Source organism: Micromonospora rhizosphaerae (genome assembly GCF_900091465.1).
GTDB lineage: Bacteria > Actinomycetota > Actinomycetes > Mycobacteriales > Micromonosporaceae > Micromonospora > Micromonospora rhizosphaerae.
This window is the reverse complement of record NZ_FMHV01000002.1, coordinates 4,464,465-4,520,521: the sequence shown is the minus strand read 5'-3', so window position 1 is coordinate 4,520,521 and position 56,057 is coordinate 4,464,465. Positions and strand designations below refer to the sequence as shown.

The window sequence follows — 56,057 nt, the reverse complement described above, 5'->3', positions numbered from 1 at the left end:
GTCGGTTCTCGATCGGCGCGTCAGCTGCCATCGCAACCTCCCGTCCACCCTGGGGCGGCTAACATCCCCGGTGACAGCCAAAACACTCCACCGTTTCCACCCGGCAGGGGACGACTCCGCCGGGCGGCTGCCGTGGGCGGCTACCCTTGCAGGGGCCGTCCGCGCGTCCGATCCACCGACGTGGGCGGGAATGTCCGGGCGGAGACGGACCGTTACACCAAGAAGACCAGCACCACCACGAACGAGGGGAAGTCGATCATGGGCGAGCGTATGCTGCGCGGAAGCCGCCTGGGCGCGGTGAGCTACGAATCCGACCGCAACACCGAGCTCGCGCCGCGTCAGACCCGCGAGTACCTGTGCGCCAAGGGCCACCAGTTCGAGGTGCCGTTCGCCGTCGACGCCGAGGTCCCCACGACCTGGGAGTGCAAGTTCGACGGCAGCGTCGCCCGGCTGGTCGACGGCAGCGAGCCGGAGCAGAAGAAGGCCAAGCCGCCGCGCACCCACTGGGACATGCTGCTGGAGCGTCGCTCGATCGCCGAACTGGAGGACATCCTCGCCGAGCGGCTCCAGGAGGTGCGGGCCCGCCGCGGCCGCGCCTGAGCCACACCAACTGACGCGAACGCCCCCGGGAAACATTCCCGGGGGCGTTTTCGTCGTCTCGGCGGCCCGGCTCAGGGCCGGCCGGGCTCGATGATCTCACCCTCGATGGCCCGCCCCGGGTCGGTGCCCGGCTGGGCGGTCTGCGCCGGCTGGGCGGTCTGGGTCGGTGTGGGCTGCGGGGCACCCCGGCGGACCCGGACCCGGCGCGGGCCGAACAGGTCACCGGCGACCCTCGACGACACCCGGCGCTCGGCGGCACGTCGTACCCCGGACCGGGCCAGCCGGCGCACCGGCGGCACCAGCAGCAACAGCCCCAACAGGCCACTGACCAGCCCGGGGATCGCCAGCAGCAGCGCGCCGGCCAGCCCCACCAGGCCGTCGGTCACCTGCCCGCCCGGCGGCTGGCCCGCGTTGACGGAGGCGCGGAAGCCCCGCCACGCCCGCATCCCCTCCCGGCGCAGCAGCACCAGCCCGAGCAGGGACGCGGCGAACACCAGCAGCATCGCGGAACCGAAGCCGATCCCCCGGCCCACCAGGACGAACACCGCCAACTCCAGCACCGCGAGCAGCAGCAGGGCCGGCGGTACGAACCTCAGTCCTCGGCGCATCTCACCTCATAAGCCATGGGCGTCATCACGCTCCTCAAGCATGACACGCCGACGCTCACGGCCACCGGACCTGACCGTCCGGGGTGCCGTGCAGGCCCCGCCGCACCGCCGTACGCCGGTCCTGCAACCCCCACGTGGTGATCCGCCACAGCGCCTCGGCCACGATCAGCGGGCTCATCTTGCTGGTGCCGCGTTCCCGCTGGGCGAAGGTGATCGGCACCTCCACGATCCGCACCCCGGCCCGGTGCGCCAGCCGGGACAGCTCCACCTGGAACGAGTAGCCCTGCGAGCGGACCGACTCCAGGTCGATCGCCTCCAGAGCGGCCGACCGGTACACCCGGTAGCCGCCGGTGGCGTCCGAGACCGGCATGCCCAGCGCCAGCCGCGCGTACAGGTTCCCGCAGCGCGACAGCACCAGCCGGCGCAGCGGCCAGTTCACCACCCGGGCCCCCCGGGTCCACCGGGAGCCGATCACCACATCGGCGTCGCAGGCGGCGTCGAGCAGGGCGGGCAGATCCTCCGGGGCGTGCGAGCCGTCGGCGTCCATCTCCACCACCGCGTCGTAGCCGCGCTGGCGGGCCCAGGCGAACCCGGCCAGATAGGCCGTACCGAGCCCTTGCTTTCCCTCGCGGTGCAGCACATGCACCCGCGGGTCGGTGCGGGCGAGGGCGTCGGCGATGACTCCGGTGCCGTCGGGGCTGTTGTCGTCGGCGATGAGGATCTCCACCGCCGGCGCCGCCTCCCGGACCCGCGCCACGATCCGGCTGACGTTGTCGGCCTCGTTGTAGGTGGGGATGACCACGAGGACCCGCCCCAACCCGGGATGGCCGATCGTCCGCCTGTCGGCTGCCTCGCCCACCCTCGCACCGCCTTCCGCCGACGCACCGGCACCCGTCGTCCTACCCGGGGGCGACCTCCCGGCGCCGGCGCAGCACCGCCGCGCCGGCCAGGGCCGCGACGGCCAACGCCGCGAGGGCCACCTCGGGCCACACGCCCACCAGGGTGGCCGGGGTACGCCCGTCCCCGAGCTGCATTTGCCGGATCACCACCGCCGCGGTGTTGAATCCGGTGGCGCCGGTTACCCGCCCGTCCGGGGAAACGAACCCGGACACCCCGACCGTCGAGGCCATCAAAGCGGCGCGCCCGTGCTCGACCGCCCGCAGCCGCACCATCGCCAGCTGCTGGCGGGCCTCGGCGACGTCGAAGGTGGCGTTGTTGGTCTGCACCACCAGCAGCTGGGCGCCACCGGTGACGGTGTCCCGGACGACGCCGTCGTAGGCGACCTCGAAACAGATCACGTCGCCGAGCACGGCCGGCCCGGCGTCGAGCACGCCCGGCTCGGTGCCGGGGACGAAGTCCGACCGGACCCGGTCGACCTCGGAGCTGACCATGCGGGCGATCGTGCGCAGCGGAACGTACTCGGCGAACGGCACCGGGTGCCGCTTGGTGTAGAGCTGCTGAAGGTCGGGGCCGCTCGTGGGGCGCCAGAGCAGCCCCGCGTTGCGGACCTGCCCCTCACCGGGGCCCAGCAGCACCGCGCCGACCAGGATCGGCGCACCGATCGCGTCGGCGGCCTGGGAGATCCGGTCCGCGGCGCCCGGGTAGCGCAGCGGGTCGATGTCGCTGGAGTTCTCCGGCCACACCACCAGGTCGGGTCGGCGCTGGGTGCCGGCGGCGACCCGCTCGGCGAGGGTCAGGGTGGCGTCGACGTGGTTGTTGAGCACCGCCTGCCGCTGGGCGTTGAAGTCCAACCCGAGCCGGGGCACGTTGCCCTGCACGATGGCGACGGTGACCTGCTCGCCGCCGCCGCGTACCCCGACGGGCACGGCCAGCCCGACGCCCAGCACCGCGACGAGCGCGGCGAGCAGCCCGGCCACCGGCCGCCACTGCTCGGCGTGCCGCGGCGGCGCCCAGCGCCGCCAGGCGAGGGTGACCAGCAGCCCACCGGTCAGCGCGACCGCGAAGGTGACCAGCGGCGCGCCGCCGAGCGCGGCCAGCCGCAGCAGGGGCGAGGTGTCCTGGGTGAACGCCAGCCGCCCCCAGGGGAACCCGCCGAACGGGGTGCGGTCGCGCAGCGCCTCCTGCCCCACCCACAGCACGCCGGTGATCGCGGGCCAGGCCCACCGGTACCGGTCGACCAGCGGGGACACCCAGGCGGTGGCCACCCCGAGCAGGGCCAGGTAGCCGGCCTGCAACAGCGACAGCAGCACCCACGGCACGTAGCCGGTGTGCAGATTCGTCCATTCCAGCAGCGGCGCGAACAGCGCCACCCCGGTCAGGAAGCCCAGTCCCGCGCCCGCGCGCAGCCGGCGCCGGTGCGCCGCCGCGGCGAGCAGCGCCACGCCGGCCGGCGCGAGCGGCCACACCCCGTACGGCGGGAACGCGGCCAGCAGCGCCAGCCCGGCGGCCACCGCCATCGGCACGGCCACCCGCAGCGGCAGGGGGCGCGGGGTTACGCGTGCCACCGCTGTGGCACGCACCTCTTCCCGGTCGAGCGTCGTCATCGGCACCTCACCACGATCACGCGCCGAAGGCTACCCGCCCCGGACCGGCTCCGGCGGCCGCGGTGCGCCGCCCGCCGCCTGCCGCTCGGGCGGACCCGAGGGACCTGCGCGCGGGATCAGCGCCGACGCGCGACCAGGACCGCGTCGTGGATCGTGACGTCCCGCCCGTCCGGGTCGACGGCGCCGCGCGGGCGGGCCTCGGCCGCGCATACCTGCCAGCTGGCGGGGTCGAGCGAGGCCGCGATCTCCTCGGCGGTGAACATCAGCTCCGGAAAGTGCATCCGGTGCGCGGTGGTGCGCAGGTCGGACGGGTGGTGCCCGACGATCAGCAGGGTGCCGCCGGGGGCCACTGCGGCGGCCAGCCGGGCGAACAGCTCCCGCCGCGTGTCGCCCGGCAGCTGCATGAACTGCGCCGACACCAGGTCGTACCCGCCCTCGGTGGGTGGCTTCTCGCGTAGGTCCGCCTGGGTGAAGGTGATGCGTCCGGCAACCTGCTGGCCGGCGGCTGCGGCCAGGTCGGCGGCCCGGCGCAGCGCGGTGGTGGCGATGTCGACGGCGGTGACCTGCCAGCCGCGCCGGGCCAGCCAGACCGCGTCCGCGCCCTCGCCGCAGCCGACGTCGAGCGCCCGGCCCGGGGCCAGGGCGGTGGCCTCGGCCACCAGCTGCGGGTTCGGCCGCCCGCTCCACACCGACGGGCTGGCCCGGTAACGCTCCTCCCAGGCGGGCTGCTCCAACATGGTCCGCAGCTCGTGCCGGTGGGCTTCGACGGCGCCGCGGGTCTCCTCGGCGATCAGGTCGGAGTTGATCGCCGCAGCGGCGGTCAGGCCGGCCGCCGCGGCGGTGACCACCTGCGCCCGCAGGTCGGCCACGTTGCCCGCCACCCACACGCCGGGCACGGCGGTCGCGCCGGTCTGGTCCGTGGGGATCTGCGTGCCGATGACGTGCCCGCCCATGTCGACGTCGACGGGTGCCAACCCGAGTGAGCGCAGCACGTCCGCCCGGGCGCTGAGCCGGGTCCCGACGACCACCGCGTCGAGCGCGACGACCTCGCCCGAGGCCAGCCGTACTCCGCTGAGCGCGTCGTCGGTGACCTCCAGCCCGGCGACCGGCCCGTCGACCACGGTGATCCCACGCGCGGCGAGCTGCTCGGTCTCCTCCGCACCAGGCACCGCAGTGTGGTGCAGCAGCAGCGTCACGTGCGGGCTCCACTGCCGCCACAGCTGCGCCTGGTGTACGCCCAGCGGCCCGGTGGCCAGGACCCCGATGCGCCGGTCGCGAACCTCCCACCCGTGGCAGTACGGGCAGTGCAGCACGTCGCGTCCCCACCGTCCGGCCAGTCCGGGCACGTCGGGCAGCTCGTCGACGAGCCCGGTGGCCACCAGCAGCCGCCGGGCCCGTACCCCGCGCCCGTCGCGCAGGGTCACCAGGAAGTCTTCGTCGTCCTTCACCGCGTCGTCGACGGTCCCGGCGACGACGTCACCGCCGTACCGGGTGACCTCCGCCCGGCCGGCCGCCAGCAGGTCGGCCGGCGGCGTGCCGTCGCTGCCCAGGTGGTTGTGCACGTGCCCGGCCGGCGCGTTGCGCGGCTGCCCCGCGTCCACCACGAGCACCGACCGCCGCGCCCGCGCCAGGGCCAGCGCCCCGCTGAGCCCGGCGGCGCCGCCGCCGATCACCACCACGTCGTACCTGTCGTCCATGGTGAAGTCCCTCCGTCGCGTTTCGTCGGGCCCACCGTGCACCCACCGCCGGCAGGCTGGCAAGTATTGTTGCCACTATGGCAAGCAACGAGGACGTGCTGGCCGCGGTTGGTCCCCGGCTGCGGGCCCTGCGGCGGCAGCGCGGCACGACGCTCGCCCAGCTCGCCCAGGCGACCGGCATCTCGGTGTCCACCCTGTCGCGGCTGGAATCCGGCGGCCGCCGCCCCACCCTGGAGCTGCTGCTGCCCCTCGCGCGGGCCCACCAGGTGCCGCTGGATGAACTCGTCGGCGCCCCGCCCACCGGCGACCCGCGGCTGCACCCCCGCCCGATCGTCCGCCACGGCATCACGTTCCTGCCGCTGACCCGCCGCCCGGGCGGGTTGCAGGCGTTCAAGCAGATCCTCCCGCCGCACACCCCCGCCGAGCCCGAGCAGCAGACCCATGAGGGCTACGAGTGGCTGTACGTGTTGTCCGGGCGGGTGCGGCTCCTGCTGGCCGAGCACGACCTGCTGCTGACCCCCGGCGAGGTCGCCGAGTTCGACACCCGTCTGCCGCACGCGGTCGCCAACCCGGATTCGCGGCCCGCGGAACTCCTCAACCTCTTCGGGCCGCAGGGCGAACGGCTGCACGTCCGCGCCCGACCCGCCGCCCACTGACGCCTGCGCGCCCACCCGGCCGAACAAAATCGGGGCGCGGCTTGCGCCGCGCCCCGATGCTCCCAGGCCCTTCCCGGCCGGTGGGGCGAGAATGAGCGGCGCCGACCTTCGGACCGACCGGACGCGGACTGGCTGCCCCCGCCGGGCCGTTGTCTACTGGCCGTGCCTCTCACCCTGCCCGTACACCGGTAACCGCGGCCGGTTCGCGCCGCCCCGCCGACCCCCGCCCGCTGGACCTGGCCGCCGCGACTCGAGGTCGCTCGGCCAGCGGACGAAGGGACGAAGCGAACAACAGCCGCTTCCCGTGGTAGGACTCAAAGACGGTACGGCGTGCACCCCCGCCGCTGTCAACCCACCCCGGCCTGTCGTGTGTCGCACCACGGCGTGTCGCGTCGGCGCGTCTCGTGCTCGCGGCGGGCCGTCACCGATCGAGGTGGCAACGCAGCAGCGCCCCCGCCGCCTGCGGGTGCTCCTGGGCCAGCAACCCGCCGGCGGCGAGCACGTAGTCGACGTCGACGACCGGCCGGGCCGCGCGTGGCAGCGGCCACCCGCCGGCCTGGTCGGTCAGCACCGCGCCGAGCACGCTCGCCGCGTCGGCGGGCGCGGCGTGCCGGAGCACCCCACCGGAGCCGACGAGCAGCCGCACGTCGCGCAGGTCCCGCCCGGCCCGCTCCCCGGTGGCCGCACCGCGGGCGTGCCGACGCAAGGCCACCGTCGCGGCGAGCGCGGCGATCCGGGCGTCCACGGCCCGCTCGGTGTCGTCGGCGGGCAGGAATCCCGGGTCGGCGGCGCGGACCGCCGCCGCCGCGGCCAACTGGTCCTGCTCCCCCGGGGCGAGGAGGCGCTCCTCGGCGGCCGCGCGGACCACCCCCGGGGCGCTCCACCGCATGCCCAGGTCCCCCTCGACGGTGCGGGCCCGCCACAGCATGCCGGCGACCTCCCGGCCGGGGCCGCTGCCCCGCTCGTCGGGGGTGAGCACCGAGTACACGTCGGTGGTGGCGCCACCGACGTCGACCACGGCCAGGTCCCCGCCGAGGGTGTCGGCGAGCACCTCCACCCCGGTCAGCACCGCGTCGGGGGTGGCCGCCCGGACGAGGCGGGCGAACCGGCTGCCCCGCGAGAGCCGCTTGCCGCCGATGACGTGCCGCAGGAACACCTCCCGGATGGCCGCCCGCGCCGAGGCGGGGGCGAGCACCCCGATGCGGGGCAGCACGTTGTCGGCCACGGTCACCGGCACCTTCGCGCCAGCGAGCAGGGAGTGCAGCTCGTCGCGGACATCGGCGTTGCCGGCCAGGACGACGGGCACCCGCCAGCGGGCCTTCGCCAGCCGGGTGGCGTTGTGGGCGAGGGTGTCGGCGTCGCCGCCGTCGGTGCCGCCGACCAGCAGCACCACGTCCGGGCGGGCGGCGCGTAGCGCGCTCAGCTCGACGGCGCCGAGCCGGCCGGCGGCCACGTGCACCACGTGCGCCCCGGCCGACAACCCCACCCGCCGCCCGGCCTGGGCGGTCACCAGGGGCTCGTACCCGATCACGGCCAGCCGCAGCCCGCCGCCGGCGGACGAGCAGACGTACCACGGCGCGTCGCGGACGCCGAGCGTGGCGGTGGCCGCCGTGACCGCGGCGTCCAGGCCGTGCAGCACGTCCGTGCCGACCGTGGTCGGCGCCGACGCGGCCGCGACCAGCGCGCCGGCGTCGAGGTCGACCACCGCCGCCTTGGTGTACGTCGAGCCGACGTCGGCGCAGACGGCGACGTTCACGCCGCCGGCGGCACGACCACCGTGCCGGTCGCGGTGACCGCCACGATCGGCTCCGCCAGGACCTCGGCCGCGGACTCGGACTTGTCGGGGCGGCCCCGGCAGACGACCCGTGCGGCGAAGTCGATGGTGCGGCTGCGGGTGCCCACCCGGGTCACCGTCGCGGTCACCTCCAGCACGTCCCCGGCCTTCATCGGCGCCTTGAACTGCACGTCGGAGTACGACGCGAACAGGCCCTCGTCGCCGTCGGTGCGGATGCACACCTCCGTGGCGACGTCGCCGAACAACCCCAGCGCGTACGCCCCGTCGACCAGGTTCCCGGCGTAGTGGGCGTGCGAGTACGGCACGTACCGCCGGTGCGTCACGGTCAGCCCCAGCCGGGGATCCTGCTCGCTCATTGCTTCGCCTTCTTGTTCGTGATCAGCGCGTGCACCAGGTAGCTGGCCACCTCGCCCGGGGTGGTGCCCCGGCCGAAGATGCGGTCCACGCCGAGCTCGTCGGTCATCGTCTCGTCGAACCGCGGCCCGCCGACGATCAGCAGCGGCCGCCTGCCCGCCGGCACCGCCTCGCGGAACGCCGCGGACATCTCCCGGGTGTTGTGCAGGTGCGCGTCGCGCTGCGTCACCACCTGCGACACCAGCACCGCGTCGGCCTTCTCCGCCCGGGCCGCCTCCACCAGCTCCGGTACGCTGACCTGCGCGCCCAGGTTGGTGACCTTCAGCTCCCGGTAGTACTCCAGGCCCTTCTCCCCCGCGATGCCCTTGACGTTGAGGATCGCGTCGATGCCGACGGTGTGCGCGTCGGTGCCGATGCAGGCGCCCACCACGGACAGCTTGCGCCGCAGCCGCTGCTTCACCAGCGCGTTGACCTCCTTGGCCGACAGCAGCGGGAAGTCCCGCTCCACCACCTGCACCGCCGCGAGGTCCACCAGATGGTTCACCCGCCCGTACACCACGAAGAAGGTGAACCCGTCGCCCATCTGCTTGGCGTGCACCAGCATCGCCGGGTCGATGCCCATCTTGTTGGCCAGCTGGATCGCCGCGCCCTCGGCCCGCTTGTCGTGCGGCACCGGCAGCGTGAACGACACCTGCGCCATGCCGTCGCCGGTGGTGTCCCCGTACGGCCGGACGATCTTCTTCCCGGCGCCCGCGCCGGTCTCGACGGCGGTCACGCCTGCTGTCCTTCCAGGATCTCCGTGGCGGGGTTGAAGTAGTCGACCTCGTGCTTCGCCACCCCGTCGAGGCCCTTGCCCCGGTCGGCGGGCCGCTTCATGATGCCGAAGGTGCCCTCCGCGATCGCGGTCAGCAGCGACTGCTCACCGATGCGTTCGAGCAGCTCCACCGCCTCGGCGAGGACCCGGTGGGCGCGCTGCTGGATGAACCCGCCCGGCGCCGGCACGAAGTCCTCGTGCAGCCCGCCGGCGGCGCCCAGCACGTAGCGCACGTTCTGCAGGGCGATGTCCCGGTCGGACAGCCACGGCGTCACCACCGCCTCGGTCATCATGCCGACCAGCAGGATGCCCTGCCCGGTCATGGTGCCGACCAGGTTGAAGAACCCGTCGAGCAGGTTGCCGCGAAACACGTCGCCGGTCATGTGCTTCGTCGGCGGCATCCACTTCAGCGGCGCGTCGGGGAACAGCTCGCGGGCCAGCAGCGCGTGCGCCAGCTCCAGCCGGAACGACTCCGGCAGGTCCGGGTTGATCTCGAACGCGTGCCCCAGCCCCAGCTGCCAGTCGGCCAGCCCGGCCTCGTGCGCGAAGTACTCGTTGAGCAGCTGCGACACCGTCACCGTGTGCGCCTCGTCCACCGCGTCGGCGGTGGTGAGGTAGTTGTCCTCACCGGTGTTGATGATGATCCCCGCCCGGGCGTGCACCTGCCGGGAGAACCGCTGGTCCACGAACGTGCGGATCGGGTTGATGTCGCGGAACAGGATCCCGTACATCGAGTCGTTGAGCATCATGTCCAGACGCTCCAGACCCGCCAGGGTCGCCATCTCCGGCATGCACAGACCCGACGCGTAGTTCGTCAGCCGCACGTACCGGCCCAGCTCCCTCGACGACTCGTCCAGGGCCGCCCGCATCAGCCGGAAGTTCTCCTGCGTGGCATACGTGCCGGCGAACCCCTCCCGGGTCGCCCCCTCCGGCACGTAGTCCAGCAGCGACTGCCCGGTGGAGCGGATCACCGCGATGATGTCCGCGCCGGCCCGGGCCGCGGCCTGCGCCTGCGGGATGTCCTCGTAGATGTCCCCGGTGGCCACGATCAGGTAGATCCACGGCCGCTGCTCCGGGTCCCCGTACCGCTTCACCAGGCGATCCCGCTCGGCGCGGCGCCGGTCGATCAGCCGGACGCCCGCGCCGACCGCCTTCCGGGCGGCCCTGCGCGCCGCGGTCGCCGCCTTTCCGGTCGGCTGCTGGAACCGCACCGACCCGGCCGCGGCCTTCTGCGCCAGCAACGTCACGTCGGTGATCTGCTCCCGCGCCAGGGCGTCGAACACCGGCGCCGCCACCCCGTGCCCCAGCCCGACGTCGGCGACCACCGCGTCCACGAGGCGGTTCACCCACGGGATGCCGTCCGGGTCCGCGCCGGCCACCCCGGCCAGCCGCAGCACCGCCCGCTCCACCGACACGGTGGTGTGGCTGCGCGCCAGATCCACCACCGGCTGCCCGGCGCGGCGCGCCAACTCCCGCGCCCGCGCCACCAACGCCGGATCCAGGTCAAGCTTCCCCGTCGGCTGTGCCGATGGTTCGCCCGCAAGCTCGCTCACGACTGCCCTTCCTCATAGATCACGTCACCCCGCAGCACCGTGGCCCGGCACACCGGCAGCGGCGTCGGGTCCTCCGGACCCCGCAGCTCCGGGTCGTCGGCCAGCAGCACCGGCAGACCCCGGTCCACCCCGGCCGGCGTCGACCACACCGCGAACGTCGCCGGCGCGCCCAGCGCCAGCACCCCCTCGTTGTCCAGGTGCACCGCCCGCCACCCGCCGCGGGTGTGCGCCGCGAACGCCGCCCGCACACTCATCCGCTGCACCGGGTTGTGGTGCGCGGCCGCTGCCCGCACCGAGCCCCACGGGTCCAGCGGCGTCACCGGCGAGTCCGACCCGAACGCCAGCGCCACCCCGACCCCGTGCATCGCCCCCATCGGGTTCGACTCCAACGACCGGTCGAGGCCCAGCCGCGACTCGTACATCCGGCCCGCGCCGCCCCACAACCGGTCGAACGCCGGCTGCATGCTCGCCACGATCCCGTACTCCACGAACCCGGCGATCAACCGCTTGTTCATGATCTCCGCGTGCTCGACCCGGTGCCGGGCCGCCCGCAGCCGATCCACCCCCAGCTTCCCGGCCGCCGCCGCGAAGCCCTGCAGCACGGTGGAGATCGCCGCGTCGCCGATCGCGTGGAACCCGCCCTGCAGGCCGTGCGCCGCGCAGTCCAGCAGGTGGTCGCGCACCTGCTCCGCGGTGACGTAGCCGTGCCCGCACGACCCGGCGTCGCCGTCCAGGTACGGTTGCGACACGTGCGCGGTGCGCGACCCCAGCGCCCCGTCGGCGTACAGGTCCCCGCCGGCGCCCACCGCGCCCAACTCCCGGGCCTTCGCCGCGCCCAGCAGCTCACCCCAGTAGCCGTACACCTCCGGCACCCCGTCCCCGGAGATCGCCAGCAGGCCGGTGAAGTCCATCTCGTCCGACGTGCCCGGCCCGCCGCACTCGTGCACCGCCGCGATTCCCAACGACGCCGCGTGCCGCAACGCCGTACGCTGCGCCGCCACCCGCTGCGCCGCCGATATCGACCCGAGCGCCGCCTCCCGCACCACGTGGTGCGCGTCACGGCGCAGCCAGCCCGACGCGTCGTACCCCGGCGCGGACACCACCTCCGGGCAGGCCGCCAGCAGCGACTCCGACACCAGCGCCGAATGGATCGACGCCTGCGACAGATACACCCGCCGGCCCCCGGCCGCCCGGCCCAGCGCCACCGCGTCCGGCAGGGTCCGGTCCGACCAGTTCGACTCGTCCCAGCCGTGCCCCAGCACCACCGCGTCGCCCGGCAGGCCCGCCGCGAACGCCGACACCGCGTCCAGCAGCTCACCAGACGACCGCACCCCGGACAGGTCAAGCCCCGACAGGGCCAGGCCGGTGTCGGTGGCGTGCACGTGCGCGTCCACGAACGCCGGGGTCACCAGCGCCCCGCCCAGCTCCACCACCCGGTCGGCGGCCGGTGCATCCGCGTCCGCACCCAACCAGGCGATCCGCCCGTCGGACACCAGCAGCGCCGTGGCGCTGGGGTCGGCCGGACAGTGCAGGACTCCGCCGCGGTACAACGTCGAGGGGTTCGTCATGGCTCTCAGTCTGCCGCCAACCGGGACTCGAACAGACGACGCACCCCCGGCTCCGAACGCAGCAGCTCCAACGCCAACTCCGCGTGGCCCGGCACGTACCCGTTGCCCACCAGCATCGTCACGTCCGCGGCCAGCCCCTCCGCGCCCAGCGCCGCCGCCGCGAAGCTCGTCGCCATCGAGAAGAAGATCACCGTGCCGCCGTCCTCGGTGGCCAGGATCGCCCCGTGCTCACACCCCGGCACGTCCACGCACACCACCGTCACGTCCGCCGGCGTACCCAGCGCGCTGGTCACCGCCGTGGACAGCGCCACCGGGTCCCGCGCGTCGGCCAGCGCGACCACCGACGCCAGTCCGGCCGACTCCAGCGCGTCCCGCTCCGCGGCCACCGGCACCACCCCGACCGTACGGTCGGCGCCCGCCCGCCGAGCCGCGGCCAGCGACAGCGACCCGCTCTTGCCCGCGCCCCCGATCACCGCCACGCTCACCGGCCGCGGGTCACCCGCGCGCCGCCGGTCCTCGACGTACCGGGACACCACCCGGGCCGTCAGCGCCGGCGCGCCGCACACGTCCAGCACGGCCAGGGACAGCTCCGGGTGCAGGTCCGCCGGCAGCACCGCCGCGATCGACCGGGCGAACAGGATCGCGTAACCGTCGCAGGGCACCTGCTCGCTGCGCCCGTCCCAGCGGGCCAGCCCGTCGAGGATGGTCAGCGGGGTCAGCGTCAGCGACACCAGGGTGGCCACCCGGTCGCCCGCCTTCAGCCCCAGCGGCGACCGCCGGCCGGCCTCCTCCACGGTGCCGATCAGCATGCCGCCCGATCCGGTCACCGGGTTCTGCATCTTCCCCCGGGTGGAGATGATCTCCAGCACCTCGGCGCGGACCTTCTCCCCGTCACCGCCGTGCTTCTCCCACAGCTGCCGGAAACTCGCCGCGTCCAGGTTCAGCCGCTCCACCCGGATGCGCACCTCGTTCGACGCGATCCGCGGCTCGGCGTCCAGCCGCCACGCCGCCTGCGGAAGCACCCCCGCCGGTTCCACAACGCGGTGCAGACCCACCGGTGACGTCACGCCGACCTCCCCCTGTCCAGCCGCCCGAAGCCCTGGCTAGGACTCGCGTCGCGGGAAAACTTCCGGCAGACTAATTTCTTCACCGGATATTTTCCAGTAGCCTTCGGGGCTGCTGATCACCCGCACCACATGTCAGGAGGGGCCGTGACCCAGACCCAACCGGTTGAGACCATCCCTCAGCCCCGTCACGCCCCGGTCGCCGTGCCGACCGCCGGGCAGCCGTACGAATACCGCCGCCGCCCCCTGGTCGAACCCGACTGGACGCGCTTCCCCGGCTGGCGCACCGTCACCCGCGAGCAGTGGGAGAGCGCCCAGTGGCAGCGGGTCAACTGCGTCAAGAACATCAAGCAACTGCGCAACGTCCTCGGCGACCTCGTCGACGAGTCCTTCTACGAGGACCTCGCCACCGACCAGAGCGCCCTGGCCACCATGTCCATGCTGGTGCCGCCGCAGATGCTCAACACCATGGTCCCGTTCGCGCCGATGACCACCGAGGCGTTCCTCGCCGACCCGGTCCGCCGCTACATGATCCCCGTCGCCTCCGACCGGCGCACCGACTGGCCGTCCCACCCGTACGCCACCCGCGACTCCCTGCACGAGCACGACATGTGGGTCGCCGAGGGCCTCACCCACCGCTACCCCACCAAGGTCCTCGCCGAACTGCTCTCCACCTGCCCGCAGTACTGCGGCCACTGCACCCGGATGGACCTGGTCGGCAACTCCACCCCCGCCGTCGACAAGCTCAAGCTCACCCTCAAGCCCGTCGACCGGTACGACGCCCACATCGCCTATCTCAAGGCCCACCCCGGCGTCCGGGACGTCGTCGTCTCCGGCGGCGACGTGGCCAACGTGCCCTGGAAGAACCTCGAGTCGTACCTGATGCGGCTACTCGAGATCGAAACCATCCGCGACATCCGGCTCGCCACCAAGGCCCTCATGGGCCTGCCCCAGCACTGGCTCCAGCCCGACGTCGTCGAGGGCCTGGAGCGGGTCGCCCGCACCGCCGCCCGCCGCGGCGTGAACCTCGCCATCCACACCCACGTCAACCACGCCCAGTCGCTCACCCCGCTGGTCGCCAAGGCCGCCCAGACCGCCCTCGACGTCGGCGTCCGCGACGTCCGCAACCAGGGCGTCCTCATGCGCGGCGTCAACGCCACCGCCCCCGACCTGCTCGACCTCTGCTTCGCCCTGCAGGGCGAGGCGGGCATCCTGCCGTACTACTTCTACATGTGCGACATGATCCCCAACGCCGAGCACTGGCGGGTCCCCGTCTGGCACGCCCAGCAGCTCCAGCACGACATCATGGGCTACCTGCCCGGCTACGCCACCCCGCGGATCGTCTGCGACGTCCCCTTCGTCGGCAAGCGCTGGGTCCACATGCTCACCGAGTACGACCGCGAGCGCGGCATCTCCTACTGGACCAAGAACTACCGCACCTCGATCGAGTCCGCCGACCTGGAGGCGCTCAACAAGCGCTACGCCTACTACGACCCGATCGACACCCTGCCCGAGTCCGGCCAGGCGTGGTGGGAAGCCCACCGCAACGACTGACCCCGCTCCGACCCGCCGCCCGGCACCCCAGCGGTGCCGGGCGACGCGTTTTTCCCCACCGCACCACCACCGACGCCTGGGGCCACTAGCCTCCAGTTCCATGAGCCCGGCCGACCCCGACACCGCCGGCCGGGTCACCACGGTCGAGGTCTTCTTCGACGTCGTCTTCGTCTTCACCGTCACCCAGCTCGCCCTCGTCCTCGAGGATGACCTCACCTGGGCCGGCCTCGGCCGCGTCGTCCTCGTCCTCGGCGTGCTCTGGTACCCCTACACCGGCTACGCCTGGCTGACCAACCAGGTGCCACCCCGGCGCCCCGCCCAGAAGATCACCCTCTTCGCCGGCATGGCCGGCTTCCTGCTCACCAGCATCGCCATCCCCGCCGCGTTCACCGACACCGGCCTGCTCTTCGCCCTCGGCTACCTCGTCCTCACCGGCGTTCACTTGATCATGTTCGGTCGCTCCGCCGCCCGCGCCGCCGCGATCCGCCTCACGCCCTACAACCTCGCCGCCGCGCTGCTCATCCTCCTCGCCGCGTTCGTCACCGGCCCCGCCACCTACGCCCTCTGGGTCGCCGCCGCCCTCGTCCAGGCCGCCCTGCCGTACCTCACCCCCCGGCACTCCTGGATCCGCGTCGCCGGTACCTACGAGGTAGCCGCCGGACACCTCGTCGAACGCCACGGCCTGCTCGTCATCGTCGCCCTCGGCGAATCCGTCGTCGCCATCGGCGCCGGTGTCGACATCCACCACCTCACCCCCGGCACCGCCGGCGCGATCGTCATGGCACTCGCCCTGCCCGCCGCCCTGTGGTGGACCTACTTCACCGACACCCGCGCCGCCACCGCCACCCTCGACGCCGCAGAGCCGCGTGTCCGCACCCACCTCGCCGCCCGCACCTTCGTCCTACCGCACTACCTGCTGCTACTCGGCATCGTCGCCACCGCCACCGGCATCCACGCCGTCGTCGCCCACCCGGACGCGCCAGCCGGCACGGCCGCCGCGCTCGCCCTCGCCGGCGGCGTCGCCCTCTACCTGACCGGTGTCGGTGCCGCCCGGCTGGCCCTCGGCCTCGGCCTGCCCCTCAGTCGGGCAGCCGGGGCCGTCGCCGTCCTCGCCGCCGTGCCCCTCGGCGTCTGGACGGTCGCCGGTGCGCAGCTCGCCGCGGTCATCGTGGTGCTCATCGCCATGCTGCTGGCCGGACCACGTCACCCGGCGGCGCGCACCGCCTAGGAATCAGCCGCCCCGCGGCGCGTACATGATGACGGCGACGCCGAGTAGGCAGATCGCCGCACCGACCAGGTCCCAGCGGTCCGGGCGGAAGCCGTCCACCAGCATCGCCCAGCCCAGCGACCCAGCCACGAACACCCCGCCGTACGCGGCCAGCACCCGCCCGAAGTTCGGGTCCGGCTGGAACGTCGCCACGAAGCCGTACGCGCCCAACGCCAGCACCCCCGCGGCGATCCACCACAGCCCCCGGTGCTCCCGCCAGCCCTGCCATACCAGCCACGCCCCGCCGATCTCGGCCAGGGCGGCCAGTCCGAACAACAGCAGGGAACGTGCGACGGTCACGCGGAGGACCCTAGTGCGGTGTCCACTAGCGTTCACCGGGTTTCTGGTGGCTGTTGTGGATCCTCGCCGGGTGGTGGGGCGGGCCTCCGCGGGCCAACTGATCCTCGCGCCGTCCGGGGTGGGCGGCGGGGGTCACGTCGGGACCGGCCGGCGCCGGGGAGGTGTCGGTCGGCTCGACGGTGCGTGACCACCTGCGGCAGCACGACGGCTGTTTCGGTGGTGGGTCCGCCGCCCGGGGTGCGGGTGGCGATGCTGGCGGCCGCGACGAGGTCGCGGTGCCCGGAGAAATGGCAGTGGGGGCAGGACAACGTCCGGCCGCGCGGCTTGGGCACCCGCTGACGCGCCACCACGGGCGACATGCGGCGACCCCCGGCGTGGGTGCCGGGGGTCGCCGCATCGTGCCGGGTCAGGTCGTGAAGGAGCGCTCCCTCGCATCCCGAGTGCCCTCCTGGACGCGCTCGCCGGACCGCCCGGTTCGGGCCTCATCCTGCTTCATCACGCGCTCCGCCCGCGACCGCTCGCCCTGGTCCATGTCACCCATCCGCGCCCTGGCGGCGCCGGCCACCTGCTCGACCTTGTTCTTCGCCCTCTCGTAGCTCATGTCGCCTCCCTGTCGTCCGGCGGACCGGGGCGCTGTTCACCCCTCCCGACCCGCGTCCCCGCGGTCTGTCGATGAAAACCTTGGGGCCTTCCGGTGGCGTCACACCCGCTAGGGCATCCTAGGACGTTAGGTTAGGCGGCCCGGCGGGCAGTGCGGAGCCTCCGCGCACTCCACCAGGTCGGCGCCGCCCGCATCCACCGCTGCCCGCAGGGTCGCCGCGGCCGCCTGCAGCTCGGCGATCCGCGCCTCTACCTCGGCCAGCTTCGCCGCCGCCCGCGCCCGGAGCCCCGAGCCACGGCGCCGCTCACGTACATCGAGCAGCTCGGCCACCTCGTCCAGCGTGAACCCCAACCGCTGCGCCGCCTTGATCACCCGCAGCACGGTGACCACCTCGGCCGGATACAGCCGGTGCCCACCCAGACTGCGAGCCGGCTCGGCCCCGTCGGCGACAGCCGCGTCTGACCGCGCAGCGCCGTCGCGAACAGCTCGTCGAACTCGGCCACCCGCAGCGGCCGCTCGGCCGTCGGCAGCGTGCACGCCTCGGGCACCCAATCGTCATCCCGACTCATGCCTCGACGGTAAGCCCGTACTCAGGTACCGGATGCAAGCCCGGAACGCGGGCGGCGGGCCCCCGGATCATCGGGAGCCCGCCGACACACTGGTCATCTGTTGAAGCCTTGCCGGCCGGCCTGTCTGGCCTGCTCGCCCTGCTGGGCCCGCGCCGCGCTCTGCTGGCTGGCGCCCTCCGCCCGCAACCGCTCGTTGTCGGTGGCGTCGCCGATCCGCTGCTTGGCGACGCCGGCCATCTCCTGGGCCTTGCTCTTCGCCTTGTCGGTGAAGCTCATCGGGTACTCCCTCCGCTGCCGCGGTGCTCCGGGCCGTCCGGCCCGCTCCCCCGGTGCGTCCCCGCATGACCTCCGGCGAAACGCCCGCTGGTTGGCGTCGTTGGCAAGACGTCTGCGGGTTGTCGTCGCGCACGGCACGTCTGCTAGATCGTCCTAGGGCACTAGGTGAACGGTGAAGCGCCAGTGCAGCTCAATGGTGCTGGTTAACTGGGCGAATGGGAGAGATCCTGCTTATCCGGCACGGCGAGACCGCCTGGAGCGCCAGCCACCGGCACACCTCGTACACCGATCTGGAGCTCACTCCGGACGGCGAGCGACAGGCCCGGGCACTCGGCGCGATGCTCGCCGGCCGGCGGTTCGTCCGAGTGCTGTCCAGCCCCCGGCAACGGGCGCTGCGCACCGCGCACCTGGCCGGCCTCGACGTCGACGACGCCGACCCCGACCTGGCCGAGTGGAACTACGGCGAGTACGAGGGACGCACCACCGCCGACGTCCACGAGGAGAACCCGCACTGGAACCTCTGGACCGACGGCTGCCCCGGCGGGGAGTCACCCGCGGAGGTCGGGGAGCGCCTGGACCGGGTCCTCGCCCGGGTCGCTCCCCTGCTCGACGGGGGCAACGTCGCTGTGGTCGCCCACGGGCACAGCCTGCGGGTGCTCGGCGCCCGCTGGATCTGCCTCCCCCCGTCCGCCGGCGCGCGGCTGCGGCTGGACACCGCCACGGTCAGCGTGCTCGGTCACGAGCACGGACGGCAGGTCATCCAGCGGTGGAACCAGCCGGCTCCGCCGCCGCCCGAGACCGCCCCCGTCCCTGGGACTCGGCACTAATCTTCGGCGGCCGGTTCTCGTACGGGGTGGAGAGCACCACCGTCGTCCGGGTGGTGACGTTCGCGGCGGTACGGATCTCCTGGAGCACCCGCTCCAGGTCCGCCGGCCCGGCCACCCGCACCAGCAGCAGGTAGAAGTCCTCCCCCGCGACCGAGTAGCACGAGTCGATCTCCGGCAGGTGAGCCAGCCGCTCGGGCGCGTCGTCCGGCTGCGACGGGTCGAACGGCCGGATCGCCACGAACGCCGTCAGCGGCAGGTCAAGCGCCTCGAACGAGACGCGGGCGACGTACCCCTTGATGACGCCCCGCTGCTCCAGCCGCCGGACCCGCTGGTGCACCGCCGAGACCGACAGCCCCACCTTCTCGGCGAGGTCCGTGTAGGACAGGCGTCCATCGGCGGTCAGCGCGGCGATGATGGCTCGGTCGATCTCTTCCACGGGTGCAACCTACCCTCAGAATTTCTTCCGGGCGATGTCGAGGCGTGCCGGCCCTCCGGCGTCCGGTCCCGCCCCCGGCCCGGACGACCAGTGCCGGGGTCGGAGCTACCCACGGGCAAGGGCGCGGGAGATGACCAGCCGCTGGATCTGGTTGGTCCCCTCGACGATCTGGAGCACCTTCGCCTCGCGCATGTACCGCTCGACCGGGTGGTCGGCGACGTAGCCGGCGCCGCCGAGCACCTGCACCCCGTCGGTGGTCACCCGCATCGCCACGTCAGTGGCGAAGAGCTTCGCCTTCGCCGCCTCGATCGAGTACGGCCGGCCGGCGTCGCGCAGCCGGGCGGCGGCGAGCATCAGCGCGCGCGCGGCGGAGATCTGGGTGGCGTGGTCGGCGAGGGTGAAGCCGAGCCCCTGGAAGTCGATGATCGGCTGGCCGAACTGCCGCCGCTCCTTGGCGTAGCCGATCGCGTAATCCAGGGCGGCCTGGGCCAGGCCGACCGCGCACGCGGCGATGCCGAGGCGGCCGGAGTCCAGGGCGGACATGGCGATGGTGAAGCCCATCCCCTCGCCGCCGATCAGCCGGTCGGCCGGCACCCGGGCGTCGTCGAAGGCGATCTGCGCCACCGGGGAGGCGTGCAGGCCCATCATGCGCTCCGCCGCCTGGGGGTGGATGCCCGGCGTGTTCCGGTCGGCCAGCAGGCAGGAGATGCCCTTCGGGCCGGGGCCGCCGGTGCGGCAGAAGATGTTGTAGAAGTCGGCGACCCGGGCGTGGGTGATCCACGCCTTGGTGCCGGAGACCACGTACGAGTCGCCGTCGCGGACCGCCTTCGTGGTCAGGGCGGCGGCGTCCGAGCCGCCCTGCGGCTCGGAGAGGCAGTACGCCCCGAGCAGTTCCCCGCCGATCATGTCCGGCAGCAGCTTCCGCTGCTCGTCGGTGCCGAACTGGGCCACCGGGTAGCAGGACAGGGTGTGCACGCTGACCGCCTCGGCGACGGCGAGCCAGTGGCTGGCCAGGATCTCCAGTACCTGCAGGTAGACCTCGTACGGCTGGGCGGCGCCGCCGTGCTCCTCGGGGTACGGCAGGCCGAGCAGCCCGGCCCGGCCGAGGGTGCGCAGCACCTCCCGGGGGAACTCGGCGCGCTCCTCGAAGCCGGCGGCCTTCGGGGCGAGCTCCCGGTCGGCGAGTTCGGTGGCGAGATCCAGCAGGTCGTGGGCCTCGTCGGTGGGGAGGATGCGGTCGACAGTCATAGCGCGATGAGCTCCGTGGGGGTGGTGTTGAGCCGTTGCACGCCGTCCGTTGTGCAGACGACGATGTCCTCGATCCGGGCGCCGTGTCGCCCCGCGAGGTAGATGCCGGGTTCGATGGAGAAGGCCATGCCGGCCTCGAGCGGCCGGGGGTTGCCGGCGACGACGTACGGCTCCTCGTGGCCGTCGAGCCCGATGCCGTGGCCGGTGCGGTGCAGGAAGGCGTCGCCGTAGCCGGCGGCGGCGATGATGTCGCGGGCCACCGCGTCGACCGCCTCGGCGCTGACCCCGGGCCGCACCGCAGCGACCGCCGCCCGCTGCGCCTCGTGCAGCGCGGCGTAGTAGTCGGTGAACTCGGCCGGCGCGGGGCCGCCGGCGACGTACGTGCGGGTGCAGTCGGAGCGGTAGCCCGAGGGCATGGTGCCGCCGATGTCCACCACCACCGGCTCGCCGGTGCCGATCGGCCGGTCGGAGGTGCCGTGGTGCGGGCTGGCGCCGTTCGGTCCGGCGGCGACGATGACGAAGTCGACCGTCACGTGGCCGGCCTCCCGGATCGCCGCGGCGATGTCGGTGGCCACCTCGGCCTCGGTGCGGCCGGGGCGCAGCCACTCCCCCATCCGGGCGTGCACCGCGTCGATCGCCGCGCCCGCCTCGGCCAGGGCCGCGACCTCGGCCGGCGACTTGCGGATCCGCAGCTCCCCCAGCACCTCGCCGGCCAGCCGCTGGTCCGCGTCGGGCAGGGTCGCTCGCAGCGCGAGGACCTGCTCGGCCCACATCCGGTCGGCCAGCCCGACGGCGGTCGCCGGGCCGGGCAGCGCGGTGCGCACGAGGGGGTACGGGTCGGTCCCGTCGGCGTGGTCGACGATCCGGACCCCGGTGGCCGGCGCGGGTGACGCCTCCGCGGCGGGGCGTTCGAGGGTGGGCACGATCAGGGTCGGCTCGCCGTGTGCGGGCAGCACCAGGCAGGTCAGCCGCTCGCTGGCGTGCGCGTCGTAGCCGGTCAGATAGCGCAGGTCCGAGCCGGGGGTGAGCAGCAGCGCGTCGAGGCCGGCGGCGGCGGTGGCGCGCTGCGCGGCGGCCAGCCGGTCGGCCGGATAGAGCTCGTCGAGTCCCACCCCGTCAGCTTAACGGTCGTTTGGGCGTCGGCCCATGCCCGGTTCTCACCCGCAGGGACGCTTCGGAGCCGGGCCCGACCTCCCGCCGCGTTTGGCGCCCGCGGTGGCGGGAACGAGCCAGGACCCCCCCAACAGTCAGGAGCATGTTGATGGCGGCCGCATCGACGGCCCGCGCAGGTCATGTCACCGCGCACCCGTGGGAAGGGGAGGCGAGCCCGCAATGCGGCAGAACTCGGACGACAGAGGCGCGGAGACCCAGGAGCGCCCAGGTGAGGCGGGGCACCGGCAACGCGAGGACGACAGTCTGACGAATGATGCGATGACCGACGACGACGCCCGGACACCCGACACCGCACCGACCGAGCAGGAACCGACGTGGCGTAGCGCGGAAGCGTCGGGCAGGCGGATCGCACCGCCGGCCCCGCCTGCCTAGACCGCACCGGGTGTGCCGAGGTACCGGACCGCCTCGGCCGGCGGCCCGGCGGCCCGGTGCCTCAGCACACGGCAGGTCAGCGGTTCTGCTTCTCCTGGCAGGGCACGCAGAACCGGGCTTGCGGCAGGACCTCCAGCCGTGCCGGGGGAATCTGCCCGCCGCACTTCTCGCAGCTACCGTAGCTGCCGTCAGCGATGCGTCGCAGCGCGTCGCTGATCTGCTCCAGGCTCTGCCGGGTGGCGGCGATCAGCGCTGCCTGGGTGTGCGCCTCGGCCGGATCGCCGGTGTCCGCGGTCAGTTGGGTCAGTTGCGCCGTCTGCGCCTCGAACTCGTTCGTCAGCGTGGTTCGCAGCTCGGTGAGCCACTGCTGATTCCTGGTGTCCCTGGTTCCGGTGCTCACGTCGATCCCTTCTGGAAAAAGAAAAAGGGCCGAAGCTGGATAGCTTCGCCCTGGTGGCCGTTCATCTCGGGAGGAAGGGAAATCCCGGAGGGCCACGCCGGCTGGGGATCGGGCTCGGCAGCCCGTAGGTGGGCGCGGCGCCGAGCGCCGGCGCGGTCGAGTGGCGCATGGACCGCGCCGCAAGGGAACGGTGGTGCCGGCGCGCAGCGAAAGCCGCCGCCGCGGTGACGGCGGCGGGGGTCAGCTGCCCGGCCGGAGACACCCACCCACCATAGGCGGAGCAGACAGGGAAACCAACGGATATCGGGTTCTGCCGCCGGAACCATCGGTTCCGCCGGCAGAACCGGACCGGGTTTCAGCTGGTCAGCCCGCAGTGGACGCGCCGTGGTTTCCCCGAGCGCGGGTAGCTCCGCACGGCAGGTCAGCGGGTCAGCGCGGCGCGCGCCGCGCTGGCGATCGCCCGCACCCCGATCCCTGCCTGGTCCATCAGCTCGGTGGACGTCCCGGAGGTGGGCAGCCCGCGCACGGCCAGGTGGGTCACCCGCACCGGCTCGGCGAGGTCGGCCAGCGATTCGAGGACGGCGGAGCCGAGGCCACCCTCCGGGTAGTGGTCCTCGACCACCACCAGCCGGCCCTCGGTGACCCGGACGGCGTCGAGCAACCGCTCCCGGTCCAGTGGCTTGACCGAATAGAGGTCGATGACCCGGGCCTTGACTCCCTCGCGCGCCAACTCGTCGGCGGCGGCGAGGCAGTTGTGCACCGTCACCCCGGCACCGATGAGCGCGACGTGGTCGTCCTCGGCACCGCGCAGCACCTTGCTGCCGCCGACCGGGAAGGAGTCCTCGTTGTCGTAGAGCACGGGGTACTTGCCGCGGGTCATGCGCAGGTAGTTGACGCCCTTGCGGTCGACCATCTGGCTGACGAGGGCGGCGCACGACACGGCGTCGCTGGGATAGAGAACCGTCGACCCCTGCACGGCGCGCATGGCCGCCAGGTCCTCCAGCCCCATCTGCGAGGGACCGTCCGCCCCGATCTCCACCCCGGCGTGGGACCCGCACAGGGCGATGTTGGCCTGGGAGATGCCGGCCATGCGGATGAAGTCGTAGGCGCGGGAGCAGAACGCCGCGAAGGTCGCGGCGAAGGGTCGGTAGCCGCGCACCTGCAGCCCGACCGCGGCGGCGACCAGTTGCTGTTCCGAGATGAACATCTCGAAGAACCGGTCCGGGTACGCCTCGCTGAACTTGTCCGCGCGGGTGGAGTCGCTGACCTCGCCGTCCAGGGCCACCACGTCCGGCCGCGAGCCCAGCGCGCGCAACGCCTCACCGTACGCGTTCCGGGTGGCCACCTTCGCCCCCTTGTCGTACCGCGGCATCGTAGGCGGCTTGCCGGTGGGCGCCTCGGCGGGCGGGGCCTCGGCGGCAGGCGCTGCGGCGGGCGGAGCCTCGGTGGGCGGAGCCTCGGCGGTCGGAGCCTGGGCGGCGGGGGCCTTGGCGGGCGGGGCGGCCTCGGGCCGCGGGCTGGTCACGTGGATCTGCCGTACCCCGCCGAGAGCGTTGATGGCCCGCTCGGCAACCTCGGGCTTCAGCGGCTTGCCATGCCATCCCGGCTGGTTCTCTACCTCGGGTACGCCCTTGCCCTTGAGCGTTCGGGCGAGGACCACCGTCGGGCCCGTCGCCTGCCGGGCCCGGCCCAGCGCCTCGTCGATCGCGGCCAGGTCGTGGCCGTCGATGACGATCGCCTGGCAGCCGAACGCCTCGACGCGCCGCCGATAGGTGTCCAGGTCCCATTCCAACTCGGTCGGCCCCCGCTGGCCGAACCGGTTCACGTCCACAATCGCGGTGAGGTTGTGCAGCCCGTAGTGGCCGGCCTTGTCCAGTGCCTCCCAGATCGAGCCCTCGGCCGTTTCGCTGTCGCCGCACACCGCCCACACATGGAACGGCAGCTGATCGAGGTACCGGCCGGCCAGGGCGATCCCGACACCGACGGGCAGTCCCTGACCGAGCGATCCGGTGGCGATGTCGACCCAGGGCAACGCCGGCGTGGGATGTCCCTGCAGGCGTGACCCGAACTGCCGGTAGGTGTCGACCAGCTCCTGGTCGGTGATCGCACCGACCGCCTTGAAGACCGCGTACAGCAGCGGCGAGGCGTGGCCCTTGGAGAAGATCAGGTGGTCGTTGAAGCGACTGCGCGGGTCCGTCCAGTCGTACCGCAGGTGCCGGGAGATCAGCACCGCGAGCAGGTCGGCGGCGGACAGGCTCGAGGTCGGATGCCCGGACCCGGCCCTGGTGCTGCAGCGGATCGCGTCCACCCGTAGCTGGGCGGCAAGCTCACCAAGCTGGGTCATCTCCTTCTGGTGCAGCGTGCGCTCTGCTTCCATCGTCACCGGCATCGCCTCCAGCGATCGGCCCTTCTCGGCCAGCCCACCGTCGCCGGGCCGTCCGGGCTCACGGCCGAGGCAGCTTCCGCTGACCGCCTCCGCACATACCGTAGTCAGGAACGCCACGAGTTATCCGGTAACCACCGATTTGCCCAGCCGGGCGCACCGACTGGCGGACGGCACTACGCTACGTAATGGAGCGGGCCGCACAACCGTCAGTGCGGGAAGGCCCGGGGCGCCCGCGGCTCGACCTCCTCGCGGAACGCCTCGATCCGGGACGCCACCTGCCGCCTGCCGTACGTGTCCTCCAACCGATCCAGATAGAGCGACCGGCGGGCGAGCCCGGCCAGGTCGAAGCTGAAGTAGACCGCCATCAGCGGGTTGACGAACAGGGTGCTGCCCCGGGTACGCGGGGTGACGTGGAGGTCCCCGGACGCGCCGCGGGTGGCGGCGGCGATCTGGCCGTGCACGATACTGGGCAGCAGCGGCGTGGCTTCCTGCCCGTACGCGACGGCGTCCCGGTACAGCTCGGCTTCGCGGCTGGTGTTCGGGATGGAGAGGGCACCCAGGTAGGCGCCGTCCCGGTCGAGGGCGGCGATGTTCTCCAGCACCTGGGTGTGGTTGACCCCGTGGTACGCGTCGATGCCGAAGCCGAGGCAGACGACCAGCCGCACCGGCACGTCCAGGCCGGCGACGGCGGCCAGGCTGGTCATGTCCTCCACCGGGGTGCCGAGCCCCGCCTCGTCGCCGCGCATCAGGATGTCGGTGCCCCCGTCGATCAGAACCACGGCGTCCACGGCGAGCGTGTCGACCAGGTGGCGGTACGCGGCCCGGAGCGGCTGCACCCCGGTCTTCGGGAAGGCGTACACGGTGGACGGCAGATCGTGCGCGGCGAGCCAGCGGGCCAGCGCCCGCTCGGGGAAGTAGTCGTCCAGGCCTGCGGTGTCCGGGGTGACCGCGGCGAGGTTCTCGGCCGCCCAGGCGCCCGGCTCGAGCAGCTCGAGTTCGGAGAAGGAGAGGTTGGCCAGGTGCGCCCGCCGGCCGGCGTCGAGCAGCGAGACGGCCAGCGGCAGGCCGGCATACACGTCGAAGCCGCCGCCCGCCCCGGCGATCAGGACGCTGCGGGCGTCGCTGAGCGCGGCGAACAGCGGCGGTACGGCGAGCGACGGCACCATGCCTCCTCCGATCCTCACCACCCTAGGCGACGGTCGCCGGCGAGGGCTCCGCGACCGGTGCGGGGTCGGCATAAGCGGCGGCGACCACCGCCCGGTCGAAGAGTGGCGGCTGGCCGACGGTCCGCTCGCTCCAGCGGTCGCGCCTCGGCCCGGTACAGCTCCTGGCCGGGCAGGTACCGTTCGCGGTAGCGCACCGCCCGCCACAGCGTCGGTGCTCCCAGCCATACTGCCGGCCATGAGCGTGCCGTTCCCGGAGCCGGGCCCGTCGTCGGACGTGCCCGCACACTTCCTCAGCTACCTCGACTACTACCGGGAGACCGTCGCCGACCGGCTGGCCGGGCTGACCGACGCGCAGGCGCGCTCCACCCGGGTGCCCTCCGGCTGGACCCCCGTCGAACTGGTCAAGCACCTGACGTTCATGGAGCGGCGCTGGCTGGTGTGGGGGTTCCTCGGCGAGCAGGTGCCGGACCCGTGGGGCGACCACGCGCAGGGCCGCTGGCACGTCCGCCCAGACGAGACCGTCGCCGACCTGGTGGAGGCTTTGCGCCGCAACGGGGCACGGACCCGGGAGATCGTCGAGTCGGCCACGCTGCACAGCCCCGCCGCGCTCGGCGGGCGGTTCACCGACGAGGCGAGCCGGCCGACGCTGGCCGCGATCCTCTTCCACGTGCTCCAGGAGTATGCCCGGCACGCCGGCCACCTCGACATCGTCCGCGAGCTGATCGACGGACGGACCGGGGAATGACCGACGTGCCGGAGCATGGCGTCAGCCGTCGAGCCCGGCGCGACGCAGCTCCACCTTGCGCACCTTGCCGCTGACCGTCATCGGGAAGGAGTTCATCACCCGTACGTACCGGGGGATCTTGTAGTGGGCCAGCCGGTCCCGGCAGAACTCCGCCACCTCCTCGACGGTCAGGGCGTCGTGCCCGTCGCGGAGGATCACGCAGGCCAGGATCTCCTCGCCGTACCGCTCGTCGGGGACGCCGACCACCTGCACGTCGGAGATCTTCGGATGCCGGTAGAGGAACTCCTCGATCTCGCGGGGGTAGACGTTCTCCCCACCCCGGATGATCATGTCCTTGATCCGGCCGACGATGGTCAGGTAGCCGTCCTCGCGCATCACCGCCAGATCGCCGGTGTGCATCCAGCGGGCCGGGTCGATCGCCTCCGCGGTCTTCTCCGGCTCCTCCCAGTAGCCGAGCATCACCGAGTAGCCCCGGGTGCACAGCTCCCCCGGCTCGCCCCGGGGCACCGTCACCCCGGTCGCCGGGTCGACCACCTTCACCTCCACGTGCGGCATCACCCGGCCGACCGTGGCGGTGCGCCGGTCCAGGTCGTCGTCGTACCGGGTCTGGGTGGAGACGGGCGAGGTCTCGGTCATGCCGTAGCAGATCGCCACCTCGGCCATGTTCATCTCCGCGATCACCCGCTTCATCACCTCCACCGGGCACGGCGAGCCGGCCATGATGCCCGTCCGGAGCGAGGAGAGGTCGTACTCGGCGAAGTCCGGCAGGCCCAGCTCGGCGATGAACATCGTCGGCACCCCGTACAGCGAGGTGGCCCGCTCGGCCGCGACCGCCCGCAGCGTCGCGGCCGGGTCGAAGGTCGGCGCCGGGATGATGATGCACGCGCCGTGACTGGTCGCGCCGAGGTTGCCCATCACCATGCCGAAGCAGTGGTAGAACGGCACCGGCAGGCAGACCCGGTCCTGGGCGGTGTAGCGGACCAGCTCACCGACGAAGTAGCCGTTGTTGAGGATGTTGTGGTGCGACAGCGTCGCGCCCTTCGGGAAGCCCGTTGTGCCCGAGGTGTACTGAATGTTGATCGGGTCGTCGCAGCTCAGCTGCGCCGCCCGCTCGACCAGCCGCTCCGCCGGCACGGACGCCGCCCCGGCGACGAGGTCGTCCCAGCTCGACTCGCCGATGTAGACCACGGTCCGCAGGCCCGGGCAGTCGCCCCGGACCGCCTCCACCATCCCCTGGTAGTCGCTGGTCTTGTAGCGGGGGTAGGAGACGAGCAGGCTCACCCCGGACTGGTTCAGCACGTACTCCAGCTCGTGCCGCCGGTAGGCCGGATTGATGTTGACCATGATGGCGCCGATGGCCGCCGTCGCGTACTGGATCAGCACCCACTCCGGGCAGTTCGGCGCCCAGGTGCCGACCCGGTCGCCCTTGCCCACCCCCGCCGCGAGCAGGCCGCGGGCCAGCTCGTCCACCGCGCGGCCCAGTTCGGCGTACGTCCACCGCCGGCCACTCGGGCAGTCCACCAGCGCCTCCCGATCCGGGTACGCCTCGACCGACCGGGCCAGGTTCCCGCCGATGGTGTCACCGAGCAGCGGGGTGTCGGAGATCCCGCTGGCGTACGAGGGGAGGCTCACCGGAAGTCCTCCTCGCGGTACTCGCCGGCCGGACGCGCCTCCGCGCGGGCGTGCTTGTCCCGCTCGGCCGAGCGCAGCTCGGTCCGGCGGATCTTGCCGGAGATGGTCTTCGGCAGCTCGGCGAACTCCAGCCGCCGCACCCGCAGGTAGGGCGCCAGCCGCTCGCCGGAGTGCGCGAAGATCGCCGCGGCGGTCTTCTCGTCCGCATCCCAGCCGGGCGCCAGGACCACGTACGCCTTCGGCACCGCCAGCCGCACCGGGTCCGGTGACGGCACCACCGCCGCCTCGGCCACCGCCTCGTGCTCCAGCAGAACGCTCTCCAGCTCGAACGGCGAGATCCGGTAGTCCGACGCCTTGAACACGTCGTCGGTGCGCCCCACGTAGGTGAGGTAGCCGTCGGCGTCCCGGGAGGCGATGTCCCCGGTGTGGTAGTACCCGCCGGCCATCGCCGTACCGGTCAGCTCCTCGTCGCCGTGGTAGCCGACCATCAGCGCGGTCGGCCGGTGCGCCAGGTCCAGGCAGACCTCGCCGTCGTCGCCCGGCTCGCCGGTCACCGGGTCGATCAGGGCCACCACGTAGCCCGGCAACGGGCGCCCCATCGAGCCGGGCTTCACCGGCTGCCCGGGCGGGTTGCCGATCTGCGCGGTCGTCTCGGTCTGCCCGTAGCCGTCCCGGACGGTCACCCCCCAGGCCGCCTCGACCTGCTCGATCACCTCCGGGTTCAACGGCTCGCCCGCGCCGACCACCCTGCGCGGCGGCGTCCGCAACTGGCCCAGGTCGGCCTGGATGAGCATCCGCCACACCGTCGGCGGGGCGCAGAAGCTGGTCACCCCGCACCGGTCCATCGCGGCCATCAGGCCGGTCGGGTCGAAGCGGGAGTAGTTGTAGACGAAGACCGTCGCGCCGGCGTTCCACGGGGCGAAGACGTTGCTCCAGGCGTGCTTCGCCCACCCCGGCGAGGAGATGTTCAGGTGCACGTCGCCGGGGCGCAGCCCGATCCAGTACATGGTGGACAGGTGCCCCACCGGGTACGACGAGTGGGTGTGCTCGACCAGCTTCGGCCGGGCGGTGGTCCCCGAGGTGAAGTAGAGCAGCAGCGGATCATCCGCCCGGGTCACCCCGTCGGGGGTGAACTGCTCGGACTCGTCGTACGCCTCGGCGTAGGCGCGCCAGCCGTCGGCCGGCGCGCCGACCGCGATCCGGGTGTAGTCGCCGGGCACCTCTACGAACTTGCCGGTGTGCTCCGCACCGACGACCACGTGCCGGGCGGCGCCCCGCTCCAGCCGGTCGGCCAGATCGGCCGGGCCGAGCAGCGGCGTCGCCGGGATGATCACCGCGCGCAGCTTGGTCGCCGCCAGGATGGTCTCCCAGAGCTCCAGTTGGTTACCGAGCATGAGGATCAGCCGGTCGCCCGCCCGTACGCCCTGCGCGCGCAACCAGTTGGCCACCTGGTTGGAGCGGCGGGACAGCTCCGCGTACGACCAGCGGCCCTCTCCCCCGTCGGCCTCGACGATCCAGAGCGCGGCGGTGTCGTTGCCCTCGGCGAGCACGTCGAACCAGTCCAACGCCCAGTTGAACTCGTCCAGCCGGGGCCAGCGGAACTTCGCGTACGCGGTCTCGTAGTCCTCGCGATGCGCGAGCAGGAAGTCGCGCGCCTCGCGGAAGGCGTCGGTGCCGGCGGTGGCCATGGGGTGTCCTTCCTGTCACCACGGGGCGCGGCGGTGGGGGGACGGTGCCGCGCGCAGTACGCTGATCCTCGATCGGGTGACCTGGGTCTCACTACCCCCGGACGGGGGTGGCTGCGGGGATCGGAACGCCGGGGAGGTGAGGACGCTGGAGCAGCTGTATCCGCACGACGACGGCGACCAGATCCGGGCCGCCCTGCTGACGCTGCTGCGTGGCACCGGGCTGCCGGTGGCCTTCGGCGGCATGGTGCAGTCCGGTGGCCCGCCCCGGATGACGATCAGCGAGCTGGCCGGCACCACCACCACGGCGCTGCGCGGCCTGGCCATCACCGCCGGCGCCGGCCTCGGCGGCAAGGCCCTCGCGCTCGGCCTGCCGCTGCGCGTCAACGACTACCCGGTGGCCCGCTCGATCAGCCACGAGTACGACGGGCCGGTCGCCGCCGAGGGGCTGCGATCAGTGCTCGCCGTGCCGGTCGTGGTGCGCCGGGAGGTCCGGGCGGTCCTGTACGGCGCGATCCGCCAGCGGCTCTCCCTCGGTGACCGCCTGGTCGCCGCCGCCGTCGAGGCCGGCCGCGACCTGGAGCGACGCCTCGCCGACCGGGATGCCGCGCGGGCGGCGCTGGCCACGCTCGGCACCGCGCGACGGCCCGACCGGAACCCGGCCGGACCGGAGTGGGAGCAGGTCCGGCAGGCCCACGCCGAGCTGCGGGGACTGCTGCGCCGGATCGACGACCCCGAACTGCGGGACCGGCTCGACGCGGTCGCCGACCGGCTCGCCGGCGCGGTGCGTTCGCCCGGCACGCCCACGCCGACGACACCGCTCTCGCCTCGGGAGACGGACGTGCTGGCCTGCGTCGCGCTGGGCTGCACCAACGCCGACGTGGCCGACCAGCTCGGGCTGCGGCCCGAGACGGTGAAGAGCTACCTCCGCTCGGCGATGCGCAAGCTCGGGGCGCACACCCGCCTGGAGGTCGTGGTCGCCGCCCGCCGCGCCGGACTCCTTCCGTAGGCACGCCGATGGACGGGCGGAGACGGCGCCTCACCTTCGCCGGGGTGCTGCTCGCGGTCCTGACCATTGGTGCGATACCGGTGACCCACGATCTGCTGCAAGCGGCCGAGCAGGAGGTTTCCATCGAGGCGTACGACCGCACGGCGAATCCCGGAGTCATCGTCGCGCTTTGAACATGGACCAGGGGTACGTGGTGTCCCGGGTGGCGACCACCGAGGACGCCACCTCGGTGGTCGTGCACGTCTCGATACGTCCGCGCCGCTTGAGCTGGTCCGTCGGAGACGACACCGTCGAGCGGCAGATCGAGGTCTGGCTCGACGGCCCGCTGGCCTATCGGCAGGTGATCGACGGCCACTCCGGCAATCCGGTCCCCGAGCGCTGATCCGCGTCGCTGACTTTCCCACGGCCGGCTGGCCGCATGAATCACCGCCGCTGGGCGTCCTAGGAGGCTAGCTCCCCCTGAAGCCGGCAAGCACGTGCGCGCCGAAGGACTGGACAGGCAGCCATATGGTTGCCTATTGTCGAAAGCGCAGCCGAGCGGCTGCCTATTAGAGGACGGTGATGGGTGGACGAGGTGTTCCGGGCGCTGGCTGACCCCAGCCGCCGCCGGCTGCTCGACAGCCTGAACGGCCGCAACGGCCAGACCCTGCGCGAGATGTGCGCCGGGCTCGACATGACCCGGCAGTCGGTGAGCAAGCACCTGGCGGTGCTGGAAGCCGCCGAGCTGGTGACCACCGTGCGGTGCGGCCGCGCGAAGCTGCACTACCTCAACGCCGCCCCGATCAACGCCATCGCCGACCGGTGGATCCGCCGGTACGACCGGGAGCGGGCGCGCGCCCTCGCCGACCTGCAGACAGCATTGGAGTCCGAGCCCATGGAAAACCCGAAGTTCGTCTACACCACCTACATCAGGACCACCCCGGCGCGGCTCTGGCGGGCGCTGACCGAGCCGGAGTTCACCCGCCGATACTGGGGCGGCGTCACCCTGGTCTCCGACTGGCGGCCCGGCTCACCCCTGCTCTGGCAGGACTCCCCCGACGCCGAACCGAAGGACCTCGGGCAGCGGGTGCTGGAGGCCGAGCCGCACCGGCGGCTGTCGTACAGCTGGCATGGTTTCCAGCCCGAGCACGCCGCGCACTTCGGCTGGTCGGCTGAGGAACTGGCCGCGCGGCTGGGCGAGCGCCGGTCCAAGGTGACCTTCGACCTCGAGCCGTACGGGCAGACGGTCCGGCTCACCGTGACCCACGACGACTTCTCGCCGGACAGCGAGATGCACCGGGCGATCAGCGGTCAGCTCGCGGGCAGCGGCGGCTGGCCGGAGCTGCTGGCCAGCCTCAAGAGCCTGCTGGAGACGGGTGAGCCGCTGCCGGGTCCCGAGCGGGCCGAGGCGGCCGCCTCCTGAGCCTGGCCCGGTGCAGCCCCTCCCGCAGCTCGTCGTCCCCCATCACCAGATAGACCAGGCCGCAGTCCTGCGGACCGGTGACGTTGAGCTGGCAAAGCGTGCACGGCTCCCCGGGCCGGATCGGGCAGCTCGGCGCCGGCCTGGTACGGGTGGTCATGTCACGAGAGTCCCCCCGCCGGAGGAGTCCGGACAGGGCCGAAGGTCACGAAGTGGCCGCCGGGCACGGGCGTTAACGCCCGTGCCCGGCGCCGTCGTCAGGGCACCATCCAGCCCAGGACCGCGGAGCCCTGCAGCGCGACCAGCACGCACATGAACAGCAGCAGGACCAGGCTCCAGCCGAACACCTTGCGGAAGATCTCGCCCTCGCGGCCGGCCATGCCGACCGCCGCGGCGGCGATCGCCAGGTTCTGCGGGCTGATCATCTTGCCCAGCACGCCGCCGGAGGAGTTCGCCGCCGCCAGCAGCAGCGGGTCCAGGCCGGCCCGGGCCGCCGTCTGCACCTGCAACGCCCCGAACAGCGCGTTGGCCGAGGTGTCCGAGCCGGTCACCGCGACGCCGATCCAGCCGAGGATCGACGACAGGAGGACGAACGCCCCGCCGGCCGCGGCGAGGAACGCGCCGAGGGTGTTGGTCTGCCCGGACTGGTTCATCACGTACGCGAGGGCGAGCACGGCCATCACGGTGACGATCGCGTAGCGCAGCTCGGCGTAGGTGCGCCCGTACGCCCGCAGCGCCCGGCCGGCGGAGACCCGCAGCACCAGGGCGGTGAGGACACCGGCGAGGATCATCAGCGTGCCGGCGGCGGGCAGCCAGTTGAAGGTGAACGTGACCGAGGACAGCGCCTTGCCGTTGCCGCCCAGGATGTCCAGGCCCGGCCAGGGGAACTTGACCGTCCAGGGCTCCTTGGCCAGGGCGTCCTTCACCGGCCCGAGGTTGGCGATGGAGAAGATCGCGATGATGATCAGGTAGGGCGCGTAGGCGCGGGCCACCTCGGCCGGGGTGTCGGCCAGCCGCGGGCCGTCGCCGACCGTGCCGGCACGCACCTGATCCGCGGGCCGCGGCTCCAGGTCGTCGCCGTCGCCGCGATGCCGGCCGACCGCCGTCTCGTCGACGCGCGGGTCACCCGGCGGGGTCTCCCCACCGGAACCGCCCAGCCCTGGAGCGGCCGTGCTGGTCGTACCGGAGCGGCGGCCGGCACGCGCGGGGACCGTGCCGGGGCCGGCCAACTCGGCCTCCGCCGGGCCGCGGGCGGCCGGCACGGCCGCCGTCTCCGGCTCGCGGCCCAGGTCGGCAGGGGTGACCGGGTGCCACACGCGGATCAGCAGCACCACGGCGGCGGCCGAGACGAGCGCGGCGACGATGTCGGTCAGCGGCACCGAGATGTAGTTGGCCGCCACGAACTGGGCCAGGCCGAAGGAGACCCCGGCGACCAGTGCGGCCGGCCAGGTCTGCCGGATGCCACGCTTCCCGTCGACCAGCGCGACCAGCATCAGCGGTACGACCACCGCCAGGATCGGGGTCTGCCGGCCGACCATCGCGCCGAGGGTGTCGACGGTGAGCCGGGGATCCGGGTTGGCGCCGCTGCTGACGCTGGCCAGGGTGACGATCGGGGTGGCGAGCGCGCCGAAGGCCACCGGCGCGGTGTTGGCCAGCAGCGACACCGAGGCGGCGTGGATCGGACGGAACCCGAGCGCCATCAGCATCACCACGGTGATCGCGACCGGGGTGCCGAAGCCCGCCAGCGCCTCCAGCAGCGCGCCGAAGCAGAACGCGATGATGATCGCCTGGATCCGCATGTCCGGGCTGACCCGTTCGAAGGAGCGGCGCAGCACGTCGAAGTGTCCGCTCTCGACGGTGAGGTTGTAGACCCAGATCGCGTTGATGACGATCCACAGGATCGGGAAGAAGCCGAAGGCGGCGCCCTCGGTGGCCGACAGCACGGCCTGGCCGACCGGCATGGCGTAGACGGCGATCGCCACCACCAGCGCGACGGCGAGGGAGATCAGCCCGGCCAGCCAGGCCTTGACCTTCAGCACGCCGAGCAGGACGAAGAGGGTGAGGAGCGGGAGCACCGCGAAGATGGCCGAGAGCGCGACTGAGTCACCGACGGGATCGGTGACGACCTTGAACTGGTCGAACATGGATCACCTCGACGCTTGGGGGACGGGGGTGGGGGTGAGCGGCGACCCCGGGTCAGGACGGGGCCCTCCGGTGCAGCAACTCCTCGACGTCCCGTCCGCGGATCGAGGCGTCGAGGACCTGGGCGGTGTGTGCCAGCGCGATGTCGCCGCCGGCGCGGGTCACCGAGGCGGCGACCTGCATCAGGCAGCCGGGGTTGGCGGTGACGAGCAGCCGCGCCCCGGTGGCCAGTACGGTGCGGGCCTTGCGGTCGCCGAGTTCGGCGGCCGGCCCGGGGTGGAGCACGTTCCAGATGCCCGCCGAGCCGCAGCAGATCTCCGGGTCGGCGATCTCCCGCAGCTCCAGTCCGGGGATGTCGCGCAGCAGCCGGCGGGGCTGGGCGCGCACGCCCTGGGCGTGGGCGAGGTGGCAGGCGTCGTGGTACGCGACGGTCACCGGCAGCGGGTGCCGGGTGGCGACCGGGCCGAGCTCGTCCAGCAGCTCGGACAGGTCGCGGACCCGGCCGGCGAAGTCGGCGGCGAGCGTCGCGTAGCGCGGGTCGTCGCGGAGCAGTTCCCCGTACTCCTTCAGGGTGGAGCCGCAGCCGGCCGCGTTGACCACGAAGTAGTCGATGCCGGCGGCGGCGAACGTGTCCAGCATCCGGCGGGCGAAGCGGCGCGCCTCCTCGTCGCGTCCGTTGTGGACGCTCAGCGCGCCGCAGCAACCCTGCCGATCCGGCAGGATCACCACGTCGCAGCCCTCGGCGGCGAGCACCCGGGCCGTCGCGGCGTTCACCTCCGGGAAGAAGGCGCTCTGCACGCACCCGGTGAGCATGCCGACCACGGCCCGCCGGGTCCCGACCGCGGACACCCGCTGCGGCGGCCGCAGCCGCCGGCCGAGCCGGGGCGCCAGCGACTCCAGCGCCGCCAGGGTGGGTGCCAGCCGAGGCAGCAGCGCGGTCCGCGCGACCAGCCGGCGCAGCCCGCTGGCCTGGTACGCCCGCAGCGGGCCGCGCAGCAGCCGCAGCCGCTTCGGGTACGGGAAGAGCGCGAAGATCGCCGCCCGCAACGCCCGCTCCCGTGGGCCGCGGGTGTGCCGGCGTTCGACCTGCTGGCGGGTGTCCTCGATGAGCCGGTCGTAGCGCACCCCGGACGGGCAGGCGGTCACGCACGACATGCAGCCGAGGCAGCGGTCGAAGTGGGTGACCATCGAGTCGGCGAGCGGTTCACCCTCCAGCCCCTGCTTCATCAGGTAGATCCGCCCCCGGGGCGAGTCCATCTCCTCGCCCCAGAGCACATAGGTCGGACAGGTGGGCAGGCAGAAACCGCAGTGCACGCAGTCGGCGATCAGGTCCGCGGCGGGCGGATGGTGCTCGTCGAAGGCGCCCTGACCGGGCGGCGGGGCGACCGCGCCGAGCACGTCGCGCGGCCCGCTGGCCGGCCGCGTCCCGCCGGGCGAGGTGGCCGACGCCGGTCGACCGGTCGCGGGTTGCTGGGGGATGCTCATCAGATCCCTCCCACGAATCGTCCGGGCGCCAGCCGGGCGTCCGGATCGAAGCTCTGCTTGACCCGGTGCATCAGCTCCAGGCCGTGGACCGGCCCCCACAGGTCGACCCGCTCCCGCACGGCGGCCGGCGCGGTGAGCACCACCGTGTGCCCGGCGACGGCGGCGCTCGCCGCCCGAAGCGCGTCGACCAGCCCGGCGACCCGCTCCGGGTCGGCCGTGCCGGGCACCCCGGCGTAGAGGACGCCGACGCCGGCCGAGCCGCGCAGCGCGAGCGGCACGTCGTGCCGGTCGGCCGCCGCGCGGGCGTCGGCCAGCAGCCGGGGTACGCCGGAGAGCGCCGCGGTCAGCTTCAGCCCGATGTCCCCGTCCCGCCACGGGTACCGGCCCCAGCCGTCCGGCGGTCGGTCCGACCCGGTGGCGTCCGCCCCGAGCAGGCGGCGGGCGGCGTCGGTCCGGCCGGCCACCCCGGCGGGGGTGCCCTCCAGCAGCACGGTCAGCTGGGCTCCCCCGCCGGCCGGCGCATCGACCTCCAGCGCGGTGGGCACTAGCTGCGCGGCGCGTACCGTGGCGGCCAGCCGGCCGGCCTCGGCGATGTCGTCGACCCGGCGGGAGACGTACGCGCTGGCGGCCGGCAGCGGGTGGAGCCGGAACGCGCACTCGGTGATCAGTCCCAGCGTGCCGTACGCGCCGGTGACCAGCTTGCCCAGGTCGTAGCCGGCGACGTTCTTGACCACCTTGCCGCCGGCGTGCGCGACCACCCCGTCGGCGCGGACCAGGGTGATCCCGATGAGCAGGTCCCGCACGGTGCCGTAGAGCATGCGGCGGGGACCGCTGGTGTTGGCGGCGACGGCGCCGCCGACGGTGCCGCCGGGCAGCGGCGCGTCGAGGGCGAGCTGCTGCCGGGCGCCGGCCAGGGCGGGGGCCAGCTCGTCCAGGCGGGTGCCGGCCCGGACCACGGTGATCAGGTCCCCGGCGGCGTGCTCGACCACCCCGGTCAGCGCGGTGGTGTCGAGGATCAGGTCGAGCCGCCGCGGTGGACTCCCCCAGGCCTGCTTCGTGCCGCCGCCCCGGACCGTCACCGCCAGGTCGAGGCCGGCCGCCGCGCGCAGCACCGCTGCGGCCTCCGCCGTGTTGCGCGGCACCGCGACGTACCGGGCCGGCGTGCCGGCGATGGTCTCGTGCTCGCCGACCGCGCGCACCGCCTCGGCCGGGTCCGGGCGGGCCGTCGCGGGGACGGGCCACGGGCCGTCGCCGTCGGGGGTGCGCGCGCCCCCGCCGGCCTCGCGGACGGCGCTGCGCAGCTGGTCGAGAGTGCGGTCGGTGGGCATCAGAACACCTCCGCCAGGCCGGCTTCCTGCGCCGGGTGGACGCCCTTGCGTCTGCCCGGCACCTCGCCGCAGAGCCGGGGCGTCGGGAAGACCTTGCCGGGGTTGGCCAGCGAGGCGGGGTCGAACGCGCAGCGCAACAGCTGCATGGTGTCCAGGTCGTCGTCGGTGAACATCCGGGGCATGTACTTCGCCTTGTCCATGCCGACGCCGTGCTCGCCGGTGATCGAGCCGCCGTGGGTGATGCAGAGGTCGAGGATGGCGCCGGAGACCTCCTCCGCGCGTTCGGTCTGCCCTTCGACTGCGGCGTCGAAGAGGACAAGGGGGTGCAGGTTGCCGTCGCCGGCGTGGAAGACGTTGGCCACCCGGATGCCACGTTCGGCGGAGAGCTCGCCGATGCGGCGCAGCACCTCGGGCAGCGCCGTCCGCGGGATCACCCCGTCCTGCACGATGTAGTCGGGACTGATCCGCCCGACCGCGGCGAAGGCGGACTTGCGGCCCTTCCAGAACAGCGCCCGCTCGGCGTCGTCGGCGGCGATCCGGATCTCGAACGCCAGGTTTTCCCGGCAGAGCCGCTCCACCTGGTCGAACTGGGCGGCCACCTCCGGCTCCGGCCCGTCCAGCTCGACGATGAGGACCGCCCCGGCGCCGGCCGGGTAGCCACAGTGCACGGCCGCCTCGGCGGCCTCGATCGCGAGCGCGTCCATCATCTCCACCGCGGCCGGCACCACGCCGGCCGCGATGATCGCCGAGGTCGCCGCGCCCGCCTGGTCGGTGGTCTCGAAGGCGGCCAGCAGCGTCCGCACCGACTCGGGCAGCCGGGTAAGCCGTACCGTCACCTCGGTGGCGATGCCGAGGGTGCCCTCCGAGCCGACGAACGCGCCGAGCAGGTCGTAGCCGGGGACGTCGGGGGCGCGTCCGCCGAGGCGTACCAGATCGCCGTCGGGGGTGACCAGCTCCAGGCCGGTGACGTGGTTGGTGGTGAAGCCGTACTTGAGGCAGTGGGCGCCACCGGAGTTCTCCGCCACGTTCCCGCCGATGGAGCAGATCTGCTGGCTGGACGGGTCGGGCGCGTAGTAGTAGCCGTGCGGGGTAGCGGCCCGGCTGATCGCCAGGTTGATCACGCCGGGCTGCACCACGGCCCGTTCGTCCTCCGGCGCGACCTCGACGATGTCCCGCATCTGCGAGGTGACGATCAGGACGCCGTCGGCGTGCGGCAGCGCGCCGCCGGAGAGCCCGGTGCCGGAGCCGCGGGCCACGAACGGCGTACCGGCGGCGACGCAGGCACAGACCACGGCGGCGCACTGCGTGGCGTCGGCGGGGAGCGCCACCAACGCCGGGACGACCTTGTACTGGGCCAGCCCGTCGCACTCGTAGGTGCGCAACTCCTGCCGGTCGCTGATCACCCGGTCGGCGCCGATGGCGGCCCGCAGGGTGGCGGCGAGGGCGTCGATGTCCGTCGTGGTTGTGCTCATCGGCCACCTCCACGGGTCTCGTCGGTCACGGCATCCGTTCGTACGCCGGCAGGGTGAGGAATTCGGCGAAGTCGTCGGCGACGGCGACCTCCATGAACAGCGCCCGCGCCTCGGCGTAGTCGCCCGGCTCGCCGGGCAGCTTCGCGATCTCCTCGTCGGCGATCCGTTCGACCAGCTCGCGGGTGACCCGTCCGCCGGTGTCGTCGAGGGTGACGTCGTTGTGCAGCCACTGCCAGACCTGGCTGCGGGAGATCTCCGCGGTGGCCGCGTCCTCCATCAGGTTGTAGATGGCCACCGCGCCGGAGCCGCGCAGCCAGCTGGTCAGGTACTGCACGCCGACGCTGACCGCGTTGCGCAGCCCCGCCTCGGTGTGCTGCCCGGGGGTGGACCGGACGTCGAGCAGCTCGGCGGCGGTGACCCGCACCTCGTCGCGGGTGCGGTCGAGCTGGTTCGGCCGGTCGCCGAGGATCTGGTCGAAGACCTCCCGGCAGATCGGCACCAGATCCGGATGGGCGACCCAGGAGCCGTCGAAGCCGTCGCCCGCCTCGCGGGTCTTGTCGTCGCGGACCTTCGCCAGGGCGGTCTCGGTGACCTCGGGGTCGCGCCGGCTGGGGATGAAGGCGGCCATGCCGCCGATGGCGTGCGCCCCGCGCCGGTGGCAGGTCCGCACCAGCAGCTCGGTGTACGCGCGCATGAACGGCACGGTCATGGTCACCGAGTTGCGGTCGGGCAGCAGGAAGTCCGCACCCCGGGTGCGGAACTTCTTGATCACGCTGAACATGTAGTCCCACCGGCCGGCGTTCAGCCCGGCGGAGTGCTCGCGCAGCTCGTAGAGGATCTCGTCCATCTCGAACGCGGCCGGGAAGGTCTCGATCAGCACGGTGGCCCGGATGGTGCCGCGCGGGATGCCGAGCCGTTCCTGGGCGACCAGGAACACGTCGTTCCACAGTCGAGCCTCGAGGTGGCTCTCCATCTTGGGCAGGTAGAAGTAGGGCCCGGCGCCCCGGTCGAGCTGCCGGCGGGCGCAGTGGAAGAAGTAGAGCCCGAAGTCGACCAGGCTGCCGGAGGTGCGCTCGCCGTCGACCAGGATGTGCTTCTCGGTGAGGTGCCAGCCGCGCGGCCGGACCACGATGGTGGCCAGTTCGCCGTCGTTGAGCGCGTAATGCTTGCCCTCCGGCGAGGTGAAGTCGAGCTTGCGCTCGATGGCGTCACGCAGATTGAGCTGGCCGGAGATCACGTTCTCCCAGCGCGGGGTGTTGGCGTCCTCGTGGTCGGCCAGCCACACCTTCGCCCCGGAGTTGAGCGCGTTGATGGTCATCTTGGCGTCGGTCGGACCGGTGATCTCCACCCGGCGGTCGACCAGACCCGGCGCGGGTTCGGCGACCCGCCAGTCGGACTCGCGGACCTCCCGGGTCTCGGGCAGGAAGTCCAGCAGCGCGCCGTCGGCGAGCTCGGCCGCCCGTCGCCTGCGACGGTCGAGCAGTTCGCGCCGGCGGGCGTCGAACCGGCGGTGCAGATCGGCGAGAAACTCCAGCGCGTCGGGGGTGAGGATCTCGTCGTACCGGGGGTGGATCGGTCCCGTGACCTCGACGCCGGCGGGGTTGGTCATCGGCTCGCTCCTCACCGCGATATGTGTGGCGATCTATCCGGTGGTGCTCCTGCCGACTGTAGTTCTCGCTGATTGGGGCCGAAACCTGAGCGACGGCACAGCCGCCGGGAGCGGTCGGTGCGGTGCGGCGAGCGGTGCCCGACAGGCGGCGAGCGGCACCACGGCCGCCGGCAACCGGAACCGGACAGGCGACGCAGGCGCGGCCCACGTACCAGGCGTTACCGGCGTCGGTGGCCGGGCATGTCCGCAGGTCCCTTGCGCGAGGGGGAACACCGGACGGCAACGAAAATTTCTCATTTTCGCCGGATCGGCACCCCAACCCTCCTAGTGTTGGCCACACCGGTGCGAGTCACGGAGTTGGCCACCCGAACGACGTCCCACGCAGTCTGCGGACGAAAAGTGAGGGAAGACGCGTATGAAGGCACAGAAAGTTCTCGGATCGGCAGCAGTCGGCGTGGGCCTCGGCACACTCCTGCTCCCGGCCGCCGCGCTCGCCGACACCACCGTCTCACCAGCCACCACCCCGGTCGGCGGCACGGTCGTCCTCACCACCACGACCTGCAACCCGAAGTCGGGTGACGCCATCTTCCGGGTCACCGGGCCGAACCGGGACCAGAACGTCCGGTCCACCACCGCCGCGGCGGGCGGCGGGTTGAGCGCCGAGCTCTTCACCGCCGGATTCACCCTGGGCACCTACACGGTCACGACGACCTGCGGCGACGGCAGCTCCGGCGGCACCGCCCAGTTCACCGTCACGCCGATCGGCGGCGCCCAGGCCGGCGCCGGCGGCAAGGACGGCGACGCCGGGTTGCTCGTCGCGGGCGGCGCGCTCGCCGCCGGCGCCGTGGCCGGTGGGGCGTACGCGCTGGTCCGCCGTCGGCGCCGCGCCTCCGCCGTCGCCTGAGGCGTCGACACACCACCCCTCTGCGCGGGTGCCCGCGCCGGCGCGACCGGTGCGGGCACCTCGCCCACCCCGGACGGAGGTGCGAAGCTGTCGCAGCAGTGCAACCCCGAGGGCAGGTCCGCAAAGTCGCGGACGGCGGCGGTGGTCGCCGCGGTGACCCTGAGCGGTGCGACCGGGGCCGGACTGGTCGCCGCCGGCCTGGGCACCACGTCGACCCGGCCACCGCAGCCGGAGGCCTCGGCCACCCCGACCGTCGAACGGTCCGGTGCGCCGGGGCCCTTGCTCCCCCGCTCGCAACCGCTGCGGATCACCATCCCCAGGATCGGCGTCCGGGCGGAGATCGTGCCGGTCGCCACCGACAGCGACGGCGCGCTCGAGGTGCCGCCGCTGGACCGGGCCGAGCTGGCCGGCTGGTACCGCCGCGGCCCCACTCCCGGCGAGGCCGGCAATGCGGTGCTGGTCGGGCACGTCGACACACAGGACGGCCCGGCCGCCTTCTTCGACCTCGGCCGGCTCCGACCCGGCGACACCATCCGGGTCACCCGCGCGGACGGCCGGGTCGCCCGGTTCACCGTGGACGACGTCGGGGCGTACCCGAAGGAGCGCTTCCCCACCGAGCGGGTGTACGGCGGCGGCCCGGAGGCCCGGCTGCGGCTGATCACCTGCGGCGGCCGGTTCAATCCCCGCACCGGCAACTACCCGGACAACATCGTCGTCTTCGCCACCGCCGCCGGCTGAGCGGGTCGGGCGGCACGCCCGCGCCCGCCGGCCGTACGGTAGGCCGTCAGTTCCCGGCGGGCGGAGGTGCGCGGTGGACCACTCGGCGGTTCGGACCTGGCGGGGTCCGCGGCTTTCCGCTCTGCTCGATCGCCTGCTGGGCCGACTCGTCGACCCCACGCCGGAACCCGCCGCCCGACCGTCCAACCCGGACGCGGTGGTGGACTGCGCGGTCTACGTCAACGGTAGACGCGAGCCGGGTCGCCCACACTACGCCGACGCGTACGCTCGCAGCCGCCGCAACCGGCGGTCCTTCGTCTGGCTGGGCCTGCACGACCCGGGTCCGGCGGTGATGGCGGCGGTGGGCCGGACCTTCGGGTTGGACGAGTTGAGGGTCGAGCAGGCCCTCGCCGACGGGCACCGCCCCACTCTTCAGCAGCAGGGCGGGATCACCCTGCTGGTGCTGCGCACCGCGAGCTACGTCGAGCACACCGAGCTGACCGACACCTCCGAGGTGATCGACACCGGCGACGTGATGGTCTTCCTCGGCGACCGTTTCGTGATCACTGTCCGACACGGGGCGGCCGGCGCGCTGGCCTCGGTCCGGGACGACATCCAGCGCCGGCCCGGCGTGCTGGCCGAGGGGCCGTGGGCGGTGGCGTACGCGGTCTGCGCCCGGATGGTGGAGCTCTACCTGGAGGTGTCCGGGCACCTGGAGCGGGACCTGGAACGCGTCGAGGAGAGTGTCTTCGCCCGCGACCGCAGCGCCGACATCCAGCACATCTATCAGCTCAAGCGGGAGGTGGTGGAGTTCAAGCGGGCGGTGCTGCCGTTGCAGACCCCGCTGCGGACGCTGACCGAGCAGCCGGCCGGCGGACCGCCGCCGGCGCTGCACCGCTGGTTCGTGGCCGTGGAAGGGCGGCTGACCCGGGCGGTGGACCGGATCGGCGCGTACGACGAGCTGCTCAACTCGATCCTGCAGTCCCGGCTGGCGCAGCTCGCCGTCGACCAGAACAACGACATGCGCAAGATCGCCGCGTGGGCGGCCATTGCGGCCACACAGACCGCCGTGGCGGGCATCTACGGCATGAACTTCGCCTACATGCCCGAGCTGAGCTTTCGGTACGGCTACCCGGCGGCGCTGCTGCTGATGGCCCTGGCCGGGCTCACCCTGTACCGGCTGTTCCGCCGCTCCGGCTGGCTCTGACCCGCCTGAAGAAGCCCGGATACCCTCGCCGGTGTGATGTGGCAGCGGTACGTGGCGATCGGCGACAGCACCACCGAGGGGCTCGACGACCCGGACGGCGACGGCGGCTACCGGGGCTGGGCGGACCGGTTCGCCCTGGCGGTGGCCCGTACGCAGGGCCGCCTCGAGTACGCGAACCTCGCCATCCGCGGTCGGACCACCGCCCGGATCCGGGCCGAGCAGCTGCCGGCCGCGCTGGAACTGGCGCCCGACCTCGCCACCGTGGTGGCCGGGATGAACGACGTGCTCCGGCCGTCGTTCGACGCCGACCGGGTGGCCGAGGACGTCGGCGCGATGCAGCGGGCCCTGGTGGGCCAGGGCGCCACCGTGCTGACCTTCACCCTGCCCGACCCGACGCCGGTGATGCCGCTGGCCCGACCACTGCGCGGCCGGATGGTGGCGCTCAACGCGGCGGTGCGGGCGGTCACCGCGTCGACCGGCGCCACCCTGCTCGACCTGGGCGCTCACCCGGTCGCCTCCGACCCGCGACTGTGGAGCGATGACCGGCTGCACGCCAACAGCGCCGGCCACGAGCGGATCGCGGCCGCCCTGGCGCACACCGCCGGCCTGCCCGGCTACGACGACTCCTGGTCGCACCCGCTGCCGGTGGCCGTGCGTCGGCCACGGCACGAGGTGGTCCGCGCCGAGCTTGCCTGGACCCGGCGGCACCTGCTGCCCTGGCTGGCCCGGCACCTGCGCGGCCGGTCCTCCGGCGACAACCGGGTGGCCAAGCGCCCGGTCCCGCTGCCGGTCGAGCTCCCCTGAGTCGGTCGCGCTCGTGGCGGCACCGGCCCGGCTGAGCCGGTCGCGCCCGTGAGCACCGCCCGATCTGGATACCGCGTTGCCGGTGACCGACGGCGCTGCGCGGGGCGGCGGGCGGGCATAGGTTGGGCGGGTGCGCGTGCCCCTGCTCTCCGGCGCCCTCGCCGCAGCGCTCCTCGCGACGCTCGGCAGTTGTCGGGGCGGTGACGAGGCGTACGTGCCGCTACGCCACCCGTTCCGCGGTGCGACCCTGCTGGTCGACCCCGACAGTCCCGCCGCGGGCTGGCGGCGCGACCACGGCGCCGCCTGGCTGGACCCGATCGCCGGCACCCCGCAGGCGCGCTGGCTGACCGGCCCCGAGGAACTCCCCGGTCTGGCCGGGCTGCTCGCCGCCGCCCGGGCTCGGGACGCGTTGCCGCTGGTGGTGCTTTACCACATCCCGAACCGGGACTGCGCCGGCCCGGACGCCGGCGCCCGAACCGCCGCCGCGTACGCCCGCTTCGTCGACCAGGTGGTCGACGCGCTCGGCGACAGCCGGGCGGCGGTGATCCTCGAACCGGACGCGGTCGCCGCGGACTGCTTCGACGACGCCCGGGCTCGGATGCTCGCGGACGCCGTCCGCGTGCTCGCCGGCGCCGGCCAGTACGTCTACCTCGACGCCGGACATTCCCGCTGGCGCGGTCCGCGACAGACGGCCGAGCGGCTGCGCCACGCGGGCGTCGCCCGGGCGGAGGGCTTCTCGGTCAACGTCTCCAACCGGCAGTCCATCGTCGACAGCCAACGGTGGGGCGTGGCGGTGTCCGACCTGGTGGGCGGCCGGGAGATGGTCATCGACACGTCCCGCAACGGGCTGCCGGCACCGCCGGACGACCAGTGGTGCAACGCCGTCCCGCAGGCCCTGGGCCGGCCGCCCACCACCGATCCCGGGCTGGAGCGGGTGGCCGCGCTGCTGTGGATCAAGAGTCCGGGCGAGTCGGACGGCCCGTGCGGGCGGGGCGAGCCGGACGCCGGCGTCTTCTCCCCGGCGCAGGCCCGTGCCCTGATCGCGGACGCGCCCGGGCTGCCGGCGCCGGCCCGGCAGGCGGCCCGGGACGCCCGGGCGCCGGTCACCTGAGCGTCGCCCCGCTCAGGTGACCGTCGGCTGGGCCGCCACCTCCCCGGTACGGCGAAGCTTCTGCCACCGCAACGCGCCCCCGCTCAACGCGGTGACCACCGAGTGGACCAGGACCAGGTACATCACCTGCCGGTAGACGAACTGCTGCAGTGGCAGCGCCCACAGCGGGCGCAGCGGTTCCCGGTCGAGCCGGAACGCGAGGACCGCGGTGATCACCTGGATGGTCAGGACGGCGAGCCAGGCGACGGCGGCCTCCACCCGGTCGAGGAAGAACAGCCCGTAGACGGCGAAGATGTCCACCACCGGCGCGAGCAGCGGCAGCAGCACCGAGAACAAGGCGATGAACGGTAGGCCCCGCCGGCCGAACCGACCGGACGGACCGCGCTCGATCAACGCCCGCCGGTGCCGCCAGAGCGCCTGCATGGTGCCGTAGCTCCATCGGTAGCGCTGCCGCCAGAGCTGCGGCAGCGTACTCGGCGCCTCGGTCCGGGCCACCGCCGTCTCCTCGTACACCACCCGCCAGCCGGCGCGGTGGAGTCCCATGGTGAGGTCGGTGTCCTCGGCCAGGGTGGCCCGGCTCAGGCCACCGGCGGCGTGCACCGCCTCGCGGCGGAAAGCGCCGAGGGCACCCGGGACGGTGGGCATGCAGTGCAGCGAGTCGTAGAGCCGCCGGTCGAGGCTGAAGCCGATGACGTACTCGATGTGCTGCCACCGGCCGATCAGCCGGCGGCGGTTGCCGACCTTGACGTTGCCGGCGACCGCGCCGATCCCGGGATCCGCGAAGGGCTGCACCAGGCGGTGGATCGCGTCCGGTTCGACGACGGTGTCCGCGTCGACCATGACCAGCAGGTCGTGCCGGGCCAGGGCGACGCCGGCATTGAGCGCGGCGGCCTTGCCGCCGCGCGGCACTCGGGCTACTCGGACGTTGGCCAGCCCGAGCAGCTCCACCTCCTCGGCGGTGCCGTCGGCGGACTCGTCGTCGACGACCAGCACCTCGATCTCGGGATGGGTCCCGCTGGCCAGGCTGCGCACCGTCCCGGCGATCGTCTCCCGTTCGTTGTGGGCGGGCACGATCACCGTGACCGGATCGTTCATCCGGCCGCCCCACGACCAGTTCGGTGCCCGCCGGCGACGGGCGTGTCGCAGGGCGTACCCGAAGAGCAGCAGGGTGCGGGCCAGGGTGAGCAGGCCAACGACGATCAGCAGCAGCCAGAGACCGCGCACCGTGCCGTCGGCGATCCGCACCGCCCAGACGAGCAGTCCACCGCGGATCTTCTCCCCGGTGCTGGCGGAGGCGGCGGCGGACCAGCCGAGCCCGTCGGAGACCGTGGTGAAGCGGTAGCCCCGGGCCTGCATCTCAGGGATGAAGCGGTCCAGGGCGGCCACCGTCTGGGAGCGGTCGCCGCCGCTGTCGTGAAGCAGAACGATAGCTCCCTGGTTGCCCTTAGGGGTGGAGTTGCGGACGATGGCGTCCGTGCCCGGCCGGGCCCAGTCCCGGCTGTCGGTGTCTTCGAAGACGGAGACGTACCCCCACCGGGCGGAGTCCCGGATGATCGGCCAGTCCGAGTCGTCCACCGCGTCTACTCCGCTGGAGTACGGCAGCCGGGCCAGGGGCGCGCGGACGCCGGTGGTGTACCCGATGACCGCCTCGGTCTGGGAATACTCCAGCCGGCGCCGCCACGACGGCACGTTAGTCAGCTCTGGGTGGGTGAAGGTGTGGATACCCAGCTCGTGGCCCTCGCGCACCATTCGTCGGCTGATCTCCGGGTACCGGCTCACCTGGGAGCCGAGCACGAAGAACGTGGCCGGCACTTTGTGCCGGCTCAGCGTGTCCAGGACCTTGGGCGTCCACACCGGATCAGGGCCGTCGTCGAAGGTGAGCGCGATTGTGTTCGCCGGCATCTGCCGCGTGTCGAGCCGCCCGCTGCGCAGGTCGACGACCGTGCCGCCGGCACGGACGGTCGCAGGCACCGACGAGGCGCTCTCCGGGCCCCTGCGCTGGCTGTCGGGAGTGAACCGGGCATTCGCGTACGCCCCGACGGCCAGCACGTTGGCCAGGATGAAGGTCGCCATGGCGGCGAACAGCCACCGTCGGCGGTTGCGGCGGCGCCACGGCCTGTCCGGTTCCGGCGGACCGACCTCGCCGGTCCGCCGCCCCCCACGCCAGACGCCCATCAGCCGGGCGCCTGCAGGCCCAGGGCGTCCGCGCCCTGGCTGATCCAGAGGGCGACCAGCAGGAGCAGGGCCAGTACGATCACGGCGCACGCGAGCCGGCGGAGCTTGCGTGCACGGCGGCCGGACCGGTCCACGAAGATCGCCGCGGTCAAGTCCGGCGCCTGGAGCATCTCGGTGGCGTCGTCGACGGGCTGTTCCCTGACGGACGGTTCCGGCGGTGCCGCGACGCCCCGGGCCACGGCGCGGTCTGGAGAGGACATGTCGGCGATCCGACCGGCGGCGCCCTCGATGAGCGCCGCGCCAGCGGCTGCCTCCATTGCAGACGCGGCCGCCGCGGGAACCTCCGTGTCGGCGGGCGCTGGCGCGACCCCCCGGACGACGACGTCGGCAGCGGGCTTGGCCACCCCTCGGGCGACCGAGTCCCCGTCGGAGCGCGACCGTCTGCGTCGTTTCCGAGCGGGAACCGGCTTTCTGCCGACATAGCGCTTGCTCATGTCCTTCACGCTACGGAGAGGAACCACTCGCCGCATGATCAGCTAGCTGTTTCGGTGCCGATTGTGATCAGCGGGACACGGCTGCCGGAGATCGGCCACGCGCAGGACTTTCAAGCAGAACGAGGAGACGGGGGCCGGCGGACTTCGCCGCCGCCGTGACCGTGCCGTTGGCGTGTTCCCGTCACGCGGAGGTCCGGTTTGAGCCGCCCGATCGGGTCACGGTTCACCGCTCGATCGGCCGACGGGTGCGCGCCCGCTTCAGCTCGAAGAACCCGTCGGTGCCGGAGACCAGCAGCACGCCGTCCCAGAGCCGGCCCGCCTCCTCACCGCGCGGGATCGGGGCCACCACGGGTCCAAAGAAGGCGTTGCACGCTCCGGCGTGGTCGGTGACGTGGATGGTGGGGGTGCCCAGGTCCTCGCCCACCGGCTCCAGTCCGGCGTGGTGACTGGCCAGCAGCGCCTCGTCGTGGTCCGTCGACTCGGCCGCGTCGGCCAACTCGAGGGGCAGGCCGACCTCGGTCAACGCCGCGACGTACAGTTCCCGGGCGATCGGTGCGCGGTCGTAGTGGATCCGGGTGCCGAGCGCGGTGTACAGGTCGCGCAGCACCTCGTTGCCGAACTTCTGCTCGGCCGCGACGGCGACCCGGACCGGACCCATGCCCGGCTTCAGCCATTCCCGGTACCACTCCTCCAGCCCGTCGCGCCCCTCGTTGAGCACGGCCAGGCTCATCACGTGGAACCGGACCCGCACGTCGCGGACCCGCTCCACCTCCAGCAGCCAGCGGGAGGCGTTCCAGGCCCACGGGCAGCGCGGGTCGAACCACATGTCGGCGGTAGTCATGGTCGTCTCGTTCCTTCCGGAGAGCGGATGCGCCTCACGGTAGGCGGACGGATCGGCCCCGTCAGAGTGCCGATCCGTGGCGGATTCAATGGGCCAATCTGCCGCTGGACGACCATGCGAAGACGGGCCGGGACTCCGGTCAGGGAGCCCCGGCCCGTCGGCGACGCGTCGGGTCACATGGTCTGGTGCCCGTGCGCGTCTTCGCTGCTCCCGGCCGCGTGCGACTTGCCGGGGGCGCGGGGCACACTGTTGACCGTCGAGGTGTCGTACGCGAACGTGATGACCGCGGTGGCGATGGCGTCGCTGTTGACGTCCAGGGCCGTCGTGCTCACGTTCCCGTACAGGGCGTTGCCGGCGAGTTGGCCATAGAGGGTCGCGTCGGCGCCGTCGGCGACCGGCGTAAGGCTGTCGCAGGCCTGGTGGTAGCAGGGGTCGTACGACTTGCCGGCCACACCGCCGACGAGCGCCGCCTCCGCGGCCGTCTTCACGCCCTCCGCGCCGGTGAAGAGCCCGCCGGCCGGAATGCCGACCCCGGGGGCGATGAACGGCCCGTAGTCCGACCGGCCGGTGAAGTCCGCCGGCACGGTGGGCAGGCCCCTGGAGGCGAAGAACGCCTCGAACACGTCCTCGATCTGCGCGGAGCCGGCCGGGCCGGGGCCCGAACCCGAGGCCGCGGAGTCGTCACCGTCGTAGATGCCGTAGACGTAGTTCGGCGAGCCGATCATGTCGAAGTTCAGGTACAGGGCGATGTCGGCCCGCTGAGCCGGCGACAGCGTGTTGACGTAGTGGTTGGAGCCGAGCAGGCCCCCCTCCTCCGCGCCCCACCAGGCGAACCGGACCGCGTTGTTCGGCTTCACCTTCGCCATCTGCAACGCGACCTCCAGGATGGCGGCGCTGCCGGTGCCGTTGTCATTGAACCCCGGTCCCTCCGGCACCGAGTCCAGGTGCGCCCCGGCCATCACCACGTTGTCGGTGCGGCCCTCGCGGGACTGCGCGATCACGTTCTCTGTGCTGCGCACCTCAGAGGTGGTGTCCGCGGTGATCCGGACGGTCAGGCCGGCGGTCGAGGCCAACTCGACCCCCTTGGCGAACGAGACCGACACGACCGGGATGCCCACCGGGCCGCCGAGCGTGCCGGCGAACAGGGCGAACCGGTCCGGGTTGTTCGCCGGCGTGCCGTTGCCCTGGTTCATGATGATCGCCCCGACCGCGCCGGCGGCCCTGGCGTTGGTCGCCTTCTGACCGAACGAACACTCGCCGCGCTGCATGAGCGCGACCTTGCCGGTCAGGTTGAGCCCGGTGAAGTCCCCGGGCTGGCATCCTGAGCTGGAGGTGGCCGGATTGGCCAGGGCGAGGTCGACGGGGACCACCCCACCCGTGACGTCCCCCGCCGCCGAGTAATCCATGAGGTCGTAGTCGACCCCGTCGACGTAGGTGGTCGGGTTCGGCGCCACCTGGGCGAAGGACGAGCCGAACTCCTCGTAGAAGGGGAACTGGAAGGGCTGCCGGGTGACCTGGTAACCGGCCTCCGCCAGCTTTCCGGCCACGTAGTCGGCGCTGGCCGTGAAGCCAGAAGTGCCGGAGGCGCGGGTGCCGTCATGGGCGTCCGCGATCGCCTGGAAGGCGTCGAGGTGCCGGAGCACGCCCTGCACCGTGACGGCCTTGGTGAGTGTGTCGACGGAGTTGTTGGTGGGGTCGGCCTGGACGGGACCGACGAGGGTCATCGACCCGACGACGGCGCCGACGGCCATGCCGGCGAGGGTTTTCCGGGGAGACACCACGATGTGCCGCACCTCCTTGGTGACGAGGGACCCCGGCGCACCGGCCTCGTACGCCAGTTCCCCGCAATGTAGACGCAGGTAGCGGGCATGGGAACCGTCCACATGGGTTGAACTGCGGATATCCGTGTTGCTTTCCGCCAAGGGTCTAGCGATACCTGGAAATATTTGGCAGTGTGACGGCCACGTACCTGGTCGTGACCCAGCACGACGCAGCCGATGTCAGGGGAAGTGCATGCGTAGACCAGCCCGGTTCCGATCACTCGTCGTCGTGGGGGCGGCCGTCCTGCTCGCCACGATGTCCGCTCCCGCCCAGGCGCACGAGCCGTGGGACGACGGGTCCGTCCCGCCGCCCCCGCCGAGCAGCCCGGCCGACGGCTACAGCCGCAACATGCACCTGCTCTCGACCGCCGCCCACACCGGCGGCGTCAACTCCGACCTCGCCTTCTCCGGCGACCTGGTCTTCGCCGGCCACTACGGCGGCTTCCGGATCATCGACATCTCCGAGCCGGGCGAGCCGGTCGAGCTGGCCGACGTGCACTGCAACGGGCCGCAGGGCGACGTCTCAGTCTGGGGTGACCTGCTGTTCCTGTCGGTGGACACGCCGCAGAGCACGCCGGGCTGCGAGGGGTCCCGCAACGTCACCGCGGCCACGCCGGGCGCCTGGGAGGGCGTACGGGTCTTCGACGTCAGCGACCCGAGCGCGCCGCGGTTCCTCCAGGCGATCCGGACCGACTGCGGCTCGCACACCCACACCCTGGTACCCCGCGAGGACGGCGGCACCTACATCTACGTCGCGTCGTACCCGTTGAGCGCCAGCAACATCGGCCCGGACTGCCGGGCGCCGTTCGAGCGGATCTCGGTGATCGACGTCCCGGGTGGCGACGCCGCCGCCGGTCTCGCCGCGAAGGTCGTCGCGGAGCCCACGGTCAAGGGGATCGACCTCTTCTCCGGCGCGTCCGGTGACTTCTTCGCCTGCCACGACATCCAGGTGCTGACCCCGCGTAAGCTCGCCGCCGCAGCCTGCCTGTCGCAGGGGCAGCTCTGGGACATCAGCGACCCGCTGGCGCCCCGGGTGACCGCGAACATCGACACGCCGGACGTGGACATCTGGCACAGCGCGGCGTTCACCCACGACGGGAAGCACGTCACCTTCGGCGACGAGTACTTCGGGCCGGCGAAGGAGCCGTTCGGGGCGATCTGGACGTACGCGGTCGACGACCCCGGCACGCCGCTGAGCCACCTGCGCATCCCGCGCGCCGAGCCGAGCACCTACCACAACTTCAACTACGTGCCGGTGGCCGGCCGCAACATTCTGGTCTCCTCCGCCTATGGCTCGGGGACCTCCGTGGTCGACCTGACCGACCCGAGCAACCCCAGGGAGATCGGCTACTACGACATGCGGTCCAACCAGTGGTCGACGTACTGGTACAACGGCCTGATCGTGGCCAACGACATCTCCCGGGGCGTGGACGTGCTCCGGTTCAGCGGCCCCGAGACGGCCGGGGCCAGGAAACTGCCGATGCTCAACCCGCAGACCCAGACGTTCCTCCTCGGCTGACGGGTGCCCGGCGGGCGGGGGCGGCCACCGTCCCCGCCCGCCACCGTCCCCGCGCGGGGAGTTGGCCCGATCCGGCTGGACGGCGTCGTCCGCTCAAGGGCTGTTCAGCAGCCGCTCGCGCTCCGCCTCGACGACCGCCAACCGAGCGCTCAGCTCGGCCGCCCGGTCCCCGAGCCGACGGCGCAGCCGCGAGACCGTCGCCAGCGATCGCTCAGCCGCGCCCTGCGCCCGCTCGACGCGCCGCATCACCGCGAGGTCGGTGATGATGTTGTCCAGCCAGATGTCCGTGAACCTGGTCAGGTCACCGAGCTCCAGCGATGGTGCGTGCGGCGCCTCGCCGGGCACGTCGGCCAGTTCGGTCCGCAGCAGGGTCGGCCGCCCGGAGCGCCTCGGTCACCTCCCGCTGCTCCCCGGCCAGGCGCCCCCGCTCGTCGGCCAGCTCCAACAGCCGGGTCCGGCGCGGATCGTCGGTCCCGGCGAGCTCGCGTTCCCGTTCGTTGAGCAGCATCTCGTAGACGCGGCGGGCCTCGACCAGCCGGGTCTGCCGGGCCCGCGCCTTGGCCCGTTCCGCTCGCAACGCGGCAAGCCGCTGCTCCGCCTCCGTCACCCGGTACCGGACTGCCTCGGCCTCGGCCCGTTCCCGAGCCAGCTCGTCGTCGCGAGCGCCGCGCAGCGAGGCGACCAGCCGGCCCAGGGTGAGCCCCGCCAGCCGGTGGACGTCGGCCTGCTCAGCGTCGAGCCGAGCGCGCAACGCGCGCAACTCGTCCTCGGCGGCGCCGACCCGCCGCTGCAGCTCCGCCACCCGCCGGGTGGTCAGTTCGTGCTCGCGGAGCGCCGCCGCGGCGGCGGCCAACCGTTCCTCTATGTCATCGCCCATGCCGCCATTGCACTACGGTCCGGCAACACGCCGCGAGTCGGCAAGCGCCGCGACGACGAGCGACAGAAGGCCCGCGACAACCGGTGGTGAGCCCTCGTGTTTGAGCGGCGGGGGCAGTGTTTGAGCGGCGGGGGCAGGGGAAGACAGGCGCCGCGTGCCCGTCGGCCCGACGCCGCCGGCCGGTGCCCGCGCCCCTGCGGCGGCACCGCCCGCACGGCCGCGGCGGCAGATCCCCGAGGAGGAACGACGATGGCGGACTCGTCGAGGGCCAGCACCAACGCCCGGAAGGCGACCGGGACCCGCAAGGCACCGTTGAACCGGAAAGCGGCGGCGAAGAAGGTCGCGGCCGCCACAAAGCGGGGCACCGGGGCGAGCGCTGCGAGGACCCCGGGCGAGAAGCCGAAGCCGACGACGGCGCGGGTGGCCCGGAAAACGGACACTTCCGCCACCGCGGCCCCCGCCGGCAAGGCGACCGTCAAGGCGACCGCCGCCAAGGCACCTGGCACGAAGGCCGCGGCAGCGAAGAAGGCCCCGGCCAAGAAGGCCGCGGCGAAGATGGCCCCGGCCACTAAGACCGCGGCGAAGCGGGCGCCGACCAAGGAGGCCCCGGCGAAGAAGGCGACCACCATGGAGTCGTTCGAGCGGCGGCGGACGGCCCGCCGGCCCACCCGCGGCCCGGGGGTGCGCGGGGCTGGTCGCCCCGCTCGCTGAGCACCTCGGCAAGAATGACCGCGTGACGAAGCGCGGTGCCCGCCGGAGCGCGGCCGAGGATCCGAACCTGCCCTGCCCCTGCGGATCCGGCCTGCCGTACGCGCAGTGCTGCGGCCCGCTGCACCGGGGCGAGTCGACCGCCGCGACCGCCGAGGCGCTCATGCGCTCCCGGTTCAGCGCCTTCGCCGTCGGTGACGCCGACTACCTGCTGCGCAGCTGGCACTCCTCGACCCGGCCGGCGCGGCTGCGGCTGGACCCGGGGCAGCGGTGGACCGGTCTGGAGATCCTCGGGACCGACCGGGGCGGCCTCTTCGACACCGCCGGCACGGTGCGGTTCCGCGCCCACTACCGCGAGGCGGGCCGGCCGGGCGTGCAGGAGGAGCACAGCCGCTTCGTCCGCGAGGACGGCCGCTGGGTCTACCTGGACGCCGTGCCCGAGTGAGGACCACCGCGACCGGCCCGAGGCCGGGCCGGCCGCGCCCAGCTACTACCTACCGACCGCAGACCGCACTCCGCGCCGGCAGACCGAGCCGGGTGACCGCCGCCGCCACCAGCTCGTCCGGCGGCAGCGTCACGTCCAGCACGACCCCGGACTCGTCCGGTTCCAGGTGCTCCAGGATGGCCCGCTGGGAGTCGAGCAGGCTCGCCGGCATGTAGTGCCCGGCGCGCCGGGTCAACCGGTCCCGGATCAGCTCGGCCGACCCGGCCAGGTGGACGAACTCCACCTCCGGCGGGCCCTGGCGGAGCACGTCGCGGTAGGACCGCTTCAACGCCGAGCAGGTCAACACCGTGGACACGCCCTCGGCGTGCCGGGCGGCCATCCAGGCCGCCAGCTCGCCCAGCCAGGGCCAGCGCGCCGCGTCGTCCAGCGGCACGCCGGAGCGCATCCGCGCCACGTTGGCCTCGGAGTGGAACTCGTCCGCCTCGGCGAACCGCAGCCCGGTCAGCTCACCGATCCCCCGGGCCACCGTCGTCTTGCCCGCGCCCGACACGCCCATCACCACGATGTGCCGGGTGGGCCGCCGGTCACCAGTCATGGACGGTGCCGTCCTTGAGCCGGTTGAACGGCAGGTACGCCGGCACGTACGGGAACCGGGCGGCGGCCTCCTCGTCGAGCTGCACGCCGAGGCCGGGCTGCTCTCCCGGATGCAGGTAGCCGTCGGTGAAGGTGAACGACTGCCGGAACACCTCGTTGGTCAGCGCGCCGTGCTGCATGTACTCCTGGATGCCGAAGTTGTGGATGGCCAGGTCGAGGTGGAGCGCGGCGGCCATGCCCACCGGCGAGATGTCCGTCGGGCCGTGGATGCCGGACTTGATCTGGTACTGCGCGGCGAAGTCGAGCAGCTTCCGCATCGCGGTGATGCCCCCGGTGTGGGTGACCGCGGACCGGACGTAGTCGATCAGTTGTTCCCGGATCAGGGTCTGGTAGTCCCAGACGGTGTTGAAGACCTCGCCGATGGCCAGCGGCGTGGTGGTGTGCTGGCGGACCAGGCGCAGCGCGTCCTGGTTCTCCGCCGGGGTGCAGTCCTCCAGCCAGAACAGGTCGTACGGTTCGAGGGCCTTGCCGAGCTTGGCGGCCTGGATCGGCGTCATCCGGTGGTGCCCGTCGTGCAGCAGCGGCAGCTCCGGGCCGAACTCGTTGCGGACCGCCTCGAAGACGCCGGGCAGGTGCCGCAGGTACGCGCGGGTGTCCCAGTCCTCCTCGGCGGGCAGCGGGGTGCGCTGGGCCGGCTCGTAGTCGTACCGCATGCCGTCGACGCTGGGCTGCGCCGCCACCCCGTAGACGGCGTTGATGCCGGGCACCGAGGTCTGCACCCGGATCGACCGGTAGCCGAGCTCGAGGTGCCGGCGGATCGAGTCGAACAGCTCGGGCAGGTCCCGCCCGGAAGCGTGGCCGTACGCCATGATCCCGGTCCGCGACGCACCGCCCAGCAGCTGGTAGAGCGGCATCCCGGCGGCCTTGGCCTTGATGTCCCACAACGCGACGTCCACGGCGGCGATGGCGGCCATGGTGACCGGTCCCCGCCGCCAGTACGCCGAGCGGTAGAGGAACTGCCAGGTGTCCTCGATCCGGTGCGGGTCCCGCCCGATCAGCAGTGGGACGACGTGGTCAGCCAGATAGGAGGCGACGGACAGCTCCCGCCCGTTGAGGGTGCCGTCCCCCAGGCCGGTGAGGCCCTCGTCCGTGGTGATCTTCAAGGTGACGAAGTTCCGGTCGGGACTGGAGACGATCACGTCCGCTGCGATGATCTTCACGCAGGTGCCTTTCTTGCAGGTGGTGCTCAGCGAAGGGTGCTGCCGGGCTGCAGGTCGTCGAGGAGGGACAGTTCGTCACGGCGCGGCAGGGCCTCCCAGTCGCCGTGACCGGCGACCGCGAAGGCGCCGAGGGTGACCGCGCGGCGCAGCCGCCCGGCCAGGTCGAGTCCGTCGAGATGACCGGAGAGGTAGCCGGCGGTGAAGGCGTCGCCCGCGCCGACGGTGTCGACCGCGGTGACGGGCAGCGCCGCCGCCTCCCGGACCCCGTCGCGGGTGTACGCCCGGGCGCCGTCCGCGCCGAGTGTGACCAGCACGGTCTCCACCCCG

At 73.1% G+C, this 56,057-nt stretch carries 57 protein-coding genes (2 of these 57 cut by a window edge); 18 read left to right on the top strand and 39 right to left on the bottom strand.

The features are described 5' to 3' along the window. Positions 1-31, bottom strand: partial view of a peptide MFS transporter gene (locus tag GA0070624_RS21150; protein WP_091343719.1) — the start only. 1,451 nt of this gene lie to the left of the window's left edge; only the first 31 of its 1,482 coding nucleotides appear in the window; it begins with the start codon at positions 29-31; its stop codon lies beyond the left edge, outside the window. Positions 32-258: 227 nt separating this feature from the next. On the opposite strand from GA0070624_RS21150, the gene GA0070624_RS21145 reads away from it, so the two are divergent. Further along, positions 259-600, top strand: coding sequence for an RNA polymerase-binding protein RbpA (locus GA0070624_RS21145; RefSeq protein WP_091349210.1), 342 nt, complete (start codon positions 259-261; stop codon positions 598-600). A gap of 71 nt (positions 601-671) precedes the next feature. Here the strand turns inward: GA0070624_RS21145 and GA0070624_RS21140 are convergent, their stop codons facing one another. The 4 genes from GA0070624_RS21140 to GA0070624_RS21125 form a co-directional block, all read right to left on the bottom strand. Further along, complete coding sequence (locus GA0070624_RS21140) at positions 672-1,208, bottom strand: FxsA family protein (RefSeq protein ID WP_091343717.1); 537 nt, start codon at positions 1,206-1,208, stop codon at positions 672-674. 55 nt (positions 1,209-1,263) lie between these two features. After that, positions 1,264-2,067 carry a polyprenol monophosphomannose synthase gene (locus GA0070624_RS21135; RefSeq protein ID WP_091343715.1) on the bottom strand — a complete coding sequence of 268 codons (804 nt, stop codon included), beginning with the start codon at positions 2,065-2,067 and terminating at the stop codon, positions 1,264-1,266. Between the two features lie 40 nt (positions 2,068-2,107). Continuing rightward, positions 2,108-3,712: an apolipoprotein N-acyltransferase gene (gene lnt / locus GA0070624_RS21130; protein WP_091343713.1), complete on the bottom strand. Its 1,605-nt coding sequence runs from the start codon at positions 3,710-3,712 to the stop codon at positions 2,108-2,110. Between the two features lie 116 nt (positions 3,713-3,828). After that, the gene (locus GA0070624_RS21125; protein WP_091343712.1) at positions 3,829-5,409 is read right to left on the bottom strand and encodes a bifunctional NAD(P)/FAD-dependent oxidoreductase/class I SAM-dependent methyltransferase; all 1,581 of its coding nucleotides are present in this window, start codon (positions 5,407-5,409) and stop codon (positions 3,829-3,831) included. A 77-nt stretch (positions 5,410-5,486) separates the two neighbouring features. On the opposite strand from GA0070624_RS21125, the gene GA0070624_RS21120 reads away from it, so the two are divergent. Continuing rightward, positions 5,487-6,065, top strand: a complete 579-nt coding sequence (locus tag GA0070624_RS21120; protein ID WP_091343710.1) for a helix-turn-helix domain-containing protein — start codon at positions 5,487-5,489, stop codon at positions 6,063-6,065. A gap of 421 nt (positions 6,066-6,486) precedes the next feature. On the opposite strand, the gene GA0070624_RS21115 is transcribed toward GA0070624_RS21120, so the two are convergent. From GA0070624_RS21115 to kdd, 6 genes are read right to left on the bottom strand one after another with little or no spacing between them, the layout of a single operon-like run. Next, positions 6,487-7,821 carry a glutamate mutase L gene (locus GA0070624_RS21115; protein WP_091343708.1) on the bottom strand — a complete coding sequence of 445 codons (1,335 nt, stop codon included), beginning with the start codon at positions 7,819-7,821 and terminating at the stop codon, positions 6,487-6,489. After that, a complete protein-coding gene (gene kal / locus GA0070624_RS21110; protein WP_091343706.1) occupies positions 7,818-8,216 on the bottom strand; it encodes a 3-aminobutyryl-CoA ammonia lyase in 399 nt (132 codons plus the stop codon). Before kal ends, GA0070624_RS21115 begins: the two co-directional genes overlap by 4 nt. Continuing rightward, positions 8,213-8,989, bottom strand: coding sequence for a lysine 5,6-aminomutase subunit beta (gene kamE, locus GA0070624_RS21105; protein WP_091343704.1), 777 nt, complete (start codon positions 8,987-8,989; stop codon positions 8,213-8,215). Before kamE ends, kal begins: the two co-directional genes overlap by 4 nt. Beyond that, positions 8,986-10,581, bottom strand: coding sequence for a lysine 5,6-aminomutase subunit alpha (gene kamD / locus GA0070624_RS21100; protein WP_091343702.1), 1,596 nt, complete (start codon positions 10,579-10,581; stop codon positions 8,986-8,988). Before kamD ends, kamE begins: the two co-directional genes overlap by 4 nt. Continuing rightward, on the bottom strand, positions 10,578-12,149 hold the full coding sequence (locus GA0070624_RS21095; protein WP_091343700.1) for an amidohydrolase: 1,572 nt from the start codon (positions 12,147-12,149) through the stop codon (positions 10,578-10,580). The genes kamD and GA0070624_RS21095 overlap by 4 nt, the downstream gene beginning before the upstream one ends. A gap of 5 nt (positions 12,150-12,154) precedes the next feature. Further along, entirely contained in the window at positions 12,155-13,216 is a 1,062-nt protein-coding gene (gene kdd / locus GA0070624_RS21090) for an L-erythro-3,5-diaminohexanoate dehydrogenase (RefSeq protein ID WP_091343698.1), read from the bottom strand. A 144-nt stretch (positions 13,217-13,360) separates the two neighbouring features. Here kdd and GA0070624_RS21085 point away from each other — a divergent pair, with 144 nt between their 5' ends. Both GA0070624_RS21085 and GA0070624_RS21080 read left to right on the top strand, forming a co-directional pair. Then, the gene (locus GA0070624_RS21085; protein WP_091343695.1) at positions 13,361-14,767 is read left to right on the top strand and encodes a KamA family radical SAM protein; all 1,407 of its coding nucleotides are present in this window, start codon (positions 13,361-13,363) and stop codon (positions 14,765-14,767) included. 100 nt (positions 14,768-14,867) lie between these two features. Beyond that, positions 14,868-15,995 (top strand): low temperature requirement protein A, encoded by a 1,128-nt coding sequence (locus GA0070624_RS21080; RefSeq protein WP_091343693.1) that lies wholly within the window; start codon positions 14,868-14,870, stop codon positions 15,993-15,995. 3 nt (positions 15,996-15,998) lie between these two features. Here GA0070624_RS21080 and GA0070624_RS21075 read toward each other — a convergent pair whose 3' ends face one another. The 5 genes from GA0070624_RS21075 to GA0070624_RS21060 all read right to left on the bottom strand — a co-directional run bounded on the left by GA0070624_RS21075 (position 15,999) and on the right by GA0070624_RS21060 (position 17,780). Then, positions 15,999-16,334, bottom strand: coding sequence for a YnfA family protein (locus GA0070624_RS21075; protein WP_091343691.1), 336 nt, complete (start codon positions 16,332-16,334; stop codon positions 15,999-16,001). 406 nt (positions 16,335-16,740) lie between these two features. Further along, positions 16,741-16,935: a hypothetical protein gene (locus GA0070624_RS21070; protein WP_091343689.1), complete on the bottom strand. Its 195-nt coding sequence runs from the start codon at positions 16,933-16,935 to the stop codon at positions 16,741-16,743. A gap of 126 nt (positions 16,936-17,061) precedes the next feature. Next, positions 17,062-17,325 carry a MerR family DNA-binding protein gene (locus GA0070624_RS35920; RefSeq protein WP_245718915.1) on the bottom strand — a complete coding sequence of 88 codons (264 nt, stop codon included), beginning with the start codon at positions 17,323-17,325 and terminating at the stop codon, positions 17,062-17,064. Next, positions 17,304-17,504 (bottom strand): hypothetical protein, encoded by a 201-nt coding sequence (locus tag GA0070624_RS35915; protein WP_245718914.1) that lies wholly within the window; start codon positions 17,502-17,504, stop codon positions 17,304-17,306. The genes GA0070624_RS35920 and GA0070624_RS35915 overlap by 22 nt, the downstream gene beginning before the upstream one ends. A 93-nt stretch (positions 17,505-17,597) precedes the next feature. Then, positions 17,598-17,780 carry a CsbD family protein gene (locus tag GA0070624_RS21060; RefSeq protein ID WP_091343685.1) on the bottom strand — a complete coding sequence of 61 codons (183 nt, stop codon included), beginning with the start codon at positions 17,778-17,780 and terminating at the stop codon, positions 17,598-17,600. A gap of 215 nt (positions 17,781-17,995) precedes the next feature. Here GA0070624_RS21060 and GA0070624_RS21055 point away from each other — a divergent pair, with 215 nt between their 5' ends. Beyond that, on the top strand, positions 17,996-18,607 hold the full coding sequence (locus GA0070624_RS21055) for a histidine phosphatase family protein (RefSeq protein WP_091343684.1): 612 nt from the start codon (positions 17,996-17,998) through the stop codon (positions 18,605-18,607). Here GA0070624_RS21055 and GA0070624_RS21050 read toward each other — a convergent pair. The 6 genes from GA0070624_RS21050 to GA0070624_RS21025 form a co-directional block, all read right to left on the bottom strand. Continuing rightward, on the bottom strand, positions 18,537-19,043 hold the full coding sequence (locus GA0070624_RS21050; RefSeq protein ID WP_091343681.1) for an Lrp/AsnC family transcriptional regulator: 507 nt from the start codon (positions 19,041-19,043) through the stop codon (positions 18,537-18,539). The genes GA0070624_RS21055 and GA0070624_RS21050 overlap by 71 nt on opposite strands. Before the next feature lie 105 nt (positions 19,044-19,148). Continuing rightward, positions 19,149-20,291 (bottom strand): acyl-CoA dehydrogenase family protein, encoded by a 1,143-nt coding sequence (locus GA0070624_RS21045; protein WP_091343679.1) that lies wholly within the window; start codon positions 20,289-20,291, stop codon positions 19,149-19,151. Then, positions 20,288-21,403, bottom strand: a complete 1,116-nt coding sequence (locus tag GA0070624_RS21040) for a M24 family metallopeptidase (RefSeq protein ID WP_091343676.1) — start codon at positions 21,401-21,403, stop codon at positions 20,288-20,290. Before GA0070624_RS21040 ends, GA0070624_RS21045 begins: the two co-directional genes overlap by 4 nt. Before the next feature lie 509 nt (positions 21,404-21,912). Further along, positions 21,913-22,236 (bottom strand): TraR/DksA family transcriptional regulator, encoded by a 324-nt coding sequence (locus GA0070624_RS21035; RefSeq protein ID WP_245718913.1) that lies wholly within the window; start codon positions 22,234-22,236, stop codon positions 21,913-21,915. Between the two features lie 421 nt (positions 22,237-22,657). Then, complete coding sequence (locus GA0070624_RS21030) at positions 22,658-24,739, bottom strand: transketolase (protein WP_245718912.1); 2,082 nt, start codon at positions 24,737-24,739, stop codon at positions 22,658-22,660. Between the two features lie 89 nt (positions 24,740-24,828). Then, positions 24,829-25,806: a DUF1152 domain-containing protein gene (locus GA0070624_RS21025; RefSeq protein WP_245718911.1), complete on the bottom strand. Its 978-nt coding sequence runs from the start codon at positions 25,804-25,806 to the stop codon at positions 24,829-24,831. Between the two features lie 217 nt (positions 25,807-26,023). Between GA0070624_RS21025 and GA0070624_RS21020 the strand changes: the two genes are divergently transcribed. Beyond that, positions 26,024-26,533 carry a DinB family protein gene (locus tag GA0070624_RS21020; RefSeq protein WP_091343674.1) on the top strand — a complete coding sequence of 170 codons (510 nt, stop codon included), beginning with the start codon at positions 26,024-26,026 and terminating at the stop codon, positions 26,531-26,533. A 21-nt stretch (positions 26,534-26,554) separates the two neighbouring features. Here the strand turns inward: GA0070624_RS21020 and GA0070624_RS21015 are convergent, their stop codons facing one another. Beyond that, positions 26,555-28,165: an AMP-binding protein gene (locus tag GA0070624_RS21015; RefSeq protein ID WP_091343672.1), complete on the bottom strand. Its 1,611-nt coding sequence runs from the start codon at positions 28,163-28,165 to the stop codon at positions 26,555-26,557. After that, on the bottom strand, positions 28,162-29,853 hold the full coding sequence (locus GA0070624_RS21010; protein WP_091343669.1) for an AMP-binding protein: 1,692 nt from the start codon (positions 29,851-29,853) through the stop codon (positions 28,162-28,164). The genes GA0070624_RS21015 and GA0070624_RS21010 overlap by 4 nt, the downstream gene beginning before the upstream one ends. A 136-nt stretch (positions 29,854-29,989) precedes the next feature. On the opposite strand from GA0070624_RS21010, the gene GA0070624_RS21005 reads away from it, so the two are divergent. From GA0070624_RS21005 to GA0070624_RS20995, 4 genes are all read left to right on the top strand, one after another. Then, a complete protein-coding gene (locus GA0070624_RS21005; protein ID WP_245718910.1) occupies positions 29,990-30,859 on the top strand; it encodes a helix-turn-helix transcriptional regulator in 870 nt (289 codons plus the stop codon). A gap of 44 nt (positions 30,860-30,903) precedes the next feature. Next, positions 30,904-31,032: a hypothetical protein gene (locus GA0070624_RS36455; protein WP_281180991.1), complete on the top strand. Its 129-nt coding sequence runs from the start codon at positions 30,904-30,906 to the stop codon at positions 31,030-31,032. Then, on the top strand, positions 31,029-31,241 hold the full coding sequence (locus GA0070624_RS21000) for a hypothetical protein (RefSeq protein ID WP_141715118.1): 213 nt from the start codon (positions 31,029-31,031) through the stop codon (positions 31,239-31,241). Before GA0070624_RS36455 ends, GA0070624_RS21000 begins: the two co-directional genes overlap by 4 nt. A 183-nt stretch (positions 31,242-31,424) precedes the next feature. Further along, entirely contained in the window at positions 31,425-32,261 is an 837-nt protein-coding gene (locus tag GA0070624_RS20995; protein WP_091343664.1) for an ArsR/SmtB family transcription factor, read from the top strand. On the opposite strand, the gene GA0070624_RS36925 is transcribed toward GA0070624_RS20995, so the two are convergent. From GA0070624_RS36925 to aceB, 6 genes are all read right to left on the bottom strand, one after another. Next, positions 32,194-32,418 carry a DUF6767 domain-containing protein gene (locus GA0070624_RS36925; protein ID WP_091343662.1) on the bottom strand — a complete coding sequence of 75 codons (225 nt, stop codon included), beginning with the start codon at positions 32,416-32,418 and terminating at the stop codon, positions 32,194-32,196. The two genes, GA0070624_RS20995 and GA0070624_RS36925, sit on opposite strands and share 68 nt — an antisense overlap. Positions 32,419-32,515: 97 nt before the next feature. Then, positions 32,516-34,402, bottom strand: coding sequence for an L-lactate permease (locus GA0070624_RS20985; protein ID WP_091343660.1), 1,887 nt, complete (start codon positions 34,400-34,402; stop codon positions 32,516-32,518). Positions 34,403-34,454: 52 nt separating this feature from the next. Next, complete coding sequence (locus tag GA0070624_RS20980) at positions 34,455-35,885, bottom strand: (Fe-S)-binding protein (protein WP_091343658.1); 1,431 nt, start codon at positions 35,883-35,885, stop codon at positions 34,455-34,457. After that, a complete protein-coding gene (locus GA0070624_RS20975; RefSeq protein ID WP_091343655.1) occupies positions 35,885-37,213 on the bottom strand; it encodes an FAD-binding oxidoreductase in 1,329 nt (442 codons plus the stop codon). Before GA0070624_RS20975 ends, GA0070624_RS20980 begins: the two co-directional genes overlap by 1 nt. Beyond that, positions 37,213-38,685 carry an FAD-linked oxidase C-terminal domain-containing protein gene (locus GA0070624_RS20970; RefSeq protein WP_091343653.1) on the bottom strand — a complete coding sequence of 491 codons (1,473 nt, stop codon included), beginning with the start codon at positions 38,683-38,685 and terminating at the stop codon, positions 37,213-37,215. Before GA0070624_RS20970 ends, GA0070624_RS20975 begins: the two co-directional genes overlap by 1 nt. A 25-nt stretch (positions 38,686-38,710) precedes the next feature. After that, entirely contained in the window at positions 38,711-40,294 is a 1,584-nt protein-coding gene (gene aceB, locus GA0070624_RS20965; RefSeq protein WP_091343651.1) for a malate synthase A, read from the bottom strand. A gap of 454 nt (positions 40,295-40,748) precedes the next feature. Here aceB and GA0070624_RS20960 point away from each other — a divergent pair, with 454 nt between their 5' ends. The 5 genes from GA0070624_RS20960 to GA0070624_RS20940 all read left to right on the top strand — a co-directional run bounded on the left by GA0070624_RS20960 (position 40,749) and on the right by GA0070624_RS20940 (position 45,037). After that, positions 40,749-41,198: a hypothetical protein gene (locus GA0070624_RS20960; RefSeq protein ID WP_245718909.1), complete on the top strand. Its 450-nt coding sequence runs from the start codon at positions 40,749-40,751 to the stop codon at positions 41,196-41,198. 153 nt (positions 41,199-41,351) lie between these two features. Further along, positions 41,352-41,936: a class F sortase gene (locus GA0070624_RS20955; protein WP_245718908.1), complete on the top strand. Its 585-nt coding sequence runs from the start codon at positions 41,352-41,354 to the stop codon at positions 41,934-41,936. A gap of 73 nt (positions 41,937-42,009) precedes the next feature. Further along, a complete protein-coding gene (locus GA0070624_RS20950; protein WP_091343645.1) occupies positions 42,010-43,122 on the top strand; it encodes a magnesium and cobalt transport protein CorA in 1,113 nt (370 codons plus the stop codon). A gap of 36 nt (positions 43,123-43,158) precedes the next feature. After that, positions 43,159-43,926 (top strand): SGNH/GDSL hydrolase family protein, encoded by a 768-nt coding sequence (locus GA0070624_RS20945; RefSeq protein ID WP_091343643.1) that lies wholly within the window; start codon positions 43,159-43,161, stop codon positions 43,924-43,926. A 130-nt stretch (positions 43,927-44,056) separates the two neighbouring features. Continuing rightward, on the top strand, positions 44,057-45,037 hold the full coding sequence (locus GA0070624_RS20940; RefSeq protein WP_091343641.1) for a glycoside hydrolase family 6 protein: 981 nt from the start codon (positions 44,057-44,059) through the stop codon (positions 45,035-45,037). Positions 45,038-45,049: 12 nt separating this feature from the next. Here the strand turns inward: GA0070624_RS20940 and GA0070624_RS20935 are convergent, their stop codons facing one another. The 4 genes from GA0070624_RS20935 to GA0070624_RS36920 all read right to left on the bottom strand — a co-directional run bounded on the left by GA0070624_RS20935 (position 45,050) and on the right by GA0070624_RS36920 (position 50,430). Continuing rightward, positions 45,050-47,212: a bifunctional polysaccharide deacetylase/glycosyltransferase family 2 protein gene (locus tag GA0070624_RS20935; RefSeq protein WP_091343639.1), complete on the bottom strand. Its 2,163-nt coding sequence runs from the start codon at positions 47,210-47,212 to the stop codon at positions 45,050-45,052. Next, entirely contained in the window at positions 47,212-47,472 is a 261-nt protein-coding gene (locus tag GA0070624_RS20930; RefSeq protein ID WP_141715117.1) for a hypothetical protein, read from the bottom strand. The genes GA0070624_RS20935 and GA0070624_RS20930 overlap by 1 nt, the downstream gene beginning before the upstream one ends. 457 nt (positions 47,473-47,929) lie before the next feature. Then, positions 47,930-48,547: a mycothiol-dependent nitroreductase Rv2466c family protein gene (locus tag GA0070624_RS20925; protein WP_091343635.1), complete on the bottom strand. Its 618-nt coding sequence runs from the start codon at positions 48,545-48,547 to the stop codon at positions 47,930-47,932. A gap of 173 nt (positions 48,548-48,720) precedes the next feature. Beyond that, positions 48,721-50,430, bottom strand: a complete 1,710-nt coding sequence (locus GA0070624_RS36920) for a M28 family metallopeptidase (protein ID WP_091343633.1) — start codon at positions 50,428-50,430, stop codon at positions 48,721-48,723. Positions 50,431-50,560: 130 nt separating this feature from the next. Here GA0070624_RS36920 and GA0070624_RS20915 point away from each other — a divergent pair, with 130 nt between their 5' ends. After that, a complete protein-coding gene (locus GA0070624_RS20915; protein ID WP_141715116.1) occupies positions 50,561-51,886 on the top strand; it encodes an LVIVD repeat-containing protein in 1,326 nt (441 codons plus the stop codon). A gap of 93 nt (positions 51,887-51,979) precedes the next feature. On the opposite strand, the gene GA0070624_RS20910 is transcribed toward GA0070624_RS20915, so the two are convergent. After that, the gene (locus GA0070624_RS20910; RefSeq protein WP_091343629.1) at positions 51,980-52,231 is read right to left on the bottom strand and encodes a hypothetical protein; all 252 of its coding nucleotides are present in this window, start codon (positions 52,229-52,231) and stop codon (positions 51,980-51,982) included. Further along, positions 52,188-52,763, bottom strand: a complete 576-nt coding sequence (locus GA0070624_RS20905) for a hypothetical protein (RefSeq protein ID WP_141715115.1) — start codon at positions 52,761-52,763, stop codon at positions 52,188-52,190. Before GA0070624_RS20905 ends, GA0070624_RS20910 begins: the two co-directional genes overlap by 44 nt. Positions 52,764-53,012: 249 nt before the next feature. On the opposite strand from GA0070624_RS20905, the gene GA0070624_RS34905 reads away from it, so the two are divergent. Together GA0070624_RS34905 and GA0070624_RS20895 are read left to right on the top strand one after the other, a co-directional pair. Next, positions 53,013-53,474: a hypothetical protein gene (locus GA0070624_RS34905; protein WP_176731803.1), complete on the top strand. Its 462-nt coding sequence runs from the start codon at positions 53,013-53,015 to the stop codon at positions 53,472-53,474. A gap of 22 nt (positions 53,475-53,496) precedes the next feature. Further along, the gene (locus GA0070624_RS20895) at positions 53,497-53,916 is read left to right on the top strand and encodes a YchJ family protein (RefSeq protein ID WP_091343623.1); all 420 of its coding nucleotides are present in this window, start codon (positions 53,497-53,499) and stop codon (positions 53,914-53,916) included. Between the two features lie 49 nt (positions 53,917-53,965). Here GA0070624_RS20895 and GA0070624_RS20890 read toward each other — a convergent pair whose 3' ends face one another. The 3 genes in view from GA0070624_RS20890 to GA0070624_RS20880 are tightly spaced (at most 26 nt apart) and all read right to left on the bottom strand, a layout consistent with a single transcriptional unit that may run on beyond the window. Beyond that, the gene (locus tag GA0070624_RS20890; protein ID WP_091343621.1) at positions 53,966-54,511 is read right to left on the bottom strand and encodes a gluconokinase; all 546 of its coding nucleotides are present in this window, start codon (positions 54,509-54,511) and stop codon (positions 53,966-53,968) included. After that, a complete protein-coding gene (gene manD / locus GA0070624_RS20885; protein WP_091343619.1) occupies positions 54,501-55,730 on the bottom strand; it encodes a D-mannonate dehydratase ManD in 1,230 nt (409 codons plus the stop codon). The genes GA0070624_RS20890 and manD overlap by 11 nt, the downstream gene beginning before the upstream one ends. Before the next feature lie 26 nt (positions 55,731-55,756). Continuing rightward, positions 55,757-56,057, bottom strand: partial view of a sugar kinase gene (locus tag GA0070624_RS20880; protein ID WP_091343616.1) — the final stretch only. 653 nt of this gene lie beyond the right edge of the window; the window shows 301 of its 954 coding nt (coding positions 654-954); its start codon lies beyond the right edge, outside the window; the stop codon is at positions 55,757-55,759.

Bases quoted from the DNA above. Each gene is read 5' to 3' on its own strand.
- GA0070624_RS20945 (WP_091343643.1), top strand. From the start codon at position 43,159: ATGTGGCAGCGGTACGTGGCGATCGGCGACAGCACCACCGAGGGGCTC.
- GA0070624_RS21120 (WP_091343710.1), top strand. From the start codon at position 5,487: ATGGCAAGCAACGAGGACGTGCTGGCCGCGGTTGGTCCCCGGCTGCGG.
- GA0070624_RS21140 (WP_091343717.1), bottom strand. From the start codon at position 1,208: ATGCGCCGAGGACTGAGGTTCGTACCGCCGGCCCTGCTGCTGCTCGCG.
- GA0070624_RS20890 (WP_091343621.1), bottom strand. From the start codon at position 54,511: ATGACTGGTGACCGGCGGCCCACCCGGCACATCGTGGTGATGGGCGTG.
- GA0070624_RS21010 (WP_091343669.1), bottom strand. From the start codon at position 29,853: ATGGCCACCGCCGGCACCGACGCCTTCCGCGAGGCGCGCGACTTCCTG.
- GA0070624_RS20985 (WP_091343660.1), bottom strand. From the start codon at position 34,402: ATGTTCGACCAGTTCAAGGTCGTCACCGATCCCGTCGGTGACTCAGTC.
- GA0070624_RS21080 (WP_091343693.1), top strand. From the start codon at position 14,868: ATGAGCCCGGCCGACCCCGACACCGCCGGCCGGGTCACCACGGTCGAG.
- GA0070624_RS35915 (WP_245718914.1), bottom strand. From the start codon at position 17,504: ATGAGTCGGGATGACGATTGGGTGCCCGAGGCGTGCACGCTGCCGACG.
- GA0070624_RS36925 (WP_091343662.1), bottom strand. From the start codon at position 32,418: ATGACCACCCGTACCAGGCCGGCGCCGAGCTGCCCGATCCGGCCCGGG.
- lnt (WP_091343713.1), bottom strand. From the start codon at position 3,712: ATGACGACGCTCGACCGGGAAGAGGTGCGTGCCACAGCGGTGGCACGC.
- GA0070624_RS21125 (WP_091343712.1), bottom strand. From the start codon at position 5,409: ATGGACGACAGGTACGACGTGGTGGTGATCGGCGGCGGCGCCGCCGGG.
- GA0070624_RS21060 (WP_091343685.1), bottom strand. From the start codon at position 17,780: ATGAGCTTCACCGACAAGGCGAAGAGCAAGGCCCAGGAGATGGCCGGC.
- GA0070624_RS21070 (WP_091343689.1), bottom strand. From the start codon at position 16,935: ATGAGCTACGAGAGGGCGAAGAACAAGGTCGAGCAGGTGGCCGGCGCC.
- GA0070624_RS21045 (WP_091343679.1), bottom strand. From the start codon at position 20,291: ATGACTGTCGACCGCATCCTCCCCACCGACGAGGCCCACGACCTGCTG.
- GA0070624_RS20935 (WP_091343639.1), bottom strand. From the start codon at position 47,212: ATGGGCGTCTGGCGTGGGGGGCGGCGGACCGGCGAGGTCGGTCCGCCG.
- GA0070624_RS20915 (WP_141715116.1), top strand. From the start codon at position 50,561: ATGCGTAGACCAGCCCGGTTCCGATCACTCGTCGTCGTGGGGGCGGCC.
- GA0070624_RS20930 (WP_141715117.1), bottom strand. From the start codon at position 47,472: ATGTCCTCTCCAGACCGCGCCGTGGCCCGGGGCGTCGCGGCACCGCCG.
- GA0070624_RS21095 (WP_091343700.1), bottom strand. From the start codon at position 12,149: ATGACGAACCCCTCGACGTTGTACCGCGGCGGAGTCCTGCACTGTCCG.
- GA0070624_RS21055 (WP_091343684.1), top strand. From the start codon at position 17,996: ATGGGAGAGATCCTGCTTATCCGGCACGGCGAGACCGCCTGGAGCGCC.
- GA0070624_RS20980 (WP_091343658.1), bottom strand. From the start codon at position 35,885: ATGAGCATCCCCCAGCAACCCGCGACCGGTCGACCGGCGTCGGCCACC.
- aceB (WP_091343651.1), bottom strand. From the start codon at position 40,294: ATGACCAACCCCGCCGGCGTCGAGGTCACGGGACCGATCCACCCCCGG.
- GA0070624_RS20970 (WP_091343653.1), bottom strand. From the start codon at position 38,685: ATGAGCACAACCACGACGGACATCGACGCCCTCGCCGCCACCCTGCGG.
- GA0070624_RS20905 (WP_141715115.1), bottom strand. From the start codon at position 52,763: ATGGGCGATGACATAGAGGAACGGTTGGCCGCCGCCGCGGCGGCGCTC.
- GA0070624_RS21020 (WP_091343674.1), top strand. From the start codon at position 26,024: ATGAGCGTGCCGTTCCCGGAGCCGGGCCCGTCGTCGGACGTGCCCGCA.
- GA0070624_RS34905 (WP_176731803.1), top strand. From the start codon at position 53,013: ATGGCGGACTCGTCGAGGGCCAGCACCAACGCCCGGAAGGCGACCGGG.
- GA0070624_RS21145 (WP_091349210.1), top strand. From the start codon at position 259: ATGGGCGAGCGTATGCTGCGCGGAAGCCGCCTGGGCGCGGTGAGCTAC.
- GA0070624_RS20925 (WP_091343635.1), bottom strand. From the start codon at position 48,547: ATGACTACCGCCGACATGTGGTTCGACCCGCGCTGCCCGTGGGCCTGG.
- GA0070624_RS20975 (WP_091343655.1), bottom strand. From the start codon at position 37,213: ATGCCCACCGACCGCACTCTCGACCAGCTGCGCAGCGCCGTCCGCGAG.
- kal (WP_091343706.1), bottom strand. From the start codon at position 8,216: ATGAGCGAGCAGGATCCCCGGCTGGGGCTGACCGTGACGCACCGGCGG.